Source organism: Bradyrhizobium sp. CCBAU 51745 (genome assembly GCF_028128715.1).
GTDB classification, from domain to species: Bacteria; Pseudomonadota; Alphaproteobacteria; order Rhizobiales; family Xanthobacteraceae; genus Bradyrhizobium; species Bradyrhizobium manausense.
This window is the reverse complement of record NZ_LBJP01000084.1, coordinates 167725-222653: the sequence shown is the minus strand read 5'-3', so window position 1 is coordinate 222653 and position 54929 is coordinate 167725. Positions and strand designations below refer to the sequence as shown.

Sequence of the window (54929 nt, the reverse complement as noted above, 5' to 3'; positions counted from 1 at the left end):
CTGATGCAGCGATCGCACATCGCCTGCGCCAGATCGAGCCCGGTCATCCCCGGCATGACGACGTCGGAGAAGACGACGTCGAAGCGATCGGCGTGGCTAACAAGTTCGGTGAGCGCGTCGGTGGCGTTGTCGACCAGCGTGATGCTGTAGCCGAGCTCGGTCAGCCCGTCGGCGGCGAAATTGCCGAGCTCGATATTGTCTTCGACGACCAGCACCGACATGCCACTGCCGGCGACGGCCGGGGCCGTGGTCGGCGCCTGGCTCGGGGGCAACAGATCGGCCGGCACGCGCGGCAGATAGAGCGAGAAGGTGCTGCCCTGGCCGACCTCGCTGACGACGGTCACTTCGCCACCGGATTGCCGGGCGAAGCCGAACACCTGCGACAGGCCAAGGCCGGTGCCCTGGCCGACCTGCTTGGTGGTGAAGAACGGCTCGAAGATCCGGCCCAATTGGCCTGCGGGAATGCCAACGCCGCTGTCGCTGACGGTGATGCAGATGAAACCGGGATTTTTCAGGGTCTGGCTGCCGGAGAGATGCGCGAGTGTATCCGGAACTGATGTCGCCGCGTGCACCGTGAAAACGATCCGGCCCTTGCCCTGCATGGCGTCGCGCGCGTTGGTCGCCATGTTGATCATGGCCGTCTCGAACTGGCCGGCATCGGCGCTGACGAGGCAGGGCTCGGCCGGCAGCTGCGTGACGATCTCGATCGCAGGCCCAAGCAGCGTGGAGAGCATGTCGCGCAGCGATCGCATCCGTTCGCCGACGTCGAACACTTCGGGCTTCAAGGTCTGGCGCCGCGCAAAGGCCAGCAGCTGTGAGGTCAGCTTGGCCGCGCGCGCGACGGCCTCCCCGATCGCCGTGATGTAGCGTTGCCGCCGCTCCTCGCTCAGTTGCGGGCGGTTCAACAGATCGACCGATGCGCGGATCACGGTCAGCAGGTTGTTGAAATCATGCGCGACGCCGCCGGTGAGCTGGCCCAGCGCCTCCAGCCGCTGGCTGTGCTTGAGCGCCTCCTCGGCCTCGCGCCGCTTGGCAGCTTCGAGCTGCAGATGCTGGGTGCGGCGGAAGGCGAAGGCCAGCAGGATGAACAGCAGCGCGGTCGCCGGCAGGCCGAACACCAGATGCTGGCTGATGGTCGTGAGCCAGCGGCCGCGGATCGCCGAGGTCTCGAGGCCGGCGCTGACATAGATCGGATATCCGGCGACGCGCCGGTAGCCGATGCGCCGCTCCAGACCGTCGGTCGGCCAGGCGATGGTCATCAGCCCATGGACGGGATGGGCTGCGATGCTGCGGCCGACCTGACCGTTCGGATCGAGCCGGAAATCGCGATCGAGCCGCGGCAGCTGCGCCAGCAGCACGCCATCAGTGCGGCCCATCGCAAAGAAGGAGCCCGGATCGCTGCCGATCCTGGCGTAAAAGCTCTCGAAATATTCAGGCAGGACGGATGCCTGGATCACGCCGATGAAGCTGCCGTCGTCCGACGAGCGGCGGCGGCTGACGCCGAAGAAGCGCGCGCCCTGGTAGGGCGGGCGCGGCGTCAAGACGGTGCCGATGAAGGTTCCGATGCTCTGGTCGACATGGGAATAGAAATAGTCGCGGTCGGCAAAGCTCTGGTTCGGCGGCGGCGAGGCCAGGCTGTTGACCAGCGCCTTTCCGTTGGCATCGAAGATCCAGGCGGATTTGAGCTGCGGCAGCGCGTCGGCGAGTTGCTTCAGACGCTTGTGCAGGGCGGATTCCCGCGACCGGATCGTGTCGTCGGGCAGGTCGCGCACGACCTCGTTGAGCTCGGCCAGGCTCCGGTCGATGGTCTCGAACACCTTGAGCGCGTGCTCATGCGCGACATCGAGCGTCCGCTCGATCTCACGGTCGGCGATATCAACCGTCGAATTGTAGGAAATCGTCGAGGCAATGGCGAATAGCGCAATGGGCAGCGCCAGGGATGCCGCCATCATCCACTGCAGCAGTCTCAGCGAGTTGCGTTGTGCGCCCTGCACGGTCGCTCCGGTCCCCCGACCGGAGAGCTTACTTGAATCTCGCGTCAGGAAGGAAGCGGCTTGTGATGGGAACCGGAGGTTGTAGGCCGTTGAATCGCCCGCGACACGAGATGGAGCGAATTTAAGCCGAATTGTTCCAATCGCAGATTGCCCCCCGGCCGCCCGGGCCGGGGCAGAGCCAGCGTCGATACGGCCTAGATCTGGCGTTCGACCATCTTGAGCTTGAGCTCGGCGATGGCCTCGGCCGGGTTCAGGCCCTTCGGGCAGGCCTTGGCGCAGTTCATGATGGTGTGGCAGCGGTACAGGCGGAACGGATCCTCGAGATTGTCCAGCCGTTCGCCGGTCGCCTCATCGCGTGAGTCAGACACCCAGCGGTTGGCCTGGAGCAGCGCGGCCGGGCCGAGATAGCGGTCGCTGTTCCACCAATAGCTCGGGCAGGAGGTCGAGCAACAGGCGCACAGGATGCACTCGTAGAGGCCGTCGAGCTTCTCGCGGTCCTCGTGGCTCTGGCGCCATTCCTTCTGCGGCGTCGGCGAGGTCGTCTTCAGCCACGGCTCGACGGAGGCGTATTGCGCGTAGAAATTGGTGAGGTCCGGAACCAGGTCCTTGACCACCGGCTGGTGCGGCAGCGGGTTGATCTTCACCGCGCCGTCCTTCACGTCGTGCATCGAGCGGGTGCAGGCCAGCGTGTTCTGGCCGTCGATGTTCATGGCGCAGGAGCCGCAGACGCCTTCGCGGCAGGAGCGGCGGAAGGTCAGCGACGGATCGATGTGGTTCTTGATCCAGATCAGGCCGTCCAGCACCATCGGACCGCAATCATTGACGTCGACGTAATAGGTGTCGACGCTCGGATTCTTGCCGTCGTCAGGATTCCAGCGATAGACGCGAAACTCGCGCGTCTCGGTCGCGCCTGCGGGCTTCGGCCAGGTCTTGCCGCCGGTGATTTTCGAGTTCTTGGGAAGTGCGAATTCAACCATTGCTCTAACCTTTCGTCATTCCGGGGCGATGCGCAGCATCGAACCCGGAATCTCGAGATTCCGGGTCCGGTCCTTCGGACCATCCCGGAATGACGGCTACTGTTGGATCAATACACGCGCGCTTTCGGCGGGATGTACTGCACGTCGTTGGTCATGGTGTAGTCGTGAACCGGGCGGTACTCGATCTTGACCTTGCCCTTGTCGTCGAGCCAGGCCAGCGTGTGCTTCATCCAGTTCTGGTCGTCGCGCGCGGAAAAGTCCTCGCGCGCATGCGCGCCGCGGCTCTCGGTGCGGTTGGCGGCCGAGTTCATCGTCACCACCGCCTGCGAGATCAGATTGTCGAATTCCAGCGTCTCGACGAGATCCGAATTCCACACCAGCGAGCGGTCGGACACGGCGATGTCGGTGATGCCGCTGTGGACCTTCGCGATCAGGTTCTGGCCTTCGCTCAGCACTTCGCCGGTGCGGAACACGGCGCAATTGTTCTGCATCACGTGCTGCATGCCTTCGCGCAGCTTTGCGGTCGGCGTGCCGCCGGAGGCATAGCGATAATGGTCGAGGCGGCCGAGCGCGAGATCGGCCGAGTTCGCCGGCAGCTCGGGCTGCTTGCCGTTCGGCGTCAGCTTCTCGGCCAGGCGCAGCGCCGCGGCGCGGCCGAACACGACGAGGTCGATCAGCGAGTTCGAGCCGAGGCGGTTGGCGCCGTGCACGGAAACGCAGGCCGCTTCGCCGATCGCCATCAGGCCGGGGATGACGGCGTTGTCGTCGCCGTCCTTCTTGGTCAGCACTTCGCCGTGATAGTTCGTGGGGATACCGCCCATGTTGTAGTGCACGGTCGGCACGATCGGGATCGGCTCGCGCGTCACGTCGACATTGGCGAAGATCTTGGCGGATTCGGAGATGCCCGGCAGGCGCTCGGCGAGCACGGCCGGATCGAGATGGTCGAGATGCAGGAAGATGTGGTCCTTCTTCTTGCCGACGCCGCGCCCTTCGCGGATCTCGATGGTCATTGCGCGCGAGACGACGTCGCGTGACGCCAGGTCCTTCGCCGAGGGCGCGTAGCGCTCCATGAAGCGCTCGCCTTCGGAGTTGACGAGGTAGCCGCCTTCGCCGCGGGCACCCTCGGTGACCAGGCAGCCCGAACCGTAAATGCCGGTCGGGTGGAACTGCACGAACTCCATGTCCTGGAGCGGCAGGCCGGCGCGCAGCACCATGCCGCCGCCGTCGCCGGTGCAGGTGTGCGCCGAGGTGCAGGAGGCATAGGCGCGGCCATAGCCGCCGGTGGCGAGGATCACGGTCTGGGCGCGGAAGCGGTGCAGCGTGCCGTCGTCGAGCTTGAGCGCGATGACGCCGCGGCAGGTGCCCTGGTCGTCCATGATCAAATCGATGGCGAAGAACTCGATGAAGAACTCGGCCGCATGGCGCAGCGACTGGCCATACATCGTGTGCAGCATGGCGTGGCCGGTGCGGTCGGCGGCGGCGCAGGTGCGCTGCGCCTGGCCCTTGCCGTAGTCCATGGTCATGCCGCCGAACGGACGCTGGTAGATCTTGCCGTCCTCGGTGCGCGAGAACGGCACGCCCCAATGCTCGAGCTCGTAGACCGCCTCGGGCGCGTTGCGCACCATGTATTCGATCGCGTCCTGATCCCCGAGCCAGTCCGACCCCTTCACGGTGTCGTACATGTGCCAGCGCCAGTCGTCCTTGTGCATGTTGCCGAGCGAAGCGGAGATGCCGCCCTGGGCCGCGACCGTGTGCGAGCGGGTCGGAAACACCTTGGTGATGCAGGCCGTCTTCAGGCCGGCCTCGCTGCAACCGACCACGGCGCGCAAGCCCGCGCCGCCGGCGCCGACCACGACGACGTCATAGGTGTGGTCCTCGATCGGATAGGCTTTGCCGTTGGTGGCGGGAGCGCCGTTGGCCTTGCCATTCGTCTCGTTGGCCATGGCTTACACTCCGGATGACAGTTTGATGATCGCGTAGGTCGAGGCGAGCGCGACGGCGATCGAGAAGAAATTATTGAGCATGATCGAGATGAGCTTCAGCTTCTCGTTGTGGACGTAGTCCTCGATCACGACCTGCATGCCGATCTTCATGTGCCAGGCGCTGGCGATGATGAAGAGCAGCATGATCACCGCGATCGGCAGCGAGCCGAGGATCACCTTGGCGCCGGCCTGGTTGCTGCCGAGCGTCATCATGACGACGATGATCACCGGCAGCATCAGCAGGGTCATCGCAACGCCGGTGAGGCGCTGGCGCCAGAAATCAGAGGTTCCCGAATGCGCGGCGCCGAGATTGCGGACGCGGCCAAGCGGGGTGCGCATGCTGCGCTTCGGCGTATCGCTGGCGCTCATCGTATACCTCCGATCGCGTAGGCGATGATCCAGATCAGAACCGTCAGCACGATGCCGCCGATCAGGGCCGCCCAGGTCAGCGCCTCGCGCTCATTGGCCTTGAAGCCGAAGCCGAGGTCCCACACGAAGTGCCTGACACCGCTCAGCATGTGGTGCATCAGCGCCCAGGTGTAGCCGAACACGACGAGCCGGCCGATGATGCTGCCGGTGAAGGCCTGCACATTGGAATAGGCGGCGGCGGAGCCGGACGCCGCTGCGATCAGCCACCAGGCCAGCAGCAGGGTTCCGACGTAAAGGGCGATACCAGTGGCGCGATGGACGATGGACAGCGCCATCGTCAACGTCCAGCGGTAGACTTGCATGTGTGGTGAAAGCGGTCGTTCGATCCGTGCGGTCATGGGCTTTTGATGTTTATGGCGGCCCAGCCGGGCGCGCGCGGGGATCGCGAAAGGTCGGCTCTATTTACGGAGTCGATTTCGCCTGCGCAATCACCAAATCGCCATAAATCGAACCGGCGTTCAGCTCTACGGCGTTGATGCATCAAGCCAATCAGGGCCTTGGTATACCAGAGCAATGGTGCACCGGCGAAAAACAGAACGTCTGTTCATCCTTTGTGGCGGCCGTTGAGGCGCATTGAAATTACTATTGGAACGGCTCCAAGCTGCCGACCGGCTGTCGAGGTTCGAACCAGTCAGTTCATGGCGCGCCGACCGCTTGGCAAGCTTGCGTGTCATTGCCAATTTCCGCGAGACGCATCGATTTTCCGCAAGGCGGCGGATATGCGCCGTCTGCAATCCACCCAAGATCGTCGGCGTAGCGTGTCGACCGCGCGAATCGGATCGCCTACAGCTTCGCGCGCAGCTCGCCACGTCGTTGCGAATCGGAAAGTTGCGGCGCGCTGCGGGCGGGTCCCGATGATCGCAGGTCTTGATATCAAGGAACTCGTCGAGCTCGCGTTGCTGCTGATCGCAGTCGGCGCACTCTCGGGATTTCTCGCCGGCGTGTTCGGCATTGGCGGCGGCGCGATTCTCGTGCCGGTGTTTTATGAATGCTTCCGCATCGCCGGCGTGCCGCTCGACGTCCGCATGCCGCTCTGCGTCGGCACCTCGCTCGCGGTGATCATTCCCACATCGATCCGTTCTTTCCAGGCGCATTACAAGCGCGGTGCCGTCGACATGTCGATCCTGCGCGCCTGGTGGCTGCCGATTCTGATCGGGGTGATTGCCGGCAGCGTGGTCGCGCGCTATGCGCCGGAGCGCTTGTTCAAGATCGTGTTCGTCGTTGTCGCCTATTCAGCCGCCATGCGCCTCATCTTCGCGCGCGAGGCCTGGAAGCTCGGTGACGACCTGCCGAAGGGTCTGCCGATGCGCATCTACGGTTTTTGCGTCGGCATCCTGTCGACGCTGATGGGCATCGGCGGCGGCCTGTTTTCGAACCTCTTGATGACGTTTTACGGTCGGCCGATCCACCAGGCCGTCGCGACCTCGTCGGCGCTCGCCGTGCTGATCTCGATCCCCGCCGCGGTCGGCTACATCTATGCCGGCTGGCCAGCCGCTGCGAATTATCCCGCCGTTGCAGCGCTGCAAATCCCCTTTGCACTCGGCTACGTCTCGCTGATTGGCGCCGTGCTGGTGATGCCGATGAGCCTCGTGACCGCGCCGCTCGGCGTGAAGGCCGCACACGCGATGTCGAAGCGCACGCTGGAGGCCGCGTTCGGGTGCTATCTCTTCATCGTCGGCAGCCGGTTTGTGGTGAGCCTGGCGGGCGGACAGTGAGTGTGGCTGCGTAGGGTGGGTTAGCCGTGCAGATGCGCGAAGCGTATCTGCTCGGCGTAACCCGCCACTTCTGTCACCGCGGAGACCAAAGCGGTGGGTCACGCCTTCGGCTAACCCACCCTACAGGAGCTGCGAACTCGCCTCACTTCTTCGCGTAAATATCCTTGTAGGTATCCCGCAGCACGTTCTTCTGCACCTTGCCCATCGTATTGCGCGGCAATTCATCGACGACGAACACCCGCTTCGGCATCTTGAACTTGGCGAGCCGTCCGTCGAGCGCCTTCAACACGGCAGCCTCGGTGACCTCGGCGCCCTTGTTGCAGACCAGCACCGCCGTCACCCCCTCGCCGAAATCGGCATGCGGCACGCCGATCACGGCGGACTCGATCACGCCGGGCATGGCGTCGATCTCGCTCTCGATTTCCTTGGGATAGACGTTGAAGCCGCCGGAGATGACGAGATCCTTGCCGCGGCCGAGGATATGGACGTAGCCCTTGTCGTCGATCTTGCCGAGGTCGCCGGTGATGAAGAAGCCGTCGGGCCGGAATTCCGACTTGGTCTTCTCGGGCATGCGCCAATAGCCCTTGAACACGTTGGGGCCCTTGACCTCGATCATGCCGATCTCCTCGCGCGGCAGCTCCTTGCCGGTCTCGGGCTCGGTGACGCGGACGGAGACGCCGGGCAGGGGGAAGCCGACGGCGCCGGGGACGCGCTCGCCGTCATAGGGGTTCGACGTGTTCATGTTGGTTTCGGTCATGCCGTAGCGCTCGAGCACGGCGTGACCGGTGCGTGCGGACCATTCGCGATGGGTCTCGGCCAGCAACGGCGCCGAGCCCGAGATGAACAGCCGCATATGCTTGGTCGTCTCCTTCGACAGCGCAGGATTCTGCAGCAAGCGCGTGTAGAAGGTCGGCACGCCCATCAGCACGGTGGCGCGCGCCATCAGCTTGATGATCAGGTCAGGATCGAGCTTGGGCAGGAAGATCATCGAGGCCCGCGCGAACAGCGTCACGTTGGTCGCCACGAACAGGCCGTGGGTGTGATAGATCGGCAGCGCGTGGATCAGCACGTCCTTGTCGGTGAAGCGCCAATAGTCGACGAGCGACAGCGAGTTCGAGGCCAGATTGTCGTGGCTGAGCATCGCGCCCTTGGAGCGGCCGGTCGTGCCCGAGGTGTAGAGGATCGCAGCGAGGTCGTCGTTGGCCCGTGCGACCGTCGCGAATTCGCCGCTGGTCTTGTCAGCTGCCTCGGTCAGCGAGCCCTTGCCGTCAGCGCCGAGCGTCTCGACCTTGGCCTTCACCTTGGCGGCGATCGGGGCGAGCCCTTCCGCCTTGGAGGGGTCACAGACAACCAGCGAAGGTTCGGCATCGCCGATGAAGTAGTCGAGCTCGTTCAGCGTATAGGCGGTGTTGAGCGGCAGATAGACCGCGCCAGCCCGCACGGTCGCCAGATACAGCACGATATTGGCGACCGACTTTTCGACCTGCACCGCGACGCGATCGCCGGGCTTCACGCCGCGCGCGACCAGCACATTCGCCACCTGGCCTGCCCGCGCGATCAGATCGCCATAGCTGATCCGGGCGCCGTCATGCGTCTCGATCGCGAGGCGGTTGGGGTCGTCCAGGCCGTCGAACAGGCGGGAAAACAGGTTGGCGTTGGCTGCGTGGTTCATGCAAGATTTCCTCGACCGCAGGACTGACAAGGCCGGTCAAAACCGAGGGCTGGATTAGCAAAAACCGCCCCAATGAAGCAACGGAGACAGTTTGCATGACAAAAAATGGGAAACGCGTGGCCTGGGTCACCGGCGGCGGCAGCGGGATCGGGGAGGCCGGCGCCGAGGCGTTGGCCGCCGACGGCTGGACGGTGGTGGTTTCGGGGCGCCGCAAGGACGCTTTGGAGACCGTGGTCGCGAAGATCACTAAGGCGGGCGGCTTGGCCGAAGCCATCGCGCTGGACGTGGCCAATGCGGACCAGGCCCAGAAGGCAGCCGACGGAATCGTCGCGAAGCATGGCCGCATCGACCTGCTCGTCAACAATGCCGGCATCAATGTCCCCAAGCGCAGCTGGAAGGATATGGAACTGGAGGGCTGGGACAGACTGGTCCAGGTCAATCTCAACGGCGTGCTCTATTGCATGCGCGCAGTGCTGCCGACGATGCGCAAGCAGCAGGACGGCTCGATCATCAACGTCTCGTCCTGGGCCGGCCGTCACGTCTCCAAGATGCCGGGCCCGGCCTACACCACCACCAAGCATGCGGTGCTGGCGCTGACCCATTCCTTCAACATGGACGAATGCGTCAACGGCCTGCGCGCCTGCTGCCTGATGCCGGGCGAGGTGGCGACCCCAATCCTGAAGCTGCGCCCGGTGGTGCCGAGCGAGGAGGAGCAGGCCAAGATGCTGCAGCCCGAAGATCTCGGCCGCACCATCGCGTTCATCGCCTCGATGCCGCCGCGCGTCTGCATCAACGAGCTCCTGATCAGCCCGACCCATAATCGCGGCTTCATCCAGACGCCGAACAATAGAGACTGAGGCGGGCACACTGCCGTAGGGTGGGCAAAGCGAAGCGTGCCCACGCATTTTCCGTGATCGAGAGAGATGGTGGGCACGGCGCTTCACGCCTTTGCCCACCCTACGGCACCGTGCGATTGCGCACCCACCCCACACGGACACGCCGCCCCATAGTTTCACGCATCACAATAAATTATTCCCCGAAACCGCCGTGCGAACCCTCCCGTAGTTCGGCCAACGACGCGCTGCTGCTTCACGTCAACTGTCGCAGACGCCGTTGTTGCCCCAACGCAAACGCCGGCGATCGCCGGTCACAATCGGGAGTCTCTCCATGTCGAAGCGCATTGCCTATCTCACCGCTGCTGCCTTCAGCGCGCTGGCCGTCACCGCAACAATCATCGCGCCCGCCCGCGCCGAGGAAAAGACCGTCATGGTCGGCGGCGCCGCGATGTTCCCCTCCAAGAATATCGTCCAGAACGCGGTCAATTCGAAAGACCACACCACGCTGGTGGCGGCGGTGAAGGCAGCAGGTCTCGTCCCGACGCTGGAAGGCAAGGGCCCGTTCACGGTGTTCGCGCCGACCAATGCCGCTTTCGGCAAGCTGCCGGCCGGCACCGTCGATAACCTGGTCAAGCCCGAGAACAAGGCGACCCTGACCAAGATCCTCACCTACCATGTCGTGCCCGGCAAGCTCGAGGCTTCCGACCTCACCGATGGCAAGAAGCTGAAGACGGCCGAGGGCGAGGAACTCACCGTCAAGAAGCAGGACGGCAAGGTCTGGATCATCGATGCCAAGGGCGGCACCTCGATGGTGACGATCTCCAACGTCAACCAGTCCAACGGCGTGATCCATGTGGTCGACACCGTGCTGATGCCGGCAACGTAACACCGCACCCTCCTGTTTCATCCCCGACAGGATGCGGACGAAATAGCGAGCCGGGGACACCCGGCTCGCATTATTTTGACCACCATAGCCTGACGGTATCGATTCGATTTGCCGCGTGGCGTAACGAAAGCGGCCGGACCGGCGTATAATCACCGACACCGACGTTCAGGACGGAACCACCATGTCGAGCCTTACCGCGACCGACGAGCAAATCAGCGCCACCAAGGCCAAGGTGATCCAGCCGGCCTGGGTCCGCGTCATGCACTGGACCAACGCCGTCGCCATGATCCTGATGATCATGTCGGGCTGGCAGATCTACAACGCCTCGCCGCTGTTCGACTTCCGCTTCTCCCACGACATCACGCTGGGCGGCTGGCTCGGCGGCGCGCTGCTCTGGCATTTTGCGGCGATGTGGCTGCTGATGGTCAACGGCCTCGCCTATCTCGTCACCGGTTTCGCCACCGGCCGCTTCCGGAAAAAGCTGCTGCCGATCACGCCGTCAGGCGTGCTCCATGACGTCAAGGCGGCGCTGACCTTCAAGCTCGCCCATGACGATCTCACCGTCTACAATTACGTGCAGCGGCTACTCTATGCCGGCATCATCGTGGTCGGCGTGCTAATCGTGCTGTCGGGCCTGTCGATATGGAAGCCGGTGCAATTGCACTGGCTGGTGACGTTGTTCGGCGACTATCCGACCGCGCGCTACGTCCATTTCTTCTGCATGGCCGCGATCTGCGCCTTCCTCGTCATTCACGTGCTGCTCGCGCTGCTGGTGCCGAAGAGCCTGCGCGCGATGATCGTCGGCCGCTGAGGAGAATAACGATGGCCAAGCGCTCATTCCTGATCCCCGGCGTCGACAAGCGGCTGCTGATCAAGGACTCCCTCAAGGTGATGCCCGATCTCACCCGCCGCCGCTTCATCGCCGGCGGCGCCAGCCTCGGGGCGCTGACGCTGCTCACCGGCTGCGACGTGATCGATTCGTCCTCGGCCGAGGAGATGCTGAAGAGCGTCTCGAAGTTCAACGACGCGGTGCAGGATTTCATCTTCAATCCCGACGCGCTGGCGCCGACCTTTCCCGAGAGCGCGATTACGAAGCCGTTCCCGTTCAACGCCTATTACGATCTCGACGATGCGCCCGAAGTCGATGGCAAAGACTGGAAGCTCGAGGTCCGCGGCCTCGTCGACGTCAAGAAATCCTGGACGCTGGACGAGCTCACCAAGCTGCCGCAGTTCACCCAAATCACCCGCCACATCTGCGTCGAGGGTTGGAGCGCGATCGGCAGCTGGACCGGCACGCCCTTGCGCGATTTCCTCAAGCTTGTCGGCGCCGACACGCGCGCGAAATACGTCTGGTTCCAGTGCGCCGACAAGGACGGCTACAACTCGCCCTTGGACATGCGCACCGCGCTGCATCCGCAGACGCAGATGACGTTCAAATATGCGGGCGAGATCCTGCCGCGCGCCTACGGTTTCCCGATGAAGATCCGCGTGCCGACAAAACTCGGCTTCAAGAACCCGAAATACGTCGTCTCGATGGAAGTCACCAACGACTACAAGGGCGGCTATTGGGAAGACCAGGGCTATAATTCGTTCAGTGGGAGCTAGCGGCGAACTCCCCTGCCGTAGGGTGGGCAAAGGCGCGTGGCGCCGTGCCCACCATCTCTCTCGATCGCGAAAAATGCGTGGGCACGCTTCGCTTTGCCCACCCTACGGCACCGGTTGCTTTGCCGGCCCCACCTTCCGTTGCAGCAGCGCCAGCACCGCGCCCAACGCCAGCAGCGCCGCGGATACATTGAGCGCGTAGCTCAAGCTCCCCAGCGCGTCCGTGATCGCGCCGACCACGATCGGGCCGAGCGTCTGGCCGATGCCGAACGAGATCGTCATCGCCGCGATCGCGGTCGGCCACATCGGCGGCGGATAGTTGAAACGCACGAAGGCAGTGGTCGAGCCGACGACCGCGAAGAAGGCGACGCCGAACACCAGCGCCGAGATTGCGAGCCATGCGGGCGAATGGCCGAGGATCGGCAAGGCCGCGCCAACAGCGTTGGTGCCGAGGATGATCGCGGTGGCGAGACCGCCGCGATCGAGCGCGAGCACGCGGCGCCAGGCCCAGGGCGTGACGAACGCACTCATGCCGATCAGGCCCCAGAACCCGGCTTGCGCCGCGGCCCCGCCGCCGCCGTCGCGCACATAGGCGATCATGAAGGTCATGTAGGCGATGTAACCGGCGCCGAACAGGAAGTAAGCGGCGAGATAGATCAGCACCGGCAGAACGGCGAAGGCGCCGTTTCTGCCTTCGGAAAAGCGCGCGCCGCTCTCGATCCGCACCAGAAACAGTGGCACGGTCATCGCGGCCGAGAGCAGCGTCATTGCCCACCACACGATCCACCATGAGCCCGGACCGAAATGCTGCAGCGTGAACGGTGCGATCAGCCCGGACGCGAGAATGCCGATTCCGGGCCCGGCGTAAAACAGGCTCAGCAGGAAATTGGCCCGTTCAGGGCGCGACTGCGCGATTGAAGCCGCCAGCGCGCCGCCGGCGACGAAGCCGGCCGCGGCCCCGAGGCCGAGCACCAGGCGGGCGATGCTCAGCGCGATGAAATTCCCCGTCAGTGCACAGGTGGCCAGCGCGGCGAGGCAGGCGAGGGTTCCGCCGCGGATCGCCGCCGACCAGCCAATGCGCTGGATCAGCCGGGACGCGGCCAGCGCCCCCACGAGGTAGCCGACGGCGTTGATGGTGTTCATGAAACCTGCCGCCGAGTAGGACCAGCCGAGGTCCTCCCGCATGTCGGGCAGCACCAGCGCATAGGCAAAGCGGCCGATGCCGAGCCCGACGGTGGCGGCCAGCGACAGGGTCAGGATCAGCCGCGCGGGATGCGCGACAGGTGGGCGGCGAGGTGCGGGCAAGGGGGTACTCCGGCGGGGCGCAGTGTGGCAGGCCCGGTCCGCCTTGCACAGCCGCACCCCGGCAATGGTGTCTTGCCAAGCGCGCAACGCCGCTCTAGCACTCCGGCCGACCTGTCATTCCGGGGCGCGCAAAGCGCGAGCCCGGAATCCATTTTCCCGCTTGCGCTGTGGCCCGATGGATTCCGGGCTCGCTCGCTACGCTCGCGCCCCGGAATGACGGCTTAGAATTGAGAGGAAGAACTGATATGGCGACCCACAAATTGCTGCTGCTCCCCGGCGACGGTATCGGCCCCGAGGTGATGGGCGAGGTGAAGCGGCTGATCGACTGGCTCAATTCGTCAGGTGTCGCCAAATTCGAGACCGATACGGGTCTGGTCGGCGGCTCCGCCTATGACGCCCACAAGGTGTCGATCTCCGAAGGCGACATGGCCAAGGCCAAGGACGCCGATGCCGTGATCTTCGGCGCGGTCGGCGGTCCGAAATGGGATTCGGTGCCTTATGAGGTCCGCCCGGAAGCCGGCTTGTTGCGCCTGCGCAAGGATCTCGCTCTGTTCGCCAACCTCCGCCCGGCGGTGTGCTATCCGGCGCTGGCCGATGCCTCCAGCCTGAAGCGCGAGGCGGTCGAGGGCCTCGACATCGTCATCGTGCGCGAACTCACCGGCGGCGTCTATTTCGGCGAGCCCAAGACCATCACCGATCTCGGCAACGGCCAGAAGCGCGCTATCGATACCCAGGTCTACGACACCTATGAGATCGAGCGCATCGGCCGCGTCGCCTTCGAGCTTGCCAGGAAGCGCAAGAACAAGGTGACGTCGATGGAGAAGCGCAACGTCATGAAGTCGGGCGTGCTCTGGAACGAGGTCATGACCCAGCTCCACAAGCGCGAATATCCCGACGTCACGCTCGAGCACCAGCTCGCCGATTCCGGCGGCATGATGCTGGTGAAGTGGCCGAAGCAGTTCGACGTCATCGTCACCGACAATCTGTTCGGCGACATGCTGTCCGACATCGCCGCGATGCTCACCGGCTCGCTCGGCATGCTGCCCTCGGCCTCGCTCGGCGAGGTCGACGTCAAGACCAGGAAGCGCAAGGCGCTGTACGAGCCGGTGCACGGCTCGGCTCCTGATATCGCCGGCAAGGGTCTCGCCAATCCGATCGCGATGATCTCGTCCTTCGGCATGGCGCTGCGCTATTCCTTCGACATGGGCGACCTCGCCGACAAGGTCGATGCCGCCATCGCTGCCGTGCTCGCCAGCGGTCTTCGCACCGCCGACATCAAGTCGGAAGGCACCACCGCCGCCTCGACCACGCAAATGGGCGAAGCGATTTTGAAGGAATTGCAGAAGCTGCACGCGTAGCCACAAGCACCGCAATCGTAGGGTGGGCAAAGCGCAAGCGTGCCCACCAGTTGGTTGTGATTAGAGAGAGATGGTGGGCACGGCGCGATGCGCCTTTGCCCACCCTACGGCACCTGCTCCCGGAGCTACTTTCATGGATGCCTCACCCCGCCCCAAGATCGCGGAAACCTTCATCCATGAAACCGTGCGCCAGCGCGAGGCGCAGATCGGGCGGCGCTGCGAGATCCTTAGCCACACCCGGATCGAATACGCCGCGCTCGGCGATTACTCCTATCTCGGCGAATATTGCGACGTCGCCGACGCCGTGATCGGCAAGTTCACCGCCATCGCCAATTCGGTGCGGATCGGCGCGCCCAATCATCCGATGGGGCGGCCGTCGCAGCATCGCTTCACCTATGTCCCCGAATATTACGAGGCGGGCGCAACGCGCGATCGCGACTTCTTCGCCGATCGCCGCGGCGACCGCGTCATCGTCGGCAATGATGTCTGGATCGGCCACGCCGCAATCCTGCTGACGGGCGTCAGCGTCGGCGACGGCGCGGTGATCGGCGCGGGCGCCGTCGTCAGCCGCGATGTCGCGCCCTATACCATCGTCGGCGGCGTGCCTGCGCGCGCCATCCGCAAGCGCTTCGATGATGCTGTCGCGGCAAGCCTGCGCCGCATCGCCTGGTGGGACTGGCCTGACGAGCTGATCTTCGAACGCCTCGCCGATTTCCGCTCCGAGGCAATCGAGGAGTTTTGCCGGCGCTATGATCCGGCGGCCAATTCGTAGGGTGGGTTAGCCTTGCGATTACGCGAAGCGCAATTCGCTTGGCGTAACCCACCTCGTCTGTCGCTGCGGAAACCAAAGTGGTGGGTTACGCCACGCAGATGCGCTCCGCGCATCTGCGAGATCTCGCAAAAAAATGGCCGGGCGCGAGCCCGGCCTTTTGATTCGAACGATATGCCCGCTCAGTACAGCGGGAAATTCTGCGGGTAGCCGCCGACATCGGCCGGGGTCGCCAGCGGCTGGCGATCGATCGGGCGGTTGAGGTTTTCGCGGGCGAAGGACGGATAGCCGACGGCCGGCGGGAAGGCGTAGTCGGTGAACTTGCGGTCGCCCGGATTGACCTCGGTGCCGCCGTCGAGCCAGGAGCGCTTGCTCACATAGATGCGGGTGCGACCCTGCTGGTAGACCGCGTTGGGACCAGCAGGGCCGTAATAGGGACGGCCGCGATCGTCAAAGCGCTGCTTGGTCTTGGTGTCGGCCGAGGCCGGCGCCGCGAAGGCCACGGCCATCACGGCGCTCGCCGCAAGCAAGGTCGCCAATTTGTTCGCGGCAAAAAAATTCGAGCTCATCACGTCCCCTTCAGGCGGCAAGCCGCCAGTCGATTTCACCCCATACTAGCCCGGCCGGGGGCACTGCAACTAGGTCAATTCAGTCACACCAACACGGAATAATCGGGCGCGCCGGCAAAAGTTGCATGAATACCAGCGACTTGGGCTTGATGCGGGTCAAAGCGCGCCGCGCAATTGCGCATTCGCCGCGCCCAGCAGCCAGTCGGCCGGGCCGGGGGGATCACAGGAGCGGCGCTTCAGCTCGGCATGGGCGAACATCTCCGCCAGCTTCGGCTCGTTGCCGGAGGTCAGCAGCGTCAGCCGGTTCAGCATGCAGGCGATCGCGGCGCGCCGGGCCGGCATGGTGTCGCCCTGGCAGGAGAAGCCGGAGATCTGCAGCGGTGGCTCCTCGTTGCGCTTGAGGTAGCCGAGGCACGCCGGCGAGCCGTCCGCGGTGCCCGATGGCCGAAACAGGGCGACAGGGCCGAACTTGGTGTCGATCAGGCCGGCCTGCTCCAGCGCGGTGGCCGCCACGAGGCCCATTTGGATGGCGAGGCCGGCGGCTGCCGGACGCGTCACGTCGAATTCGTTGCCTTCCCGGTAGATCTCGAGCTCGGCCCAAGGTCTGTCGGCGTCGCCAGCCCAGCGCATGACGTCGCGGCGGCCGCCTTCGGGGTGCCTGAAAATTGTATAAGAGGCTGTTTTCTCTGATGTATCGAACCGGCTGAGGGCGAAGGCCGGATGCGAACGGTCAGCGATAGCCCAGCCCGGTTTCGCGGCAGGCTCATCGTCACGCAAATCGGGCAGCTGGCCGAGCCCGGCAAGCGCCAGGATGGCAAACAGGGCCAGCGCCCCCACATAGGCGAACAGGCGCGCCAGCGTCCCGACCACCTCGTCGGCGAAATTGGCAAGCGCCAGATCGATCTGGGTGGGGTTTGCGGCCATGCTGGCCTCAGGCGACTGCATCCACGGCCTTCAGGCAGGGTCCAACGTTGTCTTGAGGCCGGTTCTCGCATAGAAGCGCTGCTCTTCCTGTTTAAGCGTCAGCTTCAGGAACGGGCTTTTTCATCGGAGAGTGAACGATGGGTTACAAAGTCGCAGTCGTCGGCGCGACCGGCAATGTCGGACGGGAAATGCTCAACATCCTCGATGAGCGCAAATTCCCCGCGGACGAGGTCGTGGCCCTGGCGTCACGCCGCAGCGTCGGCGTCGAGGTCTCCTATGGCGACCGTACCCTGAAGGTCAAAGCCCTCGAGCACTACGATTTCTCCGACGTCGATATCTGCCTGATGTCGGCCGGCGGCTCGGTGTCGAAGGAATGGTCGCCGAAGATCGGCGCCGCCGGCGCCGTCGTGATCGACAATTCCTCGGCCTGGCGTATGGACTCGGACGTGCCGCTGATCGTGCCCGAGGTGAACGCGGCCGCGACCGAAGGCTTCAGGAAGAAGAACATCATCGCCAACCCGAACTGCTCGACCGCGCAGCTCGTGGTGGCGCTCAAGCCGCTGCACGACAAGGCCACCATCAAGCGCGTCGTGGTCTCGACCTATCAATCGGTGTCGGGCGCCGGCAAGGATGCCATGGACGAATTGTTCTCGCAGACCAAGGCCGTCTACACCAATGACGAGCTGGTCGCGAAGAAGTTTCCCAAGCGCATCGCCTTCAACGTCATCCCCCACATCGACGTCTTCATGGAGGACGGCTACACCAAGGAAGAGTGGAAGATGATGGCGGAGACCAAGAAGATCCTTGATCCCAAGATCAAGCTCTCCGCCACCTGCGTGCGCGTGCCCGTGTTCGTCGGTCACTCCGAGGCCGTCAACATCGAGTTCGAGAATCCGATCAGCGCCGACGAAGCGCGCAACATCCTGCGCGTGGCGCCCGGCTGCCTCGTCATCGACAAGCAGGAGCCCGGCGGCTACGCCACGCCGTATGAAGCCGCCGGCGAGGACGCCACCTATATCAGCCGCATCCGCGAGGACGCGACGGTGGAGAACGGCCTCGTGCTGTGGTGCGTCTCCGACAATTTGCGCAAGGGCGCCGCGCTGAACGCGATCCAAATCGCGGAAGTCCTGATCAACCGCAAGCTGATCAGCGCGAAGAAGCAGGCGGCGTAACTCCGCTGCCGTAGGGTGGGCAAAGGCGCAAAGCGCCGTGCCCACGATCTTTTCCGATTGAAGCAGGTGGTGGGCACGCTTCGCTTTGCCCACCCTACGAATTCAAGCTGAAACGCGGCGACTGGTGAGTAGCGAATGGCGAATGGATTTCCATTCGCAACTCGCTACTCGCCATTCCCTACTCGCCACTCGCCTTCTTGAATTGCTTGCTCGCCTGGTCCAGCACGAACAGCGTTCCCTCGGCTACGCCGAAATAGGCGCCATGGAGCTGCATCTGGCCGCTCTCGACGGCCCTGCGCACGAACGGGAACGTCATCAGGTTTTCGAGGCTGCGGAACACTGCGGCCTTTTCGATGCGCTCGACGAACTGCGCCATGGTCTCGTGGTCGCGCTGCTCCACCACTTCGCCCGGCTTGATGAACATCTGCATCCATTTGCCGATGAAGTCGCCCGGCGTGAGCGGCTCGATCTTGTCGACGAAGGCGCGGATGCCGCCACATTGCGCGTGGCCGAGCACCACGATGTGCTTCACCTTCAGCACCGTCACGGCATATTCCAGCGCGGCCGAGACGCCATGCGCGTTCTCGTCGGGCTGGTAGGTCGGCACCAGATTGGCGATGTTGCGGACCACGAACAGCTCGCCGGGCCCGACATCGAAAATCACCTCGGGCGAGACGCGGCTGTCGCAGCAGCCGATCACCATGACTTCCGGCGACTGCCCTTTCACCGACAGCTCGCGGTAGCGACTCTGCTCGGCCGGCAGCCGCTGGGTGGCAAAGGCCTGGTAGCCTTCCAGCAAATGCTTCGGGAATGTGATCATGGCCTATGCCTAATCATAGACCGCCAGGGTGAACAAGCCTTTCGAATGGGCAGGCCAGATGCTATCGCCTCCAACCTGGAACAAGTCCGAGCCATCAGGAAGGAACGCAGCATGACCCGCCCGCGCCGCAGCCATCTGTTCATGCCCGGCTCCAATCCTCGCGCCCTTGAAAAGGCAAGGAATCTCGCCGCCGACGGCCTGATCCTGGACCTCGAGGATTCCGTCGCGCCTGACGCCAAGGCGCTGGCGCGCGACGGCATTGCCGCCGCGATCGCCGCAAAAGGCTTCGGCAAGCGCGAGGTCCTGATCCGGACCAACGGTCTCGACACGCAATGGTGGTCCGAAGACGTCGCCATGGCGGCCGAGGCTTCGCCTGACGGCATCCTGGTTCCAAAAGTTTCAAGCATCGAGGATCTCCGGAGCATCGGCCGCGACCTCGCCCATCTCGGCGCCGCGCCATCAGTGAAGGTCTGGGCGATGATCGAGACCGCGCGCGCGGTGCTGCATGCCGAGGCGCTGGCCGAGGCCGGACGCGATCCATCGAGCCGCCTCGCCGGCTTCGTGTTCGGCCCTAACGACATCTCGCGCGAGACGCGGATCAGGATGCTGCCCGGCCGCGCCGCGATGATCCCGATGATCACCCATTGCATCCTGGCGACGCGCGCCGCCGGTCTCGAGATCCTCGATGGCCCCTATAGCGACATCGCCAACCCCGACGGTTTCGCCACCGAATGCGCGCAAGCGCGCGATCTCGGCTTCGACGGCAAGACGCTGATCCATCCCTCGCAGATCGAGGCCTGCAACGCGATCTTCACGCCGCCCGAGGAGGACATCGCCCGCGCGCGAAAAATCATCGCGGCGTTCGAATTGCCGGAGAACGTCTCGCGCGGCGCGATCCGCCTCGACGGCGCAATGGTGGAGCGCCTGCACGCCGACATGGCGCGCCGCACCATCGCAATCGCGGACGCGATCGCCGCGATGAGCAAGGGCTGAGGTGTGAGCCAGTCCGCTTTGTCAACCTGGACAGCATTGGAACGCGGGTCGTTTTGAAGCTTTAAACGCCGCGAATGCATTGATTTGCCGCGCCGGTTTCTGATCACGACCGCGCGAAAATCGGCCGCGGTTGCTGCCGTTGACTTGCATAAGGCCCACGTCGCAAGGTAATGCCGGAAAGAATTGAAAGTGACTGGGTCCAACCTGGTGTGAGGTATCCTCATGACGGCTCTTGCGGAAGTGGCTGCTCCGGCCAATCTCGTTGACGAACTCACTGTTCATGCGGTGCGCAGCATCGAGGCCGCTGATCATTCCGCGTCTCCGTTTCCCCACATCGTCTTCCGCGATTTCTTCCCCGCGGATTTCTACCGGGACATGATCCGGAGCGTGCCGACCCAGGGCTACGATCCGATCACCGGTACGGGCACACGGATGGCGCTGCGCCTCTACGGTGAAAACGTCGACAAGATCGAGCCGTCATTGCGCCCCGCATGGGCTGCGGTGTCGGCCATGCTGACCTCGAAGCCTGTCGAGCAGGCGATACGGAACCGGCTGCATGACGGGCTCGAGATTCGCGCCCGCGGCGACAAGGTGGCCAGGGCTGAGGATCTGACGCTGGTCGCAAAGCCGGTCGTCTATGTCGACAGGGACGGCTATCAGATCAAGCCGCATCCGGACACGCGCAAGAAGGTCGTGACGATGCAGCTGTATTGCCCTGCCGACGGCAGCCAGGAAGCGCTGGGAACGACACTCTACCAGGCCTCGCTCAAGGGTCTGTTTCACGTCGGCTCCTACTGTCTGGAGCCCGTGAAGACGATCCCGTTCCTGCCCAATGTCGGCTATGCCTTCGTGGTCCTGAAGGCCTATCACACCCTGACCAGGATGAGCTGGCACGGCCGTCCGCAGATCCATACCGATCGTGACCGGGTCACCATTCTCAATACGTTCTACATGAACGAGACCGTCGGCTTCTGATCGTTGGGTCTGGACCGCGACCGGTTCGTCGCCGGTCGCGAGTACCACCGCGGCCTCGTCAGATCGTCTGGCCCCCGGACACCTCGACGCGCTGGGCCGTGATCCAGCGGTTGTCAGGACCGAGCAGGCTCGCGACCATCGGCCCGATGTCGTCGGGCAGGCCGACGCGGCCGAGCGCGGTCATTTGTGCAAATTGCTTGTTCAGATCAGGCAGGTCCCGGACGGCTCCGCCGAGGAAGTCGGTTTCGATCGCACCCGGCGCGACGACGTTGGCTGTGATGCCGCGTCCGCCGAACTCCTTGGCCATATACACCGTCAAGACCTCGATCGCGCCCTTCGCGGCTGCATAGGCGGAGAAGCCGGGGAAGGACACGCGCGTCAGCCCGCTGGAGAAGTTGATGATCCGGCCGTTGTCGGCAAGCAGCGGCAGCAAGGCCTGTGTCAGAAAGAATGGCCCTTTGACATGCGTGTCGAACAGGGCGTCGAATTGCAGCTCTGTCGTCTCGGCGATGGAAGCCATCTCGCCCTGGCCGGCATTGTTGACGAGATGATCGAACCTGGTCGCGCCCCAATGCATAGTCAGCGTCGATCGAACCTCTGCGACGAACGCGGGAAATGACGAGACGGAGGTAACGTCGAGTTCGAGCGCGACGGCCTTCCGGCCGAGCGCCTCGATCTCGGTGACGACCTCGCGGGCGGCGGAGGCGCCGCTGCGATACGTCACGATCACATCGCCGCCGTGACGCGCGATGGCGATCGCGGTGTTGCGGCCAAGACCCCGGCTGGCGCCAGTGACGAGCGAAATGGTGGGCATCGGAAGTTCCTCGTGGAGTTGCGGTGAGTTGCTTCTGCCCGCGATCGTTCGTCCGATGTTGCCGGATCCTCGGATCCTCTTGCCCAACACTCCAGAATGCGGCGGCGGCGGACTTGCCCAAAACTCCTGCTTTTCTGCCTGATTGCCCGGCGTTGTTGCTTGCGCGCCGGGCTCGGCCTAAAATTGGCGTGTGACCGAAACGCTGCTCCAGATGGCCAGTCGTTATTCCGCGGCTCACGCCGACGACAAAGGCATCGCCTCTACTCCCTTCGCCGGTGTCTCGATCATCCGCGAGACCGCGCCGAGCGCGCTCCTGTACGCGATCTCCAAGCCTCTGGTCGCATTGGTCCTGCAAGGTGCCAAACGTGTCGCGACCGGCCGGACGTCCTTCGACTTTGGTGCAGGCGATTCGCTGTTGATTGCGAGTGATGTGCCGACTGTCAGCCAGATCACGCGCGCGACGGCGGCGGCACCGTATCTTTCGCTCGTCCTCGAGCTCGACCCCACAATCATCGAAGGACTGGTGGTCGAGATGGGTTCGCTCCCGTTCATTCCGTCCCAACCGCTACGGGTCGAGCCTACGGAACAGGAGGTTGCGGATGCGGCGCTCCGCCTGTTGCGCCTGATCGACCGTCCCTCTGCCTTGCCGATCTTGCAGGGCCAGTTGGTGCGCGAGCTGCACTACTGGCTGCTGGCAGGACGGCACGGTGGCGCCATCAGGGCCCTCGGCATTGCCGACAGCCATGCCAAACGGATCGGCCGCGCCGTTGCCATCATCCGTGCCGACTACGCCAAGCCGTTGCGCATCGACCGGCTGGCCAGAGCCGCTGGCATGAGCCCGTCGGCGTTTCACGCGCACTTCCGGAGCGTCACGTCGGTGACCCCGCTCAAGTTTCAGAAGCAGCTGCGCCTGATCGAGGCGCGTCGCGCGATGCTGGCGGATGCTGCAAGCATCGCGGCCGCAGCCCATCAGGTCGGCTACGAAAGCGTCACGCAGTTCACGCGCGAATATTGCCGGCTGTTCGGGATGCCGCCCGGGCGCGACATGCGCGAGATGAAACGGCGCGCCGAAACGGCGGCGTGAAAGGTTGCTGATGGCGACGATCGACAAGGTCTACATCCTCGATGGCGGTATTGCAGAGGTCGAGGATGGCTCGATCTACTCTCCCGGCATCAATGTCGGCGTCCCCATGACGCTGAGTTGCAATGCCTATCTCATCAGTCACCGTGGCGAATGGCTGATCTGGGATACGGGAATCGAGGATGCGCTGGTGAAATACCCGGAAGGACGTATCATCGCGCATGGCATACGCGGCATCGTGCGTCGTCCCATCGCCGACCAGTTGGATGAAATTGGCGTGCGGCCCCGCGATGTCGGCACGATCATCCTGTCCCATGCCCATTTCGATCACATCGGAAATGTCGATCTGTTTGAAAATGCAAAATGGATCGCTCAGCGAGCCGAGTTTGAGGCCATGTTCGGACCGGAGCCTGACGAGTTCGGCTACTCGCTGCCGCACTACAAGATGTTGAAGGAGCGGCCTTACGAGATCGTCGATGGTGACCACGACATCTTCGGGGACGGCGCCGTGCGCATGATCTTCACGCCGGGCCATACTCCGGGGCATTGCTCGCTGATGGTAAGATTGCCGCGGCGCGGCGCCGTGCTGCTGAGCGGCGACGTCGCGCACAACAGGGAGAACCTCCGGCACATGCGCGTGCCGTCCTTCAATGCGGACCAGCACGCAACGGTCGCGTCCATGGCCAAAGTCGTCGAATTGCTTCGCGCCGAGAACGCCGAAATCTGGATCAATCACGATACGGCGCAGAGCGAGGGGCTACCTCACGTGCCAGACTGGATCGCGTGAACGCCCGCGCGTCAATGCGGCGCGACCTCAGTGCGATCGAGCGATTCCAGCGTCGCGGCGTTGCCGCAATAGCCGTGATAGTTTTCGGCCGCGGTGCCGTCGGCGAGATCGCGGTCGCACTCGCCCTTGTGACCGCAGAGCGAGCAGACCCGCTCCATGTCGCGCAGCAGCAGCGGCTGTGCGCGTCCGAGTGCTTCCGCGCTGATGCCGAGCTGCTCCAGCATCTTCGGCAATTCGTCGGCGGCATGCTTGCCGTTGCGGACCAGCTCTTCGAGGTCGTCAGGCGCGATCCTGAGATCGTTCGCGATCCGGTCGAAATCGAAGCGATCAAGCTGCCGCATCTCGGCCATCTCGCGGCGATGCTTCAGCCAGCTCGCGAAGGACTCGATGAGGTCCTGGACGACGGGATAAGGCCTGCTTGCGGTGCTCATGGAAAGCTCCATTCGAACGTCGGAACTGGAGCAACACTAGGCAAAATGGTGCAGGCGCGCGTTGCGCTGGATCAAATCACGAAGATTGTCAGCGAGCTTGCGCCGCCTCTCCCGCTTGCGGGGCCCGCTTGCGGGAGAGGGTCGGGGAGAGGGTTTCTCCTCGATGGGACAGTCCCCTAGAGGAGAACGCCCTCACCCACGTCGCTTCGCTCCGCGGCTCGATGATTCCAAATCAATGACCTCGGATGCGCTTGCGGCCCGTGATCATGGCCCGGATCAGGTTTTCGCGCTGAAGCAGGCTCATCAGCACCACGCCTGCAACGTGCAGCAGGACCAGAATCATGACGGCGTCCGATGCGAAGGCATGCGTGTCCTCGATCCACCAGACGCCGAAGAGGGTGACTGTCACCGACAGCGCGCCTGTGATCGCCGAGACGGCAATTGACAGCAGCAGCGCCACCAGCATCAGCGTCCCGGCGGGATTGAGCCCGATATAGCGGCCGGTGATGCCGCGGCGCAGGTTCCAGAGATAGGAGGGCGCGGCACGAAGGCGGACGCCGATCAAGCGAAAGCGCGAATAGCGGCTGCCCCAGAAGCCCCAGGCCAAACGGAAGACGAGAAGCCCGATCACCGCATAGCCGACGATGCGGTGAAGCTTGTCGTAGACGGTGGGTGTGAACCACGCCACCAGGACGCACGCTGCGAGAGCCCAATGCCAGAGCCGGAGCGGAAGGTCCCAGATTGCGACCGTCCGATCCGCGGGGGTCCGTTTCGCCCCCCCGCACGTGTCTGATACCGCGTTGCCGCTCAAGCCGGGACCACTTTCAAAGCATAAGCCCTACCTGGCAAACTTACTTGGCAAACCTACTTGGCGATCGTGTGCTTCAGGCTGAGATCTTCCGGGCTGTAGAACAGCTCATAGAGCTTGCCTTCCTTGACGCCATAGACCTCATAGCAGGAGCCTTCGATCTTGGAGCGACGCACTTCGTAACCCAGCGCCGTCGCCTTGGCTTCGGCGTCGCTGGCCGGCTTCCATGACGCCTTGTCGAGCTTGGTGCAATTCTTGAAACCGTCGGCCATCGCCGTCGATCCAGCGCCGATTCCGATCGCCAATGCCATGGCAACAACACGAATGACCTTCACGAACATCTCCTCTCCGTCATCTGCGCACCGCCTTGCGCGAGGCGCATCCGAAGGAAGCAAAGGCGGGCATGAAGTCAATCGACTCGGGTATGGCGTGATTTAGATAAGCTCTAACGTCGGATTGACGATGGCAGTCGTTGCGACGATCAGTAACCGGCCGCCGCCATCACCACGACGGCCGTGAGCGCCATCCAGCCGAAGTGGCGACCACGCGTCGCCCAAGCGTTGGCGCAGGCGGAAAGGCCGAACACGCCGATCATGGTCAGGACGATCCAGCGACGCGCCGAGGCTGAATCCATCCAGGGCGCGGCGACCAGCAGCACACCGCAGCCGATCCAGGCCACCGTCGAAGCCTGCCAGACCAGGCGGACCAGGGTGCGGAGCCGCGGCGGCTCGATGGTGGCACGGGGAAAGACCTTGGCTTCTCCGAGATAGCCATGGATGAGCGCCACGATAATGGCGCCGACGCCGGCACACTGCAGCAAGAGATCACGCATCAAGGCCTCCATACATGAGTGTATGGTGGGATAAGGGCTGGCCTGCCGGCTGTCAATACACTAGTGTATGGTCTGGGATCGGAACCCGACATGACCGAACAGCTCACCGCCGACGACTGGATCAGCCAGGGCATCAAGGCGCTCACCAGAGGCGGCTTTACCGCGCTGAAGGCCGATCCATTGGCAAGGGCCATCGGCGTCTCCCGCGGCAGCTTCTACTGGCATTTTGCCGATCTCGGCGCGTTCCACGCCGCCGTGCTGAGGCGCTGGCGCGAGATCGCGGCCGAGGAGATCATCGCCCGCGTCGAGGCCGACAGCGACGAGCCGCTCAGAGCGCTGCTGCGCAGGACCTTCGGCGCCCGGCTCGACCTGGAACGCGCGGTGCGCGCCTGGGCGGCGTTCGACGCGGCGGCGCAGGCGGCGGTCCGCGCCATCGACCGCCGCAGGCTCGATTATATCGAGGCCTTGCTGGCGAAACGGGGACTCGACGCCGCGACAGCGCAGGCGCGCGCGCAAATCCTGTACTGGACCTTTCTCGGCTTTGCGCTCTCGGCAGCGCCCGTGCCGAGCGCGCGGCTCCAGGGCCTGCTCGACGAGATCCAGAAGATGGTCTCTGACTAGCGTTTGACGCGTTTTCTTAACGCGAACCGGCGTCCACTTCGCTTGAAAACGCTACGGCCGGTGATGGGCGACCGCGAATTTCTGTGTTAGAGGCAAGCCAATGCCGGAGACCCCTATGAACGCGCCCACCGAACGCCCCGAAAACAGCGTCGATCCGAAACTGCTGGAGATCCTGGTCTGCCCGCTGACCAAGGGCCCGCTGGAATTCGACGCGGCCAAGCAGGAGCTGATCTCGCGGTCTGCGAGACTCGCTTATCCGATCCGCGACGGCATTCCGATCATGCTGCCGGAAGAGGCGAGGAAGATCGACTAAGCGAGTAGGGAGTGGCGAGTGGCGAATCGCAAAACTCTACTCGCCACTCTCCATTCGCTACTCGCCTACAGCGCCTCGCCCTTTAGCAGGCGAGGGATTTCGCCGGTGAGGCCGGCCGCCTGGCGGATGAAGAGATTCTTCAGAGGCGGGGTGCGGTCGACGATGCCGAGTCCGATGTCGCGGACGGTGCGCAGTAGCGTCGACTTATTCGAGAACAGGAAGTTGAGCGAGTTGGTGGCAACGCCCATCGCCATGGTGTCGAAGCGACGCCAGCGCTGGTAGCGTTCGAGCACGTCAGCGCCACCGAGATCCATGCCGAGCCGCGCGGCATCGACAACCACCTCGGCCAGCGCGGCGACATCCTTCAGCCCCATGTTGAGGCCTTGCCCCGCGATCGGGTGAATGACGTGGGCGGCATCGCCGACCAGCGCGAGGCGCTCGGCGACGAAGGAGCGCGCGACGAAATAGGACAGCGGAAACGCGCGCGGCTTGTCCAGCGCCTTGACCTCGCCGAGCTGCAAACCGAAACGCTGCTCGAGCTCGGCGTGAAATTCCTCGTCGCCAAGCCCAATGATGCGTGCGGCCTCTGCGCGACGCTCGGTCCAGACCAGCGAGGAGCGCCTTCCGGTCAGCGGCAAAATCGCAAACGGGCCCGCGGGCAAAAAGTGCTCTTCGGCGCGGCCTTCGTGATCGCGCTCGTGGCCGACGGTGACAACGATGCCGGATTGATCGTAGTCCCAGCCATGGGTGGCGATGCCGGCGCGCTCGCGCAGCTTCGATTTCGCACCGTCAGCTGCGACCAGAAGACTGGCGGCAATCTTGCTGCCATCGCCAAGCGTGACGTCAATGCCATCGGCGCTGGCCTCGTAGGACGCGACGGTGGTTGCGCGAAGATCGATGCCGGCGGCTTCGGCGCGGACCACCAGCGCATCGATCAGCCGACGGTTCTCGACCATGTGCGCGAAGGGTTCGCCCGGAGCGACGTCGCCGGCGAAATTCAGGAAGGTCGGACGTGTGGCGTCCTCCAGCTTCGAATCCGTGACGACCATGTCGAGGATCGGCTGCGCCTCGGCTTTCACATCGTCCCAGGCGCCGAGCACCTCGAACAGGCGGCGGCAGGCGGCCACGATCGCGGTTGCGCGGGGATCCCGGCTTGGCCGTGAGCTGAGCGCGGGATCGGCGACGATGACGGCAATCTCGGGGCCGAGCCCCTGACGCAGTGCCAGCGCGAGCGCCAGGCCCGCAAATGCGCCGCCGCCAATGACTATGTGACCCTGTACCGACATACCAAGTTTTCTCTGCCAAGCTTCCCAGTCAATTCTCGGGTCTTGCTAGCAGACTTGAGCTGGGCGAAACAGGGCGGTGAAACAAGGGCGGAACGGCCCGTCTGTGTCATTCCGGGGCGCGACAAAGTCGCGAACCCGGAATCCAGAGGTTATCAGCTCGAGATTCCGGGTTCGCACTGCGTGCGCCCCGGAATGACGACAATGCGAAAGCACCACCATGTCCAAAAGCCTGATCGACCTGATTTCGATCCTCGACCTCGAGCAGCTCGAGGTGAATTTGTTCCGCGGCAACAGCCCGAAGACAAGCTGGCAGCGGGTGTTCGGCGGGCAGGTGATCGGGCAGGCGATGGTCGCGGCCTGCCGCACGGTCGAGGGCCGGCTGCCGCATTCGCTGCATTGCTATTTCATCCTGCCGGGCGATCCGCAGATCCCGATCATCTACCAGGTCGAGCGTCTGCGCGACGGCAAGAGCTATTCGACGCGCCGTGTCACCGCAATCCAGCACGGCAACGCGATCTTCTCGATCATGGTATCGTTCCATGCCGAGGAAGAGTCCGCGTTCGACCACCAGGACAAGATGCCTGACGTGCCGCCGCCGGACAAGCTCACCGCGGAGGAGGTGGCGAAGCAGCCGATGTTCCGCGAGATGCCGGAGTTCATCCGCCGCTACTACGAATCCGATCGGCCGATCGAGCTGCGCCCGGTCGAGCTCGGCCGTTACTTCGGCCAGAAGATCGAGGACGGCCGCATCCATGTCTGGATCAAGACGGCGGCCAAGCTGCCCGACGATCCGGCGCTGCATATGTGCGCGCTGGCCTATGCCTCGGACTTCTCGCTGCTGGATGCGATCATGGCGCGCTATGGCCGCACGCTGTTCGACAAGCGCATGATGCCGGCAAGCCTCGACCACGCGATGTGGTTTCACCGCCCGTTCCGCGCCGACGAATGGCTGCTTTATTCGCAGGATTCGCCGAGCGCGCAAGGCGGCCGCGGCCTGACCCGCGGCTCGATCTTCAAGCCGGATGGCACGCTGGTCGCCTCCGTCGCGCAGGAAGGCTCCGTGCGCGAGCGCAGGAGCTGATGATCCCAAGCGCGAATTCATCGCGCTCGAGATGGCTTGACCGTGCTTACATCGATCCGCGCGGCGCGAGCTCGGTCTGCGATGCGAACCAGTTCATGATCCAGCGATAGACCCACGGAATCGGGATGATGAAGCTGCACAGGATCGCCGCCACGATGCCGCGCCAGAGAATCCCGAGCCCGCTACCCCTGAAGATGATCTCCCGACGCGTGCCCTCGATATTGCGATAGATCCAGCGCAGCTGGGCGGCCGCGACCCAGGCCCATCCGATGATGGTGATGAGGGAGATCGCGAACAACAGGTTCCAGCCGATATAGCCGAGCACCGAGCCGTTGAAGCTGAGGCCGAGCGGCTGCCCGTTGGATGCGATGTTCGCGATCATCCATTTGATCAGCATCCAGTAGAGAACGATCTGGACGATGTAGAAAGCGGTGCTCAGGATCTGGCTGCCGATGTAGCCGATCACAATTGCCAGAACGATGAAGCCGAAGAACCAGGGCACCATCGTCATTGCATTGCCGGTGAAGGACAGGTTCGGCCGCCCCGGGACCCTGACACAGGACACGATCCATTTCGTGTACCAGACGAACACCCACGGCACCGGAATGACGAGGCACGAGAGGATCAGCATCACCAGCGTGCGCCAGGTGAAGTCGACGATCCCGAAATCGACCGACAGCGATCCGCCGGCGGCACTGCCGGCGCCGGTATAGGCGCCACCACCCATCATCGGCGGCCCCCCGGCCGGAATGATCGGCGGCGCGCCGCCGCCGGAGATCAATCCAGGAATTTCGGCGGCCTTCTGCCAGCCGGCCATGCCCTCGGACCACACCAGCGTATCCGCGCGCACGACGCCTTGCGCGATCAGGTCGCGGAATTGCCCCTCCGGATAGGGCCCCTGCTGCTTGCCCTCGGATGCGTAGAACCAACTCGCCATGACGCGCCCCCCCAAAATACTTATGTACCGCTCGGCCGGCGCGGGTTCACCGCATCCATGCCAAAAATGCATTGTGAGCGATGAACGGATGCCCTGTACAGAGGCGGCCGTTCACATCACCGCCCTTGGCCAAACGTTTTTCCGCTTCAATCTGCAAGTTTTTTGTGCCATTTGCCCGGAAAGATGCCAGATTGACGCATCGCCGGGGACACACGGCGGGCGCATCCCGGGGAACAGGCTGAATCATGAAACTCGTCGTCGCGATCATCAAACCCTTCAAGCTCGATGAAGTCCGTCAGGCGCTGACGGCGATCGGCGTCCACGGCATGACCGTGACCGAGGTGAAGGGCTATGGCCGCCAGAAGGGCCACACCGAGATCTATCGCGGCGCGGAATACGTCGTGAACTTCCTGCCCAAGCTGCGGATCGAGATCGCGGTGGCCTCCGACGTCGCCGAGAAGGCGGTCGCGGTGATCACTGCCACGGCGCGCACCGGTCAGATCGGCGACGGCAAGATCTTCGTCACGCCGATCGACCATGCGCTGCGCATCCGCACCGGCGAGACCGACAGCGACGCGCTCTAGCTCCAAGTTCTTCATCGTCGATCGCACCGGCAACGACGCCACAGCGTGCGACGCCATCACTATGCCGGGGAAAATGACATGGCGGGATTGTTGCGCCGCGTAGCCGCTATGGCTGCGGCAATCGGATTTGCGTTGGTTGCGGCTGCGCCGGCGCGGGCCGCGACATCAGAGATCAACACCGCCGACACCGCCTGGATGATCGTCGCCACCGCGTTGGTGCTGATGATGACGATCCCGGGACTGGCGCTGTTCTATTCCGGCATGGTGCGCAAGAAGAACGTGCTCGCGACCATGGCGCAGAGCCTCGCCGCGGTGACGCTGATCTCCATTCTCTGGGTGGCGTTCGGCTATTCGCTCTGCTTCGTCGGCGACGGCCCATGGCTCGGCTCGCTCGACCGCTGGTTCCTCGCCGGCATGACCATGGACAGCGTCAGCCCGGCAGCGAAGACGATCCCGGAAGCGCTGTTCATGCTGTATCAGATGACGTTTGCGATCATCACGGTGGCGCTGGTCGCGGGCTCAGTCGCCGACCGGATGCGGTTCTCCGCCTACCTGCTGTTCTCGGTCGCCTGGTTCATCTTCGTCTACATTCCGCTGGCGCATTGGATCTGGGGCGGCGGCTTCCTCAACAGCATGGGCGTGCTGGATTTTGCCGGCGGCCTCGTCGTGCATCTGTCGGCCGGCACCGGCGGGCTCGTCGCGGCAAAGGTGATGGGACGGCGGCACGGCTATGGCACCGAAAACCTCTCGCCGTTCGATCTGTCGCTGGCGGTGGTGGGCACCGGCCTGTTGTGGGTCGGCTGGTTCGGCTTCAACGGCGGCTCGGCGGGCGCGGCCAATTCGCGCGCGGTGATGGCGATCATCGCAACGCATCTGGCAGCCTGTTCCGGCGCGCTGACCTGGGGCGCGATCGAATGGTCGACGCGACGCAAGCCCTCCGTGCTCGGCATGATCTCGGGCGCGGTAGCCGGCCTTGGCACCATCACGCCGGCCTCGGGCTTTGTCGCACCGTGGCACGGCATCGTCATCGGCATCGCCGCAGGCGCAGTCTGTTACTGGGCCTGCACCTGGCTGAAGCACCGCTTCAACTACGACGACTCGCTCGACGTGTTCGGCGTGCACGGCATCGGCGGGCTGACCGGCACGCTGCTCGCCGGCGTATTCGCCACCAGCGCGATCGGCGGCACCGCCGGCCTGCTCGAAGGGCATCCGCAGCAATTGCTGATCCAGCTCTACGGCGTCGCCGTCACCTTCGCCTGGTCGGCGGGCGTGAGCTTCATCCTGCTCAAGCTGGTCGGCCTGTTCGTGCCGTTGCGCGTGTCGCGGGAGCACGAGCTCGAGGGGCTCGACATTTCACAGCACGGTGAGGCGCTTCAGTAAGGGACTTGCGTAACACATAAGCCCGTGCTTATGTGTCGGCATGATCGAAGCCGACATCTTCAAGGCGCTGGCCGACCCGACCCGCCGCAAGGTCTTTGAGAAGCTCGCCGGCGGCAGCCTGAATGCGAGCGCCTTGCGCGACGGCCTGGAGATCAGCCAGCCGGCGATGTCGCAACATCTTTCAGTGCTGCGCGCGGCAGGTCTCGTGCGCGAGCAGCGGCAGGGCCGCTTTGTGAATTACGAAGTCGATCCCGAAGGAATTCTCGCCATCGGGGCCTGGCTTGCGCGCTACCGCGCCTATTGGCCGAAGCGCATGGACGCACTCGCCGACCTCCTGAAGGAGATGGATCAATGAGCGACGCCGCAAAACCTGATCCCTCCGAAGACGCCTTGATAGTCAAAGAAGCCTTGGTGCTCGAGTTTGAATTCGATGCACCGCCTGCAAAAGTCTGGCGCGCGGTGACGATTCCCGAATTGCGCGAGCGCTGGCTGCCGGATTGCGACCTGGCCGGCACTGAACCTGAAACATCGATTCCCGGCGCAGAGGTGCGCTACCGGATGCGCGATTCCGAGCCGCCGTTCCGCGAAAGCCAGGTCATCTTCAAGATCGAGCCGAACGTGTCAGGCGGCACGCGCTTTCGCATCATTCAGCAGGCCTGCGCCAAGCTGCCGCAGCCGGCCAACAGCAATTGCTGCCTGATGCGCGCGGCAGCCTAACCACCAACAAACTTCATCACCTCTAGACATGGAGGTCGCCGATGCGCGACATGCTTCAGCTCGTCCCCATGGTCGTCGAACAATCCGCGCGCGGCGAACGATCTTTCGACATCTATTCGCGCCTCTTGCGCGAGCGCATCATCTTCCTCAACGGCGAGGTCAACGACGCGATGTCGGGCCTGGTCTGCGCACAGCTGTTGTTTCTGGAAGCAGAGAATCCGAACCGGCCGATCAATCTCTACATCAATTCCTATGGCGGTGTGGTCACCTCCGGCCTTGCGATGTACGACACCATGCAGTTCATCAAGGCGCCGGTGCATACGCTGTGCATGGGCACGGCGCGCTCGATGGGCTCATTCCTGCTGATGGCCGGCGAGCCCGGTCACCGCGCCGCGCTGCCCAATGCCAGCCTTCACGTGCATCAGCCGCTCGGCGGCTTCCAGGGTCAGGCGTCCGACATCCTGATCCATGCCAACGAGATGCAGGAAACCAAGCGGCGCATCATCCGCCTCTATGCGCAGCATTGCGGCCGTAGCGAAGCGGAGGTCGAGCGGACCCTGGACCGCGATCACTTCATGACCGCCCAGCAGGGGGTTGAATGGGGCTTGGTCGACCGGGTGTTCACGGAACGCGCCCCCGCCTGATTATCCTTGGTCGGTTCCGACCATCCTGTAAGCAGCCGAAGGTCGCGCTCTATCTTCTGCAGCGCAGCGGCGCCCTTCGGTGAGTCTCTCCCTGTAAGAAAATACCTTTCTGCTGCCCGACGCGTGAGCAACATTGTGTCGGCAGCCTGTCCTGCCTGTATTTTGATCAGCCATGATCACGTTTTGAGCGCGACGTATTGGCGCACTGCAACGCAATACAAGCTGGGCGCGAAAACACCCGTTTTCATAGTCCGTTAGGCAACCCGGCCGATCTGGCACGGCATTTGATTCTAGGGGGCGTGGCTGTGCCCGCGTAGTGAAACGTCTCCCTCGTGGCGAACCAGTCGAGAAACGCCCGGCCACGTCCGGACCGGGCCCAAGCGGGGATAGGACCCATGAAAATTGTTATGGCGATTATCAAGCCATTCAAGCTGGAAGAAGTCCGTGACGCCCTGACCGCCATTGGCGTTCACGGTCTCACGGTGACGGAAGTCAAGGGATATGGCCGGCAGAAAGGCCATACGGAAATCTATCGCGGCGCCGAATATGCCGTGAGCTTCCTGCCCAAGATCAAGATCGAAGTCGCTGTCGCCTCCGAGCAGGTCGACAAAACCATCGACGCCATCACGTCCGCTGCGAAAACCGGACAGATCGGCGACGGCAAGATCTTCGTCATCAACCTCGACCATGCGGTCCGCATCCGCACCGGCGAGGCCGACGCCGCGGCCCTTTGATTTCGCGCTCAACCAAAATTCAATCAGGAGTAAATGCAATGACGTTTAAGCGTCCCTATGGCGCGGGATTGGCGGCTCTCGCAGTCGGCCTTTTCGCTGCGACCGCAGCCTATGCCGAGCCAACGGTCAACAAGGGGGATAACGCCTGGATGCTGACATCGACAGTCCTCGTGCTGTTGATGACGATCCCGGGTCTCGCGCTGTTCTACGGCGGCCTCGTTCGTTCCAAGAACATGCTCTCGGTCCTGATGCAGGTGTTCTACACTGTCTGCGTCGTCACCGTGATCTGGGCCGTGTACGGCTACAGCCTCGCCTTCACCGGCGGCTCCGACTTCATCGGCGGCTTCTCCAAGGCCTTCATGATGGGCGTCACCACCGACTCGAAGGCCGCAACCTTCTCGGTCGACGCCAACATCTCGGAGCTCGTCTATGTGTGCTTCCAGATGACCTTCGCGGCGATCACGCCCGCCCTCATCGTCGGCGCCTTTGCCGAACGCATGAAGTTCGCGGCCGTCGCGCTCTTCATCCCGCTCTGGGTCACGCTGATCTACTTCCCGATCGCGCACATGGTCTGGTACTGGCCCGGCCCGGACGCGATCCAGGACGCGGCCAAGGCTCTGGCTGCTGCGGGTGATGCGGCGGCGAAGACCGCGGCTCAAGCCAAGCTCGACGAGATCAACGCCGACGCCGGCTGGATCTTCAAGGCGGGCGCGATCGACTTCGCGGGCGGCACCGTGGTGCACATCAACGCCGGCATCGCCGGCCTGGTCGGCGCCCTCTTGATCGGCAAGCGCGTCGGTTACGGTAAGGAGCTGATGGCTCCGCACTCGCTGACCATGTCGATGATCGGCGCCTCGCTGCTCTGGGTCGGCTGGTTCGGCTTCAACGCCGGCTCCAACCTGGAGGCCAACGGCGGCGCTGCGCTCGCCATGACCAACTCCTTCGTCGCCACCGCAGCCGCCGCGCTGTCGTGGATGTTCGCGGAGTGGATCGTGAAGGGTCATCCGTCGGTGCTCGGCGTCATCTCCGGCGCTGTCGCGGGCCTCGTGGCCGTCACGCCTGCCGCCGGCTTCGCCGGCGTGATGGGTGCGATCGTCCTCGGTCTCGTGGTCGGCGTGGTCTGCCTGTTCTTCTGCACCGTGGTGAAGAACGCGCTCGGCTACGACGACTCGCTCGACGTGTTCGGCGTGCACTGCATCGGCGGCATCGTCGGCGCCCTCGGCACCGGCATCCTGGTGAACCCGGCTCTCGGCGGCGCCGGCATCATCGACTACACCGCGATCCCGCCGAAGGTTGCCGATTACGACTTCGCTGCGCAGATGCTGTCCCAGCTCAAGGCGGTCGGCACCACGCTGGTGTGGTCGGGCATCGGTTCGGCGATCCTCTACAAGGTCGTCGATGTGATCGTTGGCCTCCGCGCCAATGTCGAGACCGAGCGTGAAGGCCTCGACATCACCGAGCACACCGAGCGCGCCTACAACATGTAACGTCTCCTCCCGGCCGCGATCTTCTCCGGAAGATCGCGTCCACTCCTACGGTTTGGGGCACATACCCGGCAATGCCCCGACCGTTGAGGGGCTCCAGCGCAAGTTGGAGCCCCTTTTTTTGCAAGATTGCTTTTAGGTCCGGCGACCTAAGAAAGGCATTGCCATTCCAGATTGCCGGCGCAGAAATAACGACCACAACGAATAACAACACGGGAGGTCGTCATGCGCTTGGAAGGCGGATGCTATTGCGGCGAGGTGCGCTACGTGGCCGAGGGCGATCCGATGATGCAGGGGCAATGTCATTGCCGCGAGTGCCAGTACATCTCAGGCGGCGCACCCAACACCTTCATCGCGATGCCGGCGAACGGCTTCACCTACATCACTGGCCAGCCCAAGCAGTTCACCCGCAAGGACCTCGAGCGCGCCGTCACGCGCGATTTCTGCCCCGAGTGCGGCACCCATCTCGTCACCAAAATACCCGGCCTGCCGGCCGTCGTGGTCAAGGTCGGCACGCTGGACGACCCGGAACAATTCCAGCCGCAGGTGGCGATCTACACCTGCGACAAGCAGGAGTTCCACACGATCCCCGCGGGGATGATGACATTCGAGAAGCTGCCGGGGCATTAAGCCACCATGACGGTGCGCTCCCTCCCCCGCGTGCCTTGCGGGAGAGGTGACCAGGCCGCCATCCCGTTGTTATCCGGCCTCATTTTTCCGGCTCTGGACGGAGCGGCCCGCCGATGGTTAATCGCGTCTTAACCTCGCCCTATCTATGGTGAACTGAACCGCTTTCCCGCCGGCGCGCAGCGCGCGACCGGCCGTTCCGAGAGTACTGGCGCCCAGAATGGTCATGACCGCTTCATCCCGTGCGCCGCAGGCCAGTGGAAGCTCCGACAACCAACGCTCGCCCTTCGTCCGGCTGAACGAGCTGCTGGCTCCGCATGAGCCCGGCAAGCCCTTGATTTCGCTGGCTGTCGGCGAGCCGCAGCATCCCGTGCCCGACTTCGTCGGCCCGGTGCTGGCCAAGCACATCGCCGATTTCGGCCGTTACCCGATGAACCAGGGCATGGAGCCGTTCCGCAACGCTGCGAGCGCCTGGCTGTCGTCGCGTTTCAAGCTGCCGCGCGCGCTCGACCCCAAAAGCGAGATTCTCGTGCTCAATGGCAGCCGCGAGGGGCTGTTCCTCGCCGCGATCGCAGCGGTGCGCTATGTCGGGCCGAAGCCCGGCAAGCCCGCGATCCTGATGCCGAACCCGTTCTATCCGGTCTATGGCGCCGGCGCTGGCGCAGCGGCTTGCGAGCCGGTCTATCTGCCGACCACGGTCGAAAACGGCTTCCTGCCCGATCTCGATGCCATCGACGAGGCTACGCTGGCGCGCACCGTGGCGTTCTATCTGGCCTCGCCCGCCAACCCGCAGGGCTCGGTCGCCTCGCGCGATTATTTCACCCGCCTGAAAAGCCTCGCCGATCGCTACAACTTCATGATCCTCAGCGACGAGTGCTATTCGGAGATCTACACCCGTCAGGCGCCGGGCAGCGCGCTCGAATGCGCAGGGCCCGATTTCACCCGCGTCGCCGCGTTCCAGTCGCTGTCGAAGCGCTCCAACCTGCCGGGCCTGCGCGTCGGCTTCACCGCCGGCGACAAGACGTTCATCGGCAAGTTCCTGGAGCTGCGCAACATCGCAGCGCCCCAGGTGCCGGTGCCGCTCCAGCATGTCGCGACCGTCGCCTATGGCGACGAGGCGCATGTCGAGGAGAACCGCAGGCTCTACCGGATCAAGTTCGATCTCGCCGACCAGATCATCGGCAATCGTTACGGCTATCGCCGGCCTGATGCCGGCTTCTGCGTCTGGCTCAACACGTCAGAGATCGGCGACGATGTCGCCGTGACTCTGAAGCTCTTCAGGGAGGCCGGCGTGCGCGTGGTGCCCGGCTCCTATCTGGCGCGGCTTCAGCCCGACGGCTTCAATCCCGGTGCCGGCTACATCCGCCTGGCGCTGGTGCAGGACAGTGAGACCACGGCGCAGGCGCTGCACCGGCTGGTCGAAACTCTGGGTTAGGCGGGGCCCATGAGCATGTCGGCAATCGAACGTGTGATTCCCCTGGTCGGCCATCTGCCGCCTTCGATCCGCGAAGCGCTGAGCCGGCGTTTGCGCGAGCTGACCGGCTTTGGCCTGGTCACGCTCTCGGGCGTCGCATCCGCCGCTTTGATGACCTGGTCGGTGCAGGACCCGAGCCTCAGCCACGCGACCTCACGGCCGATCCACAATGTCCTCGGCTATGCCGGCGCCATCGGCGCCGACCTCGCGATGCAGATTCTCGGCCTCGGCGCCATCATGCTGATCCTGACGGTCGCGGTGTGGGGCTGGCGCATGATGACTCACCGCCCGTTCGACCGCGAGGCGCTGCGGCTCGGCTCATGGATTCTCTGCACGGTGATCGCGGCGGGCTTTGTCAGTTGTTGGCCGCATGGCGGCGCCTGGCCGCTGCCGACCGGGCTCGGCGGCGTCGTTGGCGATGCGCTGGTGCGCGCGCCAGCGGTGATCTTCGGACCGCCCGGCGCGATCTATCGCATCGTGCTCGGCGCTATCCTGTTCGTGGCGCTCACCGCAACCTTCCTGATCGCCTGCGGGCTCGGCGCGCGCGAGCATGACGAGGAACTTGCGGAGATCGAGGACGACGACAAGCCGCTCGAAGACGGCGAGGACAGCGATCGCGGTTCGGTGTCGCTGGGCTTTCTGTTCCACGCGCTGATGAGCACCAAGGCACGCCTGATCTGGCTTTGTGGGGCTGCTTATCGCTCGCTGGTTTCAAGCGGCAGCAAGACCAAGCCGGTTTCGTTCAGTCGGCAGGAGCCCAATCTTGGTGGCAGCCGCGCCGCGCCCTCGATCTCGCCGCAGGCCGCGGACGAGGACTACGAGGACGAGCACGACGAGCAAGAAGTCGAGGAGGAGGAAGAAGAGGAAGAGGCGCCCGCGCGCACCTCGCGCAAGAAGGCTGCGCCGAAGGCGGCGCCCAAGAAGGGTTCCGACAAGTTCGATCTTCCCTCCGTCTCCATGCTGGCCGCGCCGAAGGCCGGCGATCGCCAGCCGCTCAGCAAGGCTGAGCTCGAGACCAATTCGCGCTCGCTCGAAGGCGTGCTGCAGGACTTCGGCGTGCGCGGCGAGATCGTGAAGGCCAATCCGGGTCCCGTCGTCACGCTGTACGAGCTGGAGCCCGCACCGGGCATCAAATCATCCCGCGTGATCGGCCTTGCCGACGACATCGCCCGCTCGATGAGCGCGCTGTCGGCACGCGTCGCGGTCGTGCCCGGCCGCAACGCCATCGGCATCGAGTTGCCCAACGCGCATCGCGAGAAGGTCTATCTGCGTGAGCTGCTGGTGGCGAAGGAAGCCACCGACACGGTCGCGAAGCTGCCGCTCTGCCTCGGCAAGACCATCGGCGGCGACCCCGTCATCATCGATCTCGCACGCACGCCGCACATGCTGATCGCCGGTACCACCGGCTCCGGTAAGTCGGTTGCGATCAACACCATGATCCTCAGCCTGGTCTACCGGTTGCGCCCCGATCAGTGCCGGTTGATCATGGTCGATCCGAAGATGCTCGAACTCTCCGTCTATGACGGCATTCCCCATCTGCTCACGCCCGTCGTGACCGACCCGAAGAAGGCGGTGGTCGCGCTGAAATGGGCCGTGCGCGAAATGGAAGAGCGCTACAAGAACATGGCCAAGCTCGGCGTGCGCAACATCGACGGCTACAACACGCGCCTGCTCGAGCTGAAAGCCAAGGGCGAGGAGCCGACGCGCACGGTGCATACCGGCTTCGACAAGGAGACCGGCAAGGCGATCTACGAGGAAGAGAAGCTCTCGCTCGATCCGCTGCCCTACATCGTCATCATCGTCGACGAAATGGCCGACCTGATGATGGTCGCCGGCAAGGACATCGAAGGCGCGGTGCAGCGCCTCGCGCAGATGGCGCGCGCCGCCGGCCTGCATGTGATCCTCGCGACACAGCGTCCGTCGGTCGACGTCATCACCGGCACCATCAAGGCGAACTTCCCGACCCGCATCGCCTTCCAGGTCACCTCCAAGATCGACAGCCGCACCATTCTGGGCGAGATGGGCGCCGAGCAGCTGCTCGGCCAGGGCGACATGCTCTACATGGCCGGCGGCGGCCGCATCAGCCGCGTGCACGGGCCGTTTGCCTCGGACGAGGAAGTCGAGAAGGTGGTGCGTCATCTCAAGACGCAGGGCCAGCCGGAATACCTGGAAGCAGTCACAGCCGAAGAGCCGACCGAGGACGAAGATGGCGGCGCCGTGTTCGACGCCAGCGGCATGGGTGCGGATGGTGGCGGCGATCTGTTCCAGCAGGCCGTCGCGATCGTCAAGCGCGACCGCAAGGCCTCGACCAGCTACATCCAGCGCCGCCTGCAAATCGGCTACAACCGTGCTGCATCGCTGATGGAGCGCATGGAACTGGAAGGCATTGTCGGACCTGCCAATCACGCCGGCAAACGCGAGATTCTGGTCGAGGAAGAAGACAGTCATATGTGAGGCAAGGAGCGACCCACCCGCCTCCGAATGCTATTGTCACGCAAATTCGATCTCTGCTTTTGCCCGAAATCACGCTAAAACGGCGCCAGCCACGTTAGGACGACGCGTTGACCAGACATCCGGACCTTGGATTCGCAGCCTCTCTCGCCGCGCGCAGCGCGCGCGTGGCCGGCGTGCTTCTCGTCACCGCCGCGACGATGACCGTAGCCTCGGTCGCGCAGACGGTCCCCGTGCCGAAGCCGGCGCCGAAGGCGCGTGACGCCGCTCCGCCGTCGGGCGGACCGGCGATCTCAGGCGCAACACAAGCGCCACCGAATCCGATCATTCCGGATCCGCGCCGCAACGTGCCGAGCAGCATCTTCCAGACCTTCGACGACAAGCAGAAGGCGCAGGCGGCCAAGGTCAGTGCGTATCTGTCATCGCTGTCGACGCTGGTCGGAAATTTCGTCCAGGTCGGCCCCGACGGCAGCAAGACGCAGGGCGATTTCTACATCCAGAAGCCGGGCAAGATGCGCGTCGAATATGATCCGCCGAGCCCGATCGACATCGTCGCCGATGGATCCTCCGTCGTGGTGCGCGATCGCAAGCTTGCGACGCAAGATGTCTATCCGCTGTCGCAGACGCCGCTCCGCTTCCTGCTGTCCGATCGCATCGACCTGATGAAGGACACCAACGTCGTCAACGTCTCCGCCGACGACCTCTTCATCAGCGTCACGATCGAGGAGAAGCAGGCGCTGGTCGGCACCAGCCGCCTCCTGCTGATGCTCGGCGCCAAGGACGGCCAGTTGAAGCAATGGACCGTGACCGATCCGCAAGGCTACGACACCACATTCGCGGTCTACAATCTGGATACGACCAAGAAGCTCGATCCGAACATGTTCAAGATCGACTTCACCAATTACAACGTGCCGTCGCCGGGTTGACGGTGCCGCAGGGTGGGCAAAGGCGCAACGCGCCGTGCCCACCATCCTTCCGTGATGGATACGGATCGTGGGCACGCTTCGCTTTGCCCACCCTACGAAACCTCGCCTGTGGACAGGCATTTCGCCCAAGCCAATCCATGCTAAGACGCAACTCCCATGCGTCTGTCCCTGACAACCTGGAACATCAATTCGGTGCGGCTGCGCATCGATCTGGTCGCGAAATTTCTCAAAAGCGCGCGGCCGGACGTGCTGTGTCTGCAGGAGACCAAATGCATCGACGATGCCTTTCCGCTGAAGCGCTTCAAGCGGCTCGGCTATGAGCATGTCGCGCTGAACGGACAGAAGGGCTATCACGGCGTCGCCATCGTCTCGAAGATACCGTTCGAGTCCACCGATATCCGCACCTTCTGCGACAAGGTGGATTCGCGCCATATCTCGGTGTCGTTCGGCGAGAAGGCCAATATCGCAAAGCCGCTCGTGCTGCATAATTTCTACGTCCCCGCCGGCGGCGACATTCCCGATCCGGCGCTGAACGAAAAGTTCGACCACAAGCTTCGCTTCCTCGACGAGATGAAGGCCTGCGAGCCGCTGCATCCGCGCGGGCAGGATCGTCACATCCTGGTCGGCGATCTCAATGTCGCGCCGCACGAGAACGACGTGTGGTCGCACAAGCAGCTGCTGAAAGTCGTCTCGCACACGCCTGTCGAAACCGAAAAGCTGAAGGCGGCGCTTGAGGCCGGCGAGTGGGTCGACGTCGCACGCGACCGCATTCCGATGTCGGAAAAGGTCTACACCTGGTGGAGCTATCGCTCCGCCGACTGGACCGTCGGCGACCGCGGCCGGCGGCTCGACCACATCTGGGTCTCGCGCGCGCTGAAGGACGCGGTGCAGGATTTCAAGATATTACGCGATGCCCGCAGCTGGGAGCGGCCATCGGACCACGTGCCTGTGACGGTGACGCTGGAGGTGTGAGCGCCCGGCGTCATTCCGGGGCGCGCGTAGCGCGAGCCCGGAATCCATTGAGCGACACAAACGGTGGATGAATGGATTCCGGGCTCGCGACTTCGTCGCGCCCCGGAATGACGGGTGGAGAGAGCTACGTACTCAGCTTCGAACCGGCCATCAGAATATCGCTGGCGATCTGGCTGGAGCGGATGGCGAATTCGTCGCGCAGGCGCACCGCGGCGGCGGGATCGCTCTCGAGCACGCGCTGAAACAGGCTGCGTGCGACGCGGATGACGGAGGAGTTCTCCAGCGCCACCGCACCCGACGGCCGCTTCATCGGCACGACCAGAGCGAGCTCGCCGATCAGCGTGCCGGGACCTGCGATCATCTCGGCGCCGGCGCCGTCATCGACGCGAAAGGCGCCGCGCTGGACCACGAAGCCGGCGTCGGCATCGTCACCGATTTTGAACAGGATATCGCCGCGGACGAAGTCGCGCTGCTCGGAGCCGATCGCCAGCATGCGCAACGAGGCGTCTCCCAACAGGCGCAGTGTCGGGACACGCTCAAGCAGCGCTACGTCATCGTCGATTGACATTCCGGTCCGAGGCTCGAGGAACGCGCCAATTTACGACGAATCGCGCGTATCCGGAACGTATCACGGCACCAGCTTGTAGCCACCGGCTTCCGTGACCAGGATCTCCGGGTTGGCGGCATCCTTCTCGATCTTCTGGCGGAGGCGGTAGATGTGGGTTTCCAGCGTGTGGGTGGTGACGCCGGAATTGTAGCCCCAGACCTCCTGGAGCAGGGTCTCGCGCGAGACCGGCATCTGGCCGGCCCGGTAGAGGAAGCGCAGGATCGCCGTTTCCTTCTCGGTGAGGCGGACCTTGCGGGCATTGGCCGCGGTCAGCATCTTGGAGCCGGGGCGGAAGGAGTAGGGGCCGACCGAGAACACCGCGTCCTCGCTGGCCTCGTGCTGGCGCAGCTGGGCGCGGATGCGGGCGAGCAGCACAGCGAAGCGGAAGGGCTTCGCGACATAGTCATTGGCCCCTGATTCCAGGCCCAAAATCGTGTCGGAATCGGTGTCGTGCCCCGTCAGCATGATGATCGGCGCCTTGAAGCCGCCTTTGCGCAGGGAGCGGACCACCTCGCGGCCGTCGGTGTCGGGGAGGCCGACATCCATCAGAACAAGATCAGGGGCGTTGGCTTTTGCGGCGCTGGCGCCCTTGGCGCCGGTATCGACGGCGGAGGCTTCAAACTCTTCGTGTAGCGATAATTGCTCCACCAACGTATCGCGCAGATCGGTATCGTCATCCACGATCAGGATCTTGCGGGCATTGGCCATGGGGGATCATCCTTTTGGAGTCCGGCGAGGCGCGCATGCATGCGGCACCCAGCCGTGATGGGAAAGTTTAGGGGTCGCTGTTTTTATTGTTGTTCGTGTTGAAGTAGTGGGCTGCTACCGATTCACAAGCCGGAACCACTCTAACCTAGAATAGCAGGACGGTTCGATGAATGTCCTGTAATGAATTCGACATCGCGATTTCACATGAAAAACAAAGCTGTGTCAGTTAGTTACACCGGGAATCGAGGCAACGGACCACTGTCCGCGATCCGCGTTAAGCCTGCCGCCGGGAATCCGCGCAGGGGCTGGCTGACGGCCGGCGGCCTGACAATTCCGGTGGCGCTGGGGCGCGGCGGCATTCTGGCCAACAAGCGCGAAGGCGATGGCGGCACTCCCAGGGGCAGCTTTCGGCCCCGGCAATTATGGTGGCGGGGCGACCGGCACAGCCGTCCCAGGACGTTTCTGCCGGCGCGCATCATCACCGACACGGACGCCTGGTGCGAGGATCCCGGCGACCGCCATTACAACCAGTGGATCCGGCGCGGGCAGGGCGAGGGCGGTGACCGGCTGAAGCGCGCCGACCATCTCTATGACTTCATCATCGAGATCGATCACAACACATGCCCGCGCATCGCCGGCCGCGGCAGCGCGGTGTTCCTGCATCTGGCGCGCGACAATTTCGGCCCGACCGCAGGCTGCGTCTCCATGACACGGGCGGCCATGCTGCAGCTGCTGCGGCGGATAGGACCAAGAACAAGAATCATCATCGGGTGAGGACACATGCTCGACAAGAATCAGATCGAAGCCGCTTCGCGTGTCCTCGTTCAACATTGGCGTGACGGCAGCAAGCTCGACGCGCTGGAGGCGCGGCTGCGGCCGCGGAGTAGGGCCGAGGCTTACGCCGTGCAGGCCGTGCTCGAAACCCAATCGCTCGGAAGCCTGTTCGGCTGGAAAATCGCAGCCACGAGCGAAGCCGGGCAGAAGCACATCAATGTTGCAGGGCCGCTGGCCGGCCGCATCATGAGCGAGACCGTGATCGCCGATGGCGGCACCGCCTCGATGACGGGCAATGCCATGCGCGTCGGCGAGCCGGAATTCTGCTTCCGCATGGGACGCGACCTGGCGCCGCGGTCTTCGCCCTTTGGCGCCGATGAAGTGCTTGCCGCCGTCGACACCTTGCATCCCGCTATCGAAATTCCGGATTCACGCTTCAGCGATTTCACCAGCGCCGGCGAGGCGCAGCTGATCGCCGACAATGCCTGCGCGCATCTGTTCGTGCTGGGGCCGGCGGCGATTGCGAGATGGCGCGCGATCGATCTCGTCGAGGAGCGGCCGCAGATCACGCTGCGCGGCGAGCGTTATCTCGGTCACGGCAAGAACGTGCTCGGCGATCCCCGCGCCGCGCTCGCCTGGCTCGCCAACGAACTGCGCGAGCTCGGCATCACCTTGCGGGCAGGGCAGGTGGTGACGACAGGCACCTGCCATCCGCCGCTGCCGATCCAGGCTGGCGATCATTTTGCGGCGGATTTTGGTGTGCTGGGGAAGGTGTCGGTGGGTTTTGTGTAGATGCTTCCTCGTCGTCGTCCTGGCAAAAGCCAGGACGACCCGAAATAACTATCGATGCCCGAAGATCGCGCTGCCCACGCGCACATGGGTGGCACCCAGCATGATGGCGGTCGCATAATCCGCGCTCATGCCCATCGAGAGGTTCGTCAGGCCGTTGCGCGCGGCGATCTTGGCGGTGAGCGCGAAATGCGCCGCGGGCGGCTCATCCACCGGCGGGATGCACATCAGGCCTGATATCGTCAGGCCATAGGTGTCGCGGCAGCTCTTGAGGAAGGCGTCGGCCTCGCCGGGTGCGACGCCGGCCTTCTGCGGCTCCTCGCCGACGTTGATCTGGACGAAGAGTTGCGGGTGCTTGTTCTGGGATTCGATTTCTTTGGCTAACGCTTGGCAAATGCTCGGACGATCGACCGAATGGATCGCATCGAACAGCGCGACCGCCTCCTTCGCCTTGTTGGATTGCAGCGGACCGATGAGATGCAGTGCGATACCAGGGTAAGCAGACGTTAACGCTGGCCACTTGGCTTTGGCCTCCTGCACGCGATTCTCCCCGAACACGCGCTGTCCGGCGCCGATGACCGGCATAATTGCATCCGCCGAGAACGTCTTGGACACCGCGATCAGCGTCACCGAGGCGCGATCGCGCCGCGCGTCCTTGCAGGCGCGTGCAATTTCCGCCTCGACCGCGGCGAGCGCATTTGATGAATCGCCGGTTACCGGCGCGGCGTTGTTGTCTGTCATGATGTCGGTTGGGCCGTGACTTCAGGAGGTAGTTCCAATTTTACCGAGTTCAAGAAAGGCTTTTTGAACCCTTCGCTTTACCTTGCCCGTGGGGTGGGTAACGAAGATGGCAAACGTCAGTTTCAACCGCAAGCGCGTAAAACTCAAGCAGGTCCTCGGCATCAGGGCCCGGCTTGCGTTGCTCGCGGTGATTCTGGTCGCGCCCTTGATGCTCGAGCGGATCCGCTCGCTTGAAGACACCCGCACCAAGCAGATCGCGCAGGCCACGGCCGAATTCACCACCGTCGCGCGGCACAGCGCCGATGCGCAGCGTGAGGTGATCTCGTCGGTCGAGACCATCCTGAAATCGGAAGCCTTCATCCGCGCCTCCGCAGGCGGCGTCGGCAAGAGTTGCGACGTGCTGCGCGCGAGCCTGCCGACCAGCCTGCCCTGGATCCGCACACTCCTGATCGCCGGCCAGGACGGCCGCATCCAGTGTGCGACCAACAACATGTATGTCGGCCTCGACCTCTCCGACCGGCCTTATTTCCAGCAGGCGCAGGAGACCGGCCGGTTCGTGCTGTCCGACTTCATCCTGTCGCGCCCGGTGCAGGCACCGACCGTCATGGCGGTCTATCCGGTCTCCGCGTTCAGCGGCGTTGCGGACGCTGTCGTGCTCGCGACCGTCAATCTCGACTGGATGTCGAAGGTGATGAACAATCTCGGCGGCCGCGTCGGCATTACCGCGGTGCTGGTCGACAGCACCGGCACCGTGCTGGCCGCACCCGCCGACCAGCACAGCGCCGTCGGACGGCCCCTTGACGACATGCCGCTGATGTCGGCGATCGCCGACCTGGCCTTGCGCTCGAACCAGGACGAAGGCTCGTTGTCGTTCCTCGCCGCCGACGGCTCGCAGCGCGCGGTCAGCTTCATCCGCATCGCCGGCACCAATGCCCGCCTGATCGCCAGCATCGACGAAGACAAAGTGTCCGCGGCGGTGAGCCGCGACATCCGCACCGCCTATCTCCAGCTCGCTTTCGTCGTGATGTTCGTGCTGCTCGGTGCGCTGATCGCCGCCGAGAAGCTCGTGATCAAGCCGATCGAAATGCTTGCCGACATGGCCAAGCGTCTCGGCGAGGGCGATCTGTCGGCCCGCGCCGCGCGCAAGAGCCTTCCTTCCGAATTCGTGCCGCTGGCGCGCGCCTTCAACGCGATGGCGGCGCAGCTCAGCCAGCGCGAACGCGAGCTGATCGCGACCAATGATCGATTGACGGTGATGGCATCGATCGACATGCTGTCGGGCCTCGCCAACCGCCGCGGCTTCCAGAGCCGTCTCGACTTCGAATGGATGCGCGCGCAGCAATATGGCAGCGAGCTGGCGCTGCTGATGATCGACGTCGACCATTTCAAGCTGTTCAACGACACCTACGGCCATCTCGAAGGCGATTCCTGCCTGACGCGCCTCGGCGAGTCGCTGTCCGACATCGCTGCCGATACGATGGGCTTTGCCGCGCGCTATGGCGGCGAGGAGTTCTGCCTCCTGCTGCCGAACACCGACTTGATGCGCGCAGTCGCGATCGGCGAACAGGTGCGCGCGGCCGTGCTGAAACTCTGCATGCCGCACATCACCTCGGCCCACATGGTCGTCACCGTTTCAATCGGCGTCGCTGCGACCCGGCCGAACGAGTCGCTGCGTCCCGGCGATCTGATCGAAGCTGCTGACGCGGCGCTCTATGCCGCCAAGCATCGCGGCCGCAACAATGTCGTCGAGCACGGCGTGCAAGCGATCGAGAAAGGCACGGCGGGTATGGTGATTGCGGCGAGCGCCTAACCCGCAGCCTCGGCGCGATCGAGCTCGTTTTCCGCATCCATCAGGGCCTGCAGCCGCTCGGACGTCTCGACCACGACGGCGCTGACCTGGGGCGCGATATAGGTCTCGAACAAGTCCTGATTGGTCCTGACGTCGAAGGGACGGTTGTGGTCAATCAGCAGGTCGATGGCGTTGCGCAGGTCATTATGGCTGCCGGCGTAGTTACTGGAACCCGATCGCAAAATTGGCCAGCGTCGGCGGGAATCCGTTGCTCGGCCATGGTCCGCACCGGCCCGTCCGGCGACGGACACGGCATAGTCGTAGTCGGGATCGTCGAAATCTGAGGCCATTGCCAGACGCGGGGTACACTATTGGGGACCACCGACCCTTAATCCGATCCCAACACACCCATATACGTACTTTTGCGGAGCAGGATTGCGAGTGGCTGCTCGCCACGGCAACCCATTGACCCCCCGAGGACTTCTATGGCCTAGTCCGGCCTCTTCAGGCCGCCGAAACCACGAAAACGCAACGATTCCATGACCTCCGAACGCTATAACGCCCGCGACGCCGAACCGCGCTGGCAACGCAAATGGGACGAACAGGCGATCTTCGTCTCGAAGAACGACGATTCGCGGCCAAAATATTATGTGCTGGAGATGTTCCCCTACCCCTCCGGGCGCATCCACATCGGCCATGTCCGCAACTACACGCTCGGCGACGTGCTGGCCCGCTTCATGCGCGCCAAGGGGTTCAACGTACTGCACCCGATGGGTTGGGACGCCTTCGGCCTGCCGGCCGAGAACGCCGCCATCGAGCGCAAGGTCGCACCCAAGGCCTGGACCTACGACAACATCGCCGCGATGAAGAAGCAGCTCCGCTCGATCGGGCTGTCGCTGGACTGGTCACGCGAATTCGCGACCTGCGACCCCAGCTACTACAAGCATCAGCAGAAGATGTTCCTGGATATGCTCGCCGCGGGCCTTGCCGAGCGCGAGAAGCGCAAGCTGAATTGGGATCCGGTCGACATGACCGTGCTCGCCAATGAGCAGGTGATCGACGGCCGTGGCTGGCGCTCGGGCGCAATCGTCGAGCAGCGCGAAATGAGCCAGTGGGTCTTCAAGATCACGAAGTACGCGCAGGAATTGCTGTCGGCGCTGGATGGGCTCGACCGCTGGCCCGACAAGGTCAGGCTGATGCAGCGCAACTGGATCGGCCGCTCGGAAGGTCTGTTGATCCGCTTCGCGCTCGATCCGGCGACGACGCCTGCCGGCGAGAGCGAGCTGAAGATCTTCACGACGCGCCCGGACACGCTGTTCGGCGCAAAGTTCATGGCGATCTCGGCGGATCATCCGCTGGCGCAGGCGGCCGCCGCGAAGAACCCTGATCTCGCCGAGTTCATCTCCGACATCAAGAAGATCGGCACGGCACAATCGATCATCGACACCGCGGAGAAGCAGGGCTTTGATACCGGCATCCGCGCGGTGCACCCGTTCGACCCGGACTGGAAGCTGCCGGTCTATGTCGCCAACTTCGTGCTGATGGAATACGGCACGGGCGCGATCTTCGGCTGTCCCGCGCATGATCAGCGCGACCTCGACTTCGTCAACAAATACGCGCTCGGCAATACGCCGGTCGTCTGTCCCGAAGGCCAGGATCCCAAATCCTTCGTCATCACCGACACCGCCTATGACGGTGATGGCCGCATGATCAATTCGCGTTTCCTCGACGGCATGACCATCGAGCAGGCGAAGGAAGAGGTCGCCAAGCGCCTCGAAAGCGAGATGCGCGGCAACGCGCCGGTGGCCGAGCGCCAGGTCAATTTCCGCCTGCGCGACTGGGGCATTTCGCGCCAGCGCTATTGGGGCTGCCCGATTCCGGTCATCCACTGTCCGAGATGCGACGTGGTGCCGGTGCCTGATGACCAGTTGCCGGTGGTGCTGCCGGAAGACGTGAGCTTCGACAAGCCGGGCAATGCGCTCGACCATCATCCGACCTGGAAGCACGTCACCTGTCCCAAATGCGGCGGCAGCGCTAGCCGCGAAACCGACACCATGGACACCTTCGTGGATTCGTCCTGGTACTTTGCGCGCTTCACCGATCCCTGGAACGAGAAAGCACCGACGACGCCCGCGATCGCCAACCGCATGCTCCCGGTCGACCAGTATATCGGCGGCGTCGAGCACGCGATCCTGCATCTGCTCTACAGCCGCTTCTTCACCCGCGCCATGAAAGCCACCGGGCATCTCGCGCTGGATGAGCCGTTCGCCGGCATGTTCACGCAAGGCATGGTGGTACACGAGACCTATCAGAAGGCCGACGGCAGCTGGGTGCAGCCGGCCGAGGTGAAGATCGAGGTCGGCGGCAACGGACGCCGCGCGATCCTGCTCGCGACCGGCGAAGACGTCACGATCGGCCCGATCGAGAAGATGTCGAAGTCGAAGAAGAACACGGTCGACCCCGATGACATCATCGCGACCTATGGCGCCGATGTCGCCCGCTGGTTCATGCTATCGGACTCCCCGCCCGACCGCGACGTGATCTGGAGCGATGAGCGCGTCCAGGGCGCCTCGCGCTTCGTGCAGCGGCTGTGGCGGCTGGTGAACGATGCCGTGGAGGTCAGCAAAACCGCTCCCGCAACCCGGCCAGGTTCCTTCAGTGACGATGCGACCGCCCTGCGCAAGGCCGCCCATGGCGCGCTGGACAAGGTCACATCAGGCGTCGAGCGGCTGCATTTCAACGTGTGCCTCGCCCATATCCGCGAGTTCACGAATTCGTTTTCCGAGGTGCTCCAGCGTCCCGGCCAGCCGGCCCCTGATTTGGCTTGGGCGATCCGGGAGGCCGGCCAGATCCTGGTCCAGCTGTTCTCCCCGATGATGCCGCATCTGGCCGAGGAGTGCTGGCAGGTTCTGGGCCAGCCCGGGTTGGTTTCCGAGGCCAGTTGGCCGCAAATCGAACGCGATTTGCTGGTTGAAGACAGCGTGACCCTGGTGGTCCAGGTCAACGGCAAGAAGCGGGGCGAGGTCACGGTTGCAACAGTGGCCCAGAATCCGGAAATCGAGGCTGCCGCTTTGGCCCTTGATGCTGTAAAACTGGCCTTGGACGGCAAGCCCGTCCGCAAGGTGATCATCGTCCCCAAGAGGATCGTGAATGTTGTCGGCTAGGATCCGTATCGCTGCCCGCTTGCTGGCGATTGCCACACTGGCGGCGCTGACGGCCGGCTGCTTCCAGCCGATGTATGCCGAGCATACCGATGGCACCCCCGGCTTGCGTGAAAAGCTGATGGGGGTCGATCTGCCACCGATCTCGAAGGCGAACGCCTCCCGCGAGGCCCGCGTCGGCATCGAGATCCGCAACGCCCTCGCCTTCAAGCTCTACGGCTCGGCGACCGGCATGCCGCCGACGCATCGACTCGATATCCGCTTCACCACCACCAAATCGTCGCTGATCGTCTCGGCCGTGACCGGCCTGCCGACCAGTGAGAATTACGGCATCGACTGCCAGTATAATTTGGTCGAGGTCGTGACCGGCAAATCGGTGATGACCGGCTCGACCTTCTCGCGCGTGTCCTACGACATGCCCGGCTCGTATCAGCGCTTCGCCCGCAACCGCGCGATACGCGACGCCGAGGATCGTGCGGCCAACGAGATTGCCGAGAACATCAACACAAGGCTCGCCGCGTTCTTCACCGCGGGCTCGTAGTTCATTCCCGCCTGAGGCCCGATGGTCGCGCTGCGCGGCAAAGAGATCGATGCCTTCCTCGCACGTCCTGATGCGGGCCGCCCGATCATCCTGCTTTACGGTCCCGACGCCGGCCTCGTGCGCGAGCGCGCCGACGCACTGATCGCGTCCGCCATTGACGATCCCAACGATCCCTTCTCGCTGGTCAAGCTCGACGGTGACGAGCTGTCCGCCGAGCCGTCGCGTCTGGTCGACGAGGCCATGACCGTGCCGCTGTTCGGCGGCCGCCGCGCCATTCGCATCCGCGCCGGCTCGCGCAGCTTTGCTGCCGGCATCGACACGCTGGCCGAGATGAGCGTGAAGGATTGCCGCATCGTGATCGAAGCCGGCGAGCTGCGTCCCGAATCGCCGCTGCGCAAGGCCTGCGAGAAGGCCAGGATGGCGGTGGCGATCGGCTGCTATCCCGACACCGAGCGCGACCTCGCCAAATTGATGGACGACGAGCTTCGCATTGCGAACTTGCGTATCACGCAGGATGCCCGTGCCGCGCTGATGTCGTTCCTCGGCGGCGACCGGCAGGCCTCGCGCAACGAGCTGCGCAAGCTCACGCTCTATGCCCACGGCAGGGGCGAGATCACGCTTGAAGACGTGATGTCCGTGGTCGCGGATGCGTCCGAGCTCAAGCTCGATCCGATCGTCGACGGCGCTTTCGCCGGCCGGCCAGACATTGTCGAGACCGAGTTCGCAAAAGCCATGATCGCCGGAACATATCCCGGTGTGATCATTTCGGCCGCGCAGCGCCAGGCCGCATGGCTGCACAAATCCGCGCTCGCGATCGCCGACGGCCAGCCGGCCTCCGCCGTGCTGGACGGCGGATTTCCGCGCTTGCATTTTTCACGCAAACCGATGGTCGAAACGGCGCTGCGCAATTTCAGCGTGGCAAGGCTCGCTGCCATCATCGAGCAGCTCGCGACCGCCGCGCTCGACACCCGCAAACAATCGACGCTCGCCGCCGCCATCGCCCAGCGCACGCTGATGGCGATCGCGGCGAATGCGAAGCGGCGGGGGTAGCCACGGCTCTCTCCCCGTCATTGCGAGGAGCACTTGCGACGAAGCAATCCAGAGTCTTTCCGCGGAGAGATTCTGGATTGCTTCGCTACGCTCGCAATGACGAATTCCGTCATCCTGAGGTGCGAGCCGCGCGGCGCAACGCGGTGCGCGGGGAGCCTCGAAGGATGAACGGCCCCGATGCAACCGGGCCGTCGCCCTTCGAGGGCCGCTGAAGAAGCGGCCACCTCCAGCGACAACGGCTTCGCCGTTGCGCGGGGATGACGGTCATAGGAAGTTGCTGAGCCTACAGCCCGCCCTTCGCCAGCCGCTTCATCACCTCGTCGAGCTGATCGAGGTTGCGGTAGTTGATCTGGACCGAGCCGCCGGGATCGCGGTGATTGACGGTGACCTTGAGGCCGAGCGCGTCGCTGACGCGCTTCTCGAGATCGATCGTATCAGGGTCCTTTTCCTTAGGCCCGGTGGAGCGCGGCTTTTGCGGCTTGCGCTCCGGGACGCCCTCTTCATGCGCGAGCGCTTCGGTCTGGCGGACGTTGAGCCCCTCCGCAACGATCCGCTTGGCGGCGGCGAGCGGATCCGGCACGCCGATCAGCGCGCGGGCGTGACCGGCGGTCAACTCGCCGGTCGCGATGAAGGCCTGCACCTCGGCCGGCAACTTGGTCAGCCGCATCATGTTGGCGACATGGCTGCGGCTCTTGCCGACGACTTTCGCGATGTCGTCCTGGCTGCGTTTGAACTCGTTGGCGAGCGCATGATAGCCCTGCGCCTCTTCCATCGGATTGAGGTCTTCGCGCTGCACGTTCTCGACGATCGCGAATTCCAGCGCATCGCTGTCGCTGATGTCGACCGGCACGATCGGCACCTCGTGCAGGCCAGCCATCTGCGAAGCGCGCCAGCGCCGCTCGCCGGCGATGATCTCGAAGCGATCCTGCGCGCCCTTGACGGGACGGACCACGATCGGCTGGATCACGCCGTGCTGCTTGATGGACTCGCAGAGCTCCTTGAGCTCGGTGTCCGAAAACGTGCGGCGCGGGTTGCGCGGATTGGCCTTGATGAATTCGATCGGCACCTTGCGCTGCGCACGCGGACGGTCGACGTGCTGGGCTTCGCCGCCGACGTCACCGATCAGACTTGCAAGACCCCGGCCCAGTCGCGAACGCGCTTCATCGGCCATCGCCAGCTCCCTTGGATTCACGCTGCAGCACTCCAGAACTGAATTTTCTAATCGTAGGGTGGGCAAAGCGAGGCGTGCCCACCGATTGCTTATGAGCGGAAGACGGTGGGCACGGCGAAGACGCCTTTGCCCACCCTACGGCAACATCAATGCGTCGTCCGCAGCTCGCGCTCGCGCTGGATCACTTCGGTGGCGAGCCGCAAATAGGCTTCGCTGCCGACGCATTTGAGATCGTAGACCAGCACCGGCTTGCCGTAGGACGGCGCCTCCGAGATGCGCACGTTGCGCGGGATCATGGTCTTGTAGACCTTCTCGCCCATGAATTGGCGAACGTCGGCGACGACCTGGTTCGAGAGGTTGTTGCGCGAGTCGAACATGGTCAGCACGATGCCATGGATCGACAGATTCGGATTGAGCGTCGAGCGCACCTGCTCCACCGTCTGCAGCAATTGCGACAGACCTTCGAGCGCGAAGAACTCGCACTGCAGCGGCACCAGGATCGCGTCCGATGCGGCCATCGCATTCACCGTGAGCAAATTGAGCGAGGGCGGGCAGTCGATCAGCACATAGGTGTAATCGGCATCCGGCGAGACGTTGTTGTTGAGCGAGGCGATCGCATCGCGCAGCTTGAAGGCGCGGCCGGCAGTGGTGCCAAGCTCGAGCTCGAGGCCGGAGAGATCCATGGTCGAGGGCGCGATGTGCAGGCGCGGCACCGCGGTCGACACGACGGCCTCGCGCAGAGGGGCCTCACCGATCAGCACGTCATAGGTCGAGCAGGAGCGGTTGCGGCGGTCGATGCCGAGACCGGTCGAGGCGTTGCCCTGCGGATCGAGATCGACGATCAGGACGCGCTCGCCGATCGCGGCGAGTGCGGTGCCGAGATTGATCGCGGTGGTTGTTTTCCCCACACCGCCCTTCTGATTCGCCAGCGCCAGGATGCGCGGGTGGCCATGCGGCACTTCAGCTTTTTCTCGGTCAGCTCTTTGCTGGGCGCCCTGGTCTTGCTGCGGTTCGTCCATTACGGTCATCGAAATTCCCCAACTCAACCCCTGAGCGCCTCACCCGCGCCGTTCAACTGAAGTCAGCTCGACGATCCAACCGTCCCCCGTCCGGCTTCGGTGGAGTTGCGGCCGAATATTCCAATATTTAGCGGCTTCGGTCAATTCAGCCTCTACATCTTGACCCTTCGGAAATAACGCCTTTGCGCCTTGGCGCATCAGCGGCTCCGCAAAGCCGATGAGTTGATGTAGCGGAGCCAGCGCGCGCGCGGTGACGCAATCGACGGGGCCGGTGATTCTATCCACATTATCCCCGATCTCAGCGAGGTGTACGACCCCCGGAGATGTGGTGACGCGAACAGCTTCGCGCAAAAAGGCGGCCTTCTTGGCGATTCGCTCGACAAGATGGACACAAGCGTCCGGGGTCCCCGCCATGGCGCAGGCCAGCACGACGCCGGGAAAACCGCCGCCGCTGCCGAGGTCGGCCCAGCGTTTTGTAGACGGGGCGAGATCGACGAGCTGAAGCGAATCGGCGATGTGCCGCGTCCAGAGGTTCGGCAGGGTCGACGGCGCGACCAGATTGGTCTTGGCCTGCCACTCCCGGAGCAAAGCGATATAGCGATCGAGCCGGGCCTCCG

At 64.0% G+C, this 54929-nt stretch carries 58 protein-coding genes (2 of these 58 only partly in view); 33 read left to right on the top strand and 25 right to left on the bottom strand.

Annotated elements, in window-relative coordinates; genetic code table 11:
- The 5 genes from XH98_RS25670 to sdhC form a co-directional block, all read right to left on the bottom strand.
- On the bottom strand, positions 1 to 1994 hold the 5' portion of the coding sequence (locus XH98_RS25670) for a hybrid sensor histidine kinase/response regulator (protein WP_271620275.1). 160 nt of this gene lie to the left of the window's left edge; only the first 1994 of its 2154 coding nucleotides appear in the window; it begins with the start codon at positions 1992 to 1994; its stop codon lies off the left edge, out of view.
- A 194-nt stretch (positions 1995 to 2188) separates the two neighbouring features.
- Positions 2189 to 2971 carry a succinate dehydrogenase iron-sulfur subunit gene (locus tag XH98_RS25665; protein ID WP_057752396.1) on the bottom strand — a complete coding sequence of 261 codons (783 nt, stop codon included), beginning with the start codon at positions 2969 to 2971 and terminating at the stop codon, positions 2189 to 2191.
- Between the two features lie 107 nt (positions 2972 to 3078).
- Positions 3079 to 4914 carry a succinate dehydrogenase flavoprotein subunit gene (gene sdhA, locus XH98_RS25660; protein ID WP_271597322.1) on the bottom strand — a complete coding sequence of 612 codons (1836 nt, stop codon included), beginning with the start codon at positions 4912 to 4914 and terminating at the stop codon, positions 3079 to 3081.
- 3 nt (positions 4915 to 4917) lie between these two features.
- Positions 4918 to 5322 (bottom strand): succinate dehydrogenase, hydrophobic membrane anchor protein, encoded by a 405-nt coding sequence (gene sdhD, locus XH98_RS25655; protein ID WP_057752399.1) that lies wholly within the window; start codon positions 5320 to 5322, stop codon positions 4918 to 4920.
- Positions 5319 to 5720, bottom strand: a complete 402-nt coding sequence (sdhC, locus tag XH98_RS25650; protein WP_057752402.1) for a succinate dehydrogenase, cytochrome b556 subunit — start codon at positions 5718 to 5720, stop codon at positions 5319 to 5321. Before sdhC ends, sdhD begins: the two co-directional genes overlap by 4 nt.
- 516 nt (positions 5721 to 6236) lie before the next feature.
- Here sdhC and XH98_RS25645 point away from each other — a divergent pair.
- Positions 6237 to 7097: a sulfite exporter TauE/SafE family protein gene (locus XH98_RS25645; RefSeq protein ID WP_271620274.1), complete on the top strand. Its 861-nt coding sequence runs from the start codon at positions 6237 to 6239 to the stop codon at positions 7095 to 7097.
- Between the two features lie 142 nt (positions 7098 to 7239).
- On the opposite strand, the gene XH98_RS25640 is transcribed toward XH98_RS25645, so the two are convergent.
- Complete coding sequence (locus XH98_RS25640) at positions 7240 to 8769, bottom strand: malonate--CoA ligase (protein ID WP_271620273.1); 1530 nt, start codon at positions 8767 to 8769, stop codon at positions 7240 to 7242.
- Positions 8770 to 8864: 95 nt separating this feature from the next.
- Here XH98_RS25640 and XH98_RS25635 point away from each other — a divergent pair, with 95 nt between their 5' ends.
- The 4 genes from XH98_RS25635 (at position 8865) to XH98_RS25620 (ending at position 12096) form a co-directional block, all read left to right on the top strand.
- Complete coding sequence (locus XH98_RS25635) at positions 8865 to 9626, top strand: SDR family oxidoreductase (RefSeq protein ID WP_271600177.1); 762 nt, start codon at positions 8865 to 8867, stop codon at positions 9624 to 9626.
- A 310-nt stretch (positions 9627 to 9936) separates the two neighbouring features.
- Positions 9937 to 10491 (top strand): fasciclin domain-containing protein, encoded by a 555-nt coding sequence (locus tag XH98_RS25630; RefSeq protein ID WP_271600178.1) that lies wholly within the window; start codon positions 9937 to 9939, stop codon positions 10489 to 10491.
- A 181-nt stretch (positions 10492 to 10672) separates the two neighbouring features.
- A complete protein-coding gene (locus XH98_RS25625) occupies positions 10673 to 11302 on the top strand; it encodes a cytochrome b/b6 domain-containing protein (protein ID WP_271620272.1) in 630 nt (209 codons plus the stop codon).
- A gap of 11 nt (positions 11303 to 11313) precedes the next feature.
- Positions 11314 to 12096, top strand: a complete 783-nt coding sequence (locus tag XH98_RS25620; protein ID WP_271600180.1) for a molybdopterin-binding protein — start codon at positions 11314 to 11316, stop codon at positions 12094 to 12096.
- 102 nt (positions 12097 to 12198) lie between these two features.
- On the opposite strand, the gene XH98_RS25615 is transcribed toward XH98_RS25620, so the two are convergent.
- Entirely contained in the window at positions 12199 to 13398 is a 1200-nt protein-coding gene (locus XH98_RS25615; RefSeq protein ID WP_271620271.1) for a YbfB/YjiJ family MFS transporter, read from the bottom strand.
- A 245-nt stretch (positions 13399 to 13643) separates the two neighbouring features.
- Between XH98_RS25615 and leuB the strand changes: the two genes are divergently transcribed.
- The gene (gene leuB / locus XH98_RS25610) at positions 13644 to 14756 is read left to right on the top strand and encodes a 3-isopropylmalate dehydrogenase (RefSeq protein ID WP_271620270.1); all 1113 of its coding nucleotides are present in this window, start codon (positions 13644 to 13646) and stop codon (positions 14754 to 14756) included.
- 133 nt (positions 14757 to 14889) lie between these two features.
- Entirely contained in the window at positions 14890 to 15528 is a 639-nt protein-coding gene (locus tag XH98_RS25605) for a DapH/DapD/GlmU-related protein (protein ID WP_271620269.1), read from the top strand.
- 179 nt (positions 15529 to 15707) lie between these two features.
- Here the strand turns inward: XH98_RS25605 and XH98_RS25600 are convergent, their stop codons facing one another.
- Entirely contained in the window at positions 15708 to 16094 is a 387-nt protein-coding gene (locus XH98_RS25600; protein ID WP_271600184.1) for a hypothetical protein, read from the bottom strand.
- 156 nt (positions 16095 to 16250) lie between these two features.
- The gene (locus XH98_RS25595) at positions 16251 to 17039 is read right to left on the bottom strand and encodes a hypothetical protein (protein WP_271600185.1); all 789 of its coding nucleotides are present in this window, start codon (positions 17037 to 17039) and stop codon (positions 16251 to 16253) included.
- A gap of 116 nt (positions 17040 to 17155) precedes the next feature.
- On the opposite strand from XH98_RS25595, the gene XH98_RS25590 reads away from it, so the two are divergent.
- Positions 17156 to 18190: an aspartate-semialdehyde dehydrogenase gene (locus XH98_RS25590; protein ID WP_271600186.1), complete on the top strand. Its 1035-nt coding sequence runs from the start codon at positions 17156 to 17158 to the stop codon at positions 18188 to 18190.
- A gap of 178 nt (positions 18191 to 18368) precedes the next feature.
- Here the strand turns inward: XH98_RS25590 and XH98_RS25585 are convergent, their stop codons facing one another.
- Positions 18369 to 19010 carry a carbonic anhydrase gene (locus tag XH98_RS25585; RefSeq protein WP_271600187.1) on the bottom strand — a complete coding sequence of 214 codons (642 nt, stop codon included), beginning with the start codon at positions 19008 to 19010 and terminating at the stop codon, positions 18369 to 18371.
- Positions 19011 to 19121: 111 nt separating this feature from the next.
- Here XH98_RS25585 and XH98_RS25580 point away from each other — a divergent pair, with 111 nt between their 5' ends.
- Both XH98_RS25580 and XH98_RS25575 read left to right on the top strand, forming a co-directional pair.
- Positions 19122 to 20003: an HpcH/HpaI aldolase/citrate lyase family protein gene (locus XH98_RS25580; RefSeq protein WP_271620268.1), complete on the top strand. Its 882-nt coding sequence runs from the start codon at positions 19122 to 19124 to the stop codon at positions 20001 to 20003.
- A gap of 222 nt (positions 20004 to 20225) precedes the next feature.
- Positions 20226 to 20978: a hypothetical protein gene (locus XH98_RS25575; protein WP_271620267.1), complete on the top strand. Its 753-nt coding sequence runs from the start codon at positions 20226 to 20228 to the stop codon at positions 20976 to 20978.
- 58 nt (positions 20979 to 21036) lie between these two features.
- Here the strand turns inward: XH98_RS25575 and XH98_RS25570 are convergent, their stop codons facing one another.
- Positions 21037 to 21792 carry an SDR family NAD(P)-dependent oxidoreductase gene (locus XH98_RS25570; protein ID WP_271620266.1) on the bottom strand — a complete coding sequence of 252 codons (756 nt, stop codon included), beginning with the start codon at positions 21790 to 21792 and terminating at the stop codon, positions 21037 to 21039.
- Positions 21793 to 21982: 190 nt separating this feature from the next.
- On the opposite strand from XH98_RS25570, the gene XH98_RS25565 reads away from it, so the two are divergent.
- The gene (locus XH98_RS25565) at positions 21983 to 22876 is read left to right on the top strand and encodes an AraC family transcriptional regulator (RefSeq protein ID WP_271620265.1); all 894 of its coding nucleotides are present in this window, start codon (positions 21983 to 21985) and stop codon (positions 22874 to 22876) included.
- Positions 22877 to 22886: 10 nt separating this feature from the next.
- A complete protein-coding gene (locus tag XH98_RS25560) occupies positions 22887 to 23660 on the top strand; it encodes an N-acyl homoserine lactonase family protein (RefSeq protein WP_271620264.1) in 774 nt (257 codons plus the stop codon).
- Between the two features lie 11 nt (positions 23661 to 23671).
- On the opposite strand, the gene XH98_RS25555 is transcribed toward XH98_RS25560, so the two are convergent.
- The 4 genes from XH98_RS25555 to XH98_RS25540 form a co-directional block, all read right to left on the bottom strand.
- Positions 23672 to 24091 (bottom strand): hypothetical protein, encoded by a 420-nt coding sequence (locus XH98_RS25555; RefSeq protein ID WP_271600193.1) that lies wholly within the window; start codon positions 24089 to 24091, stop codon positions 23672 to 23674.
- A gap of 232 nt (positions 24092 to 24323) precedes the next feature.
- Complete coding sequence (locus XH98_RS25550) at positions 24324 to 24902, bottom strand: cytochrome b/b6 domain-containing protein (protein WP_271600194.1); 579 nt, start codon at positions 24900 to 24902, stop codon at positions 24324 to 24326.
- Between the two features lie 53 nt (positions 24903 to 24955).
- On the bottom strand, positions 24956 to 25234 hold the full coding sequence (locus XH98_RS25545; protein ID WP_271600195.1) for a PepSY domain-containing protein: 279 nt from the start codon (positions 25232 to 25234) through the stop codon (positions 24956 to 24958).
- A 146-nt stretch (positions 25235 to 25380) separates the two neighbouring features.
- The gene (locus tag XH98_RS25540) at positions 25381 to 25731 is read right to left on the bottom strand and encodes a hypothetical protein (RefSeq protein WP_271600196.1); all 351 of its coding nucleotides are present in this window, start codon (positions 25729 to 25731) and stop codon (positions 25381 to 25383) included.
- 90 nt (positions 25732 to 25821) lie between these two features.
- On the opposite strand from XH98_RS25540, the gene XH98_RS25535 reads away from it, so the two are divergent.
- Together XH98_RS25535 and XH98_RS25530 are read left to right on the top strand one after the other, a co-directional pair.
- Positions 25822 to 26352 carry a TetR/AcrR family transcriptional regulator gene (locus XH98_RS25535; RefSeq protein WP_271600197.1) on the top strand — a complete coding sequence of 177 codons (531 nt, stop codon included), beginning with the start codon at positions 25822 to 25824 and terminating at the stop codon, positions 26350 to 26352.
- Between the two features lie 115 nt (positions 26353 to 26467).
- The gene (locus tag XH98_RS25530) at positions 26468 to 26665 is read left to right on the top strand and encodes a Trm112 family protein (RefSeq protein WP_271600198.1); all 198 of its coding nucleotides are present in this window, start codon (positions 26468 to 26470) and stop codon (positions 26663 to 26665) included.
- A 65-nt stretch (positions 26666 to 26730) separates the two neighbouring features.
- Here XH98_RS25530 and XH98_RS25525 read toward each other — a convergent pair whose 3' ends face one another.
- Complete coding sequence (locus XH98_RS25525) at positions 26731 to 27951, bottom strand: ubiquinone biosynthesis hydroxylase (protein ID WP_271620263.1); 1221 nt, start codon at positions 27949 to 27951, stop codon at positions 26731 to 26733.
- 217 nt (positions 27952 to 28168) lie between these two features.
- Here XH98_RS25525 and tesB point away from each other — a divergent pair, with 217 nt between their 5' ends.
- Positions 28169 to 29032, top strand: coding sequence for an acyl-CoA thioesterase II (tesB, locus tag XH98_RS25520; protein ID WP_271600200.1), 864 nt, complete (start codon positions 28169 to 28171; stop codon positions 29030 to 29032).
- Between the two features lie 46 nt (positions 29033 to 29078).
- On the opposite strand, the gene XH98_RS25515 is transcribed toward tesB, so the two are convergent.
- Both XH98_RS25515 and XH98_RS25510 read right to left on the bottom strand, forming a co-directional pair.
- Entirely contained in the window at positions 29079 to 29969 is an 891-nt protein-coding gene (locus XH98_RS25515) for a DUF4339 domain-containing protein (protein WP_271620262.1), read from the bottom strand.
- Between the two features lie 46 nt (positions 29970 to 30015).
- Positions 30016 to 30237, bottom strand: a complete 222-nt coding sequence (locus XH98_RS25510; RefSeq protein WP_271600202.1) for a hypothetical protein — start codon at positions 30235 to 30237, stop codon at positions 30016 to 30018.
- Between XH98_RS25510 and XH98_RS25505 the strand changes: the two genes are divergently transcribed.
- From XH98_RS25505 to xth, 12 genes are all read left to right on the top strand, one after another.
- Positions 30215 to 30553, top strand: a complete 339-nt coding sequence (locus tag XH98_RS25505; protein ID WP_057752475.1) for a P-II family nitrogen regulator — start codon at positions 30215 to 30217, stop codon at positions 30551 to 30553. The genes XH98_RS25510 and XH98_RS25505 overlap by 23 nt on opposite strands.
- Positions 30554 to 30631: 78 nt before the next feature.
- On the top strand, positions 30632 to 31933 hold the full coding sequence (locus XH98_RS25500) for an ammonium transporter (protein ID WP_271600203.1): 1302 nt from the start codon (positions 30632 to 30634) through the stop codon (positions 31931 to 31933).
- A gap of 40 nt (positions 31934 to 31973) precedes the next feature.
- Complete coding sequence (locus tag XH98_RS25495) at positions 31974 to 32288, top strand: ArsR/SmtB family transcription factor (RefSeq protein ID WP_271600204.1); 315 nt, start codon at positions 31974 to 31976, stop codon at positions 32286 to 32288.
- Positions 32285 to 32650, top strand: a complete 366-nt coding sequence (locus tag XH98_RS25490; RefSeq protein WP_271620261.1) for an SRPBCC family protein — start codon at positions 32285 to 32287, stop codon at positions 32648 to 32650. Before XH98_RS25495 ends, XH98_RS25490 begins: the two co-directional genes overlap by 4 nt.
- A gap of 41 nt (positions 32651 to 32691) precedes the next feature.
- A complete protein-coding gene (locus XH98_RS25485; RefSeq protein WP_057752487.1) occupies positions 32692 to 33294 on the top strand; it encodes an ATP-dependent Clp protease proteolytic subunit in 603 nt (200 codons plus the stop codon).
- A 395-nt stretch (positions 33295 to 33689) separates the two neighbouring features.
- A complete protein-coding gene (locus XH98_RS25480) occupies positions 33690 to 34028 on the top strand; it encodes a P-II family nitrogen regulator (protein ID WP_027535364.1) in 339 nt (112 codons plus the stop codon).
- 38 nt (positions 34029 to 34066) lie between these two features.
- Positions 34067 to 35515, top strand: coding sequence for an ammonium transporter (locus XH98_RS25475; protein ID WP_057752493.1), 1449 nt, complete (start codon positions 34067 to 34069; stop codon positions 35513 to 35515).
- A gap of 222 nt (positions 35516 to 35737) precedes the next feature.
- Complete coding sequence (locus XH98_RS25470; RefSeq protein ID WP_271620260.1) at positions 35738 to 36142, top strand: GFA family protein; 405 nt, start codon at positions 35738 to 35740, stop codon at positions 36140 to 36142.
- Between the two features lie 217 nt (positions 36143 to 36359).
- Positions 36360 to 37574 (top strand): aminotransferase class I/II-fold pyridoxal phosphate-dependent enzyme, encoded by a 1215-nt coding sequence (locus tag XH98_RS25465; RefSeq protein ID WP_271620259.1) that lies wholly within the window; start codon positions 36360 to 36362, stop codon positions 37572 to 37574.
- 9 nt (positions 37575 to 37583) lie between these two features.
- Positions 37584 to 40067 (top strand): DNA translocase FtsK, encoded by a 2484-nt coding sequence (locus XH98_RS25460; RefSeq protein ID WP_271600209.1) that lies wholly within the window; start codon positions 37584 to 37586, stop codon positions 40065 to 40067.
- A 164-nt stretch (positions 40068 to 40231) separates the two neighbouring features.
- Positions 40232 to 40990 (top strand): outer membrane lipoprotein carrier protein LolA, encoded by a 759-nt coding sequence (locus XH98_RS25455; RefSeq protein WP_271600375.1) that lies wholly within the window; start codon positions 40232 to 40234, stop codon positions 40988 to 40990.
- A gap of 156 nt (positions 40991 to 41146) precedes the next feature.
- Positions 41147 to 41962, top strand: a complete 816-nt coding sequence (gene xth, locus XH98_RS25450; protein WP_271600210.1) for an exodeoxyribonuclease III — start codon at positions 41147 to 41149, stop codon at positions 41960 to 41962.
- Between the two features lie 124 nt (positions 41963 to 42086).
- Here xth and XH98_RS25445 read toward each other — a convergent pair whose 3' ends face one another.
- Positions 42087 to 42530 carry a cyclic nucleotide-binding domain-containing protein gene (locus XH98_RS25445; RefSeq protein ID WP_271620258.1) on the bottom strand — a complete coding sequence of 148 codons (444 nt, stop codon included), beginning with the start codon at positions 42528 to 42530 and terminating at the stop codon, positions 42087 to 42089.
- Between the two features lie 60 nt (positions 42531 to 42590).
- Complete coding sequence (locus tag XH98_RS25440) at positions 42591 to 43277, bottom strand: response regulator transcription factor (RefSeq protein ID WP_007598630.1); 687 nt, start codon at positions 43275 to 43277, stop codon at positions 42591 to 42593.
- Between the two features lie 204 nt (positions 43278 to 43481).
- Here XH98_RS25440 and XH98_RS25435 point away from each other — a divergent pair, with 204 nt between their 5' ends.
- Positions 43482 to 44051: a L,D-transpeptidase family protein gene (locus XH98_RS25435; RefSeq protein WP_271600211.1), complete on the top strand. Its 570-nt coding sequence runs from the start codon at positions 43482 to 43484 to the stop codon at positions 44049 to 44051.
- 6 nt (positions 44052 to 44057) lie between these two features.
- Entirely contained in the window at positions 44058 to 44843 is a 786-nt protein-coding gene (locus tag XH98_RS25430) for a 2-keto-4-pentenoate hydratase (RefSeq protein ID WP_271620257.1), read from the top strand.
- A gap of 48 nt (positions 44844 to 44891) precedes the next feature.
- On the opposite strand, the gene XH98_RS25425 is transcribed toward XH98_RS25430, so the two are convergent.
- Positions 44892 to 45581: a YggS family pyridoxal phosphate-dependent enzyme gene (locus XH98_RS25425; RefSeq protein WP_271600213.1), complete on the bottom strand. Its 690-nt coding sequence runs from the start codon at positions 45579 to 45581 to the stop codon at positions 44892 to 44894.
- Positions 45582 to 45687: 106 nt separating this feature from the next.
- On the opposite strand from XH98_RS25425, the gene XH98_RS25415 reads away from it, so the two are divergent.
- The gene (locus tag XH98_RS25415; RefSeq protein ID WP_271620256.1) at positions 45688 to 47391 is read left to right on the top strand and encodes a diguanylate cyclase domain-containing protein; all 1704 of its coding nucleotides are present in this window, start codon (positions 45688 to 45690) and stop codon (positions 47389 to 47391) included.
- On the opposite strand, the gene XH98_RS25410 is transcribed toward XH98_RS25415, so the two are convergent.
- Positions 47388 to 47720, bottom strand: a complete 333-nt coding sequence (locus XH98_RS25410) for a hypothetical protein (RefSeq protein WP_271620255.1) — start codon at positions 47718 to 47720, stop codon at positions 47388 to 47390. The genes XH98_RS25415 and XH98_RS25410 overlap by 4 nt on opposite strands.
- Positions 47721 to 47909: 189 nt before the next feature.
- Between XH98_RS25410 and leuS the strand changes: the two genes are divergently transcribed.
- Genes leuS through holA form a run of 3 tightly spaced genes read left to right on the top strand, consistent with a single transcriptional unit; the run spans position 47910 to position 52122 of the window.
- On the top strand, positions 47910 to 50534 hold the full coding sequence (gene leuS / locus XH98_RS25405; RefSeq protein WP_271620254.1) for a leucine--tRNA ligase: 2625 nt from the start codon (positions 47910 to 47912) through the stop codon (positions 50532 to 50534).
- On the top strand, positions 50521 to 51072 hold the full coding sequence (locus XH98_RS25400; protein ID WP_271600217.1) for an LPS assembly lipoprotein LptE: 552 nt from the start codon (positions 50521 to 50523) through the stop codon (positions 51070 to 51072). The genes leuS and XH98_RS25400 overlap by 14 nt, the downstream gene beginning before the upstream one ends.
- 21 nt (positions 51073 to 51093) lie before the next feature.
- The gene (gene holA, locus XH98_RS25395) at positions 51094 to 52122 is read left to right on the top strand and encodes a DNA polymerase III subunit delta (protein ID WP_271600218.1); all 1029 of its coding nucleotides are present in this window, start codon (positions 51094 to 51096) and stop codon (positions 52120 to 52122) included.
- Between the two features lie 283 nt (positions 52123 to 52405).
- Here the strand turns inward: holA and XH98_RS25390 are convergent, their stop codons facing one another.
- The 3 genes from XH98_RS25390 to rsmG all read right to left on the bottom strand — a co-directional run.
- Complete coding sequence (locus XH98_RS25390; RefSeq protein ID WP_220003625.1) at positions 52406 to 53293, bottom strand: ParB/RepB/Spo0J family partition protein; 888 nt, start codon at positions 53291 to 53293, stop codon at positions 52406 to 52408.
- A 146-nt stretch (positions 53294 to 53439) separates the two neighbouring features.
- On the bottom strand, positions 53440 to 54321 hold the full coding sequence (locus tag XH98_RS25385) for a ParA family protein (protein ID WP_271600219.1): 882 nt from the start codon (positions 54319 to 54321) through the stop codon (positions 53440 to 53442).
- Between the two features lie 30 nt (positions 54322 to 54351).
- Positions 54352 to 54929, bottom strand: partial view of a 16S rRNA (guanine(527)-N(7))-methyltransferase RsmG gene (gene rsmG, locus XH98_RS25380; RefSeq protein WP_442868630.1) — the 3' portion only. 196 nt of this gene lie beyond the right edge of the window; 578 of the gene's 774 nt are visible here — the last part of the coding sequence; the start codon falls outside the window, past its right edge; its stop codon occupies positions 54352 to 54354.

Excerpts from the sequence above, each read along its gene's own strand:
- XH98_RS25665 (WP_057752396.1), bottom strand. The coding sequence starts at position 2,971 with ATGGTTGAATTCGCACTTCCCAAGAACTCGAAAATCACCGGCGGCAAG.
- sdhA (WP_271597322.1), bottom strand. The coding sequence starts at position 4,914 with ATGGCCAACGAGACGAATGGCAAGGCCAACGGCGCTCCCGCCACCAAC.
- sdhD (WP_057752399.1), bottom strand. The coding sequence starts at position 5,322 with ATGAGCGCCAGCGATACGCCGAAGCGCAGCATGCGCACCCCGCTTGGC.
- sdhC (WP_057752402.1), bottom strand. The coding sequence starts at position 5,720 with ATGACCGCACGGATCGAACGACCGCTTTCACCACACATGCAAGTCTAC.
- XH98_RS25645 (WP_271620274.1), top strand. The coding sequence starts at position 6,237 with ATGATCGCAGGTCTTGATATCAAGGAACTCGTCGAGCTCGCGTTGCTG.
- XH98_RS25640 (WP_271620273.1), bottom strand. The coding sequence starts at position 8,769 with ATGAACCACGCAGCCAACGCCAACCTGTTTTCCCGCCTGTTCGACGGC.
- XH98_RS25635 (WP_271600177.1), top strand. The coding sequence starts at position 8,865 with ATGACAAAAAATGGGAAACGCGTGGCCTGGGTCACCGGCGGCGGCAGC.
- XH98_RS25630 (WP_271600178.1), top strand. The coding sequence starts at position 9,937 with ATGTCGAAGCGCATTGCCTATCTCACCGCTGCTGCCTTCAGCGCGCTG.
- XH98_RS25625 (WP_271620272.1), top strand. The coding sequence starts at position 10,673 with ATGTCGAGCCTTACCGCGACCGACGAGCAAATCAGCGCCACCAAGGCC.
- XH98_RS25620 (WP_271600180.1), top strand. The coding sequence starts at position 11,314 with ATGGCCAAGCGCTCATTCCTGATCCCCGGCGTCGACAAGCGGCTGCTG.
- leuB (WP_271620270.1), top strand. The coding sequence starts at position 13,644 with ATGGCGACCCACAAATTGCTGCTGCTCCCCGGCGACGGTATCGGCCCC.
- XH98_RS25605 (WP_271620269.1), top strand. The coding sequence starts at position 14,890 with ATGGATGCCTCACCCCGCCCCAAGATCGCGGAAACCTTCATCCATGAA.
- XH98_RS25600 (WP_271600184.1), bottom strand. The coding sequence starts at position 16,094 with ATGAGCTCGAATTTTTTTGCCGCGAACAAATTGGCGACCTTGCTTGCG.
- XH98_RS25595 (WP_271600185.1), bottom strand. The coding sequence starts at position 17,039 with ATGCAGTCGCCTGAGGCCAGCATGGCCGCAAACCCCACCCAGATCGAT.
- XH98_RS25590 (WP_271600186.1), top strand. The coding sequence starts at position 17,156 with ATGGGTTACAAAGTCGCAGTCGTCGGCGCGACCGGCAATGTCGGACGG.
- XH98_RS25585 (WP_271600187.1), bottom strand. The coding sequence starts at position 19,010 with ATGATCACATTCCCGAAGCATTTGCTGGAAGGCTACCAGGCCTTTGCC.
- XH98_RS25580 (WP_271620268.1), top strand. The coding sequence starts at position 19,122 with ATGACCCGCCCGCGCCGCAGCCATCTGTTCATGCCCGGCTCCAATCCT.
- XH98_RS25575 (WP_271620267.1), top strand. The coding sequence starts at position 20,226 with ATGACGGCTCTTGCGGAAGTGGCTGCTCCGGCCAATCTCGTTGACGAA.
- XH98_RS25570 (WP_271620266.1), bottom strand. The coding sequence starts at position 21,792 with ATGCCCACCATTTCGCTCGTCACTGGCGCCAGCCGGGGTCTTGGCCGC.
- XH98_RS25560 (WP_271620264.1), top strand. The coding sequence starts at position 22,887 with ATGGCGACGATCGACAAGGTCTACATCCTCGATGGCGGTATTGCAGAG.
- XH98_RS25555 (WP_271600193.1), bottom strand. The coding sequence starts at position 24,091 with ATGAGCACCGCAAGCAGGCCTTATCCCGTCGTCCAGGACCTCATCGAG.
- XH98_RS25540 (WP_271600196.1), bottom strand. The coding sequence starts at position 25,731 with ATGCGTGATCTCTTGCTGCAGTGTGCCGGCGTCGGCGCCATTATCGTG.
- XH98_RS25535 (WP_271600197.1), top strand. The coding sequence starts at position 25,822 with ATGACCGAACAGCTCACCGCCGACGACTGGATCAGCCAGGGCATCAAG.
- XH98_RS25530 (WP_271600198.1), top strand. The coding sequence starts at position 26,468 with ATGAACGCGCCCACCGAACGCCCCGAAAACAGCGTCGATCCGAAACTG.
- XH98_RS25525 (WP_271620263.1), bottom strand. The coding sequence starts at position 27,951 with ATGTCGGTACAGGGTCACATAGTCATTGGCGGCGGCGCATTTGCGGGC.
- tesB (WP_271600200.1), top strand. The coding sequence starts at position 28,169 with ATGTCCAAAAGCCTGATCGACCTGATTTCGATCCTCGACCTCGAGCAG.
- XH98_RS25515 (WP_271620262.1), bottom strand. The coding sequence starts at position 29,969 with ATGGCGAGTTGGTTCTACGCATCCGAGGGCAAGCAGCAGGGGCCCTAT.
- XH98_RS25505 (WP_057752475.1), top strand. The coding sequence starts at position 30,215 with ATGAAACTCGTCGTCGCGATCATCAAACCCTTCAAGCTCGATGAAGTC.
- XH98_RS25510 (WP_271600202.1), bottom strand. The coding sequence starts at position 30,237 with ATGATCGCGACGACGAGTTTCATGATTCAGCCTGTTCCCCGGGATGCG.
- XH98_RS25500 (WP_271600203.1), top strand. The coding sequence starts at position 30,632 with ATGGCGGGATTGTTGCGCCGCGTAGCCGCTATGGCTGCGGCAATCGGA.
- XH98_RS25495 (WP_271600204.1), top strand. The coding sequence starts at position 31,974 with ATGATCGAAGCCGACATCTTCAAGGCGCTGGCCGACCCGACCCGCCGC.
- XH98_RS25490 (WP_271620261.1), top strand. The coding sequence starts at position 32,285 with ATGAGCGACGCCGCAAAACCTGATCCCTCCGAAGACGCCTTGATAGTC.
- XH98_RS25485 (WP_057752487.1), top strand. The coding sequence starts at position 32,692 with ATGCGCGACATGCTTCAGCTCGTCCCCATGGTCGTCGAACAATCCGCG.
- XH98_RS25480 (WP_027535364.1), top strand. The coding sequence starts at position 33,690 with ATGAAAATTGTTATGGCGATTATCAAGCCATTCAAGCTGGAAGAAGTC.
- XH98_RS25475 (WP_057752493.1), top strand. The coding sequence starts at position 34,067 with ATGACGTTTAAGCGTCCCTATGGCGCGGGATTGGCGGCTCTCGCAGTC.
- XH98_RS25470 (WP_271620260.1), top strand. The coding sequence starts at position 35,738 with ATGCGCTTGGAAGGCGGATGCTATTGCGGCGAGGTGCGCTACGTGGCC.
- XH98_RS25465 (WP_271620259.1), top strand. The coding sequence starts at position 36,360 with ATGGTCATGACCGCTTCATCCCGTGCGCCGCAGGCCAGTGGAAGCTCC.
- XH98_RS25460 (WP_271600209.1), top strand. The coding sequence starts at position 37,584 with ATGAGCATGTCGGCAATCGAACGTGTGATTCCCCTGGTCGGCCATCTG.
- xth (WP_271600210.1), top strand. The coding sequence starts at position 41,147 with ATGCGTCTGTCCCTGACAACCTGGAACATCAATTCGGTGCGGCTGCGC.
- XH98_RS25445 (WP_271620258.1), bottom strand. The coding sequence starts at position 42,530 with ATGTCAATCGACGATGACGTAGCGCTGCTTGAGCGTGTCCCGACACTG.
- XH98_RS25440 (WP_007598630.1), bottom strand. The coding sequence starts at position 43,277 with ATGGCCAATGCCCGCAAGATCCTGATCGTGGATGACGATACCGATCTG.
- XH98_RS25435 (WP_271600211.1), top strand. The coding sequence starts at position 43,482 with ATGAAAAACAAAGCTGTGTCAGTTAGTTACACCGGGAATCGAGGCAAC.
- XH98_RS25430 (WP_271620257.1), top strand. The coding sequence starts at position 44,058 with ATGCTCGACAAGAATCAGATCGAAGCCGCTTCGCGTGTCCTCGTTCAA.
- XH98_RS25425 (WP_271600213.1), bottom strand. The coding sequence starts at position 45,581 with ATGACAGACAACAACGCCGCGCCGGTAACCGGCGATTCATCAAATGCG.
- XH98_RS25415 (WP_271620256.1), top strand. The coding sequence starts at position 45,688 with ATGGCAAACGTCAGTTTCAACCGCAAGCGCGTAAAACTCAAGCAGGTC.
- XH98_RS25410 (WP_271620255.1), bottom strand. The coding sequence starts at position 47,720 with ATGGCCTCAGATTTCGACGATCCCGACTACGACTATGCCGTGTCCGTC.
- leuS (WP_271620254.1), top strand. The coding sequence starts at position 47,910 with ATGACCTCCGAACGCTATAACGCCCGCGACGCCGAACCGCGCTGGCAA.
- XH98_RS25400 (WP_271600217.1), top strand. The coding sequence starts at position 50,521 with ATGTTGTCGGCTAGGATCCGTATCGCTGCCCGCTTGCTGGCGATTGCC.
- holA (WP_271600218.1), top strand. The coding sequence starts at position 51,094 with ATGGTCGCGCTGCGCGGCAAAGAGATCGATGCCTTCCTCGCACGTCCT.
- XH98_RS25390 (WP_220003625.1), bottom strand. The coding sequence starts at position 53,293 with ATGGCCGATGAAGCGCGTTCGCGACTGGGCCGGGGTCTTGCAAGTCTG.
- XH98_RS25385 (WP_271600219.1), bottom strand. The coding sequence starts at position 54,321 with ATGACCGTAATGGACGAACCGCAGCAAGACCAGGGCGCCCAGCAAAGA.